Raw genomic sequence first — 57,671 nt, 5'->3', positions numbered from 1 at the left:
GCCGGGTATCGGCCGCGCGAACCGCACTGGTACCTGGCATTTGTCGGTGCCACCGTGCATGGGCGCGGCGTTGGAAGCACGCTGCTGCGCGCCGGGATGGAGTCGGTCGACGGCCCCGCGTATCTGGAGAGCTCCAATGAGGCGAACATCCCGCTGTACGAGCGATTCGGTTTCACAGTGACCGCAGAGGTGACGCTGCCTGAGAACGGACCTACGGTGTGGCCGATGTACCGCCGCGCGCCTGGCTGAGGATTCGCAAGGGGCCGCGGACTTGCCGGGGATGAGGCGTGTCGGGAGGCGTCACTAGACTCAGCGGTGTGAGTCCTGCGCAGAGTGCACCCGTGAAGAGTTCCGACGGCACAGCCGCTGCCGGCAAGGCCGCGCCGTCGACGTCGTCGCGATCGAGTCAGAAGGGTGGCAAGGATAAGCGTCAGCCGACGTTGATGCTGCTCGACGGGCACTCGCTGGCCTACCGGGCGTTCTTCGCACTTCCCGCCGAGAACTTCAAGACGGCGACCGGGCAGACGACCAACGCGGTCTACGGCTTCACCTCGATGTTGATAAACCTGCTCCGCGACGAGGAACCGACACACGTCGCAGCGGCGTTCGACGTCTCGCGCAAGACCTTCCGCTCGGAGATGTTCCCCGAGTACAAGGCACAACGCTCCAAGTCGCCCGACGAGTTCAACGGGCAGGTCGATCTGACCAAAGAGGTTCTCGACGCCCTCGGAATCCCCGTCATGGCGATCGAGGGCTACGAGGCCGACGACATCATCGCGACACTGGCCACGCAGGCAGAAGCGCAGGGCTACAAGGTGCTCGTCGTCACCGGCGACCGTGACTCGCTGCAGCTTGTCGACGACTCGGTGACGGTGTTGTACCCGCGCAAGGGCGTGTCGGAGCTGACTCGCTTCACCCCTGAAGAGGTCGAGAAGAAGTACGGACTCACACCCACGCAGTATCCCGACTACGCGGCGCTGCGCGGCGACCCGAGCGACAACCTGCCCGGCATCCCGGGCGTGGGGGAGAAGACGGCGTCGAAGTGGATTCGCGAGTACGGATCTCTCGCCTCACTCATCGATCATGTCGATGAGGTGAAGGGAAAAGTCGGCGACGCATTGCGTGCGCACTTGGCGTCGGTGCAGACGAATCGCCAGCTCACCGAGCTCGTCCGCGACATGCAGCTACCTGCAACACCCGACGAACTGGCGATGGTCGGCTGGGACCGCGACCGCATCCACCAACTCTTCGACGACCTCGAGTTCCGTGTCCTGCGCGATCGTCTGTTCTCGACACTCAGTTCCGTCGAACCGGAGGCCGAATCAGGGTTTGAACTCGACGGGTCGATCCTCGGCGAAGGTGAGGTGCGCGACTGGCTCGACGCGCACGCCCGTACCGGTCGCAGCGGACTCACCGTGACCGCTCCGCACCAGGTCGTCGGCGCAGACGTGACGGGTGTCGCGATCGCCGCGGCCGACGGGACGTCGGGTTACGTCGACGTCACAGTGCTGGGGCCCGACGACGAGAAGGCACTCGGCGAGTGGTTTGCCGACTCGACCATCGACAAGGCCCTCCACGAGACGAAGTGGGCCATCCACGCGCTGCGGTCTCGTGGGTGGACGCTCGCCGGTGTCACCAGCGACACCGCCCTCGCCGCGTACCTCGTGCGGCCCGGCCAGCGAACCTTCAACCTCGACGATCTCGCGCTGCGCTACCTGCGACGCGAACTGCGAGCCGACGATGGCGCCGACTCCGGTCAGCTCTCGCTCCTCGACGACGATGGCGGCGCGGGCAAGATCGCCGAGCAGGCGATGCTCGAAGCGCGAGCTGTCGCCGAACTCGCCGATACCCTCGATACCGAGCTGGACCGCATCGACTCCAAGCCGCTGCTCACCGAGATGGAGTTGCCGCTGCTGTTCGTGCTCGCCGACCTCGAGGCCGCGGGCATCGCGGTCGACGTCGAGCACTTCGGGCAGCTCGAGGAAACGTTCTCCGAGCGCATCCGGACGGCCGCGGAGGCCGCCTACGAGGTGATCGGCGAGCAGATCAACCTCGGCTCTCCCAAGCAATTGCAGACGGTGCTGTTCGACAAGTTGGACATGCCCAAGACCAAGAAGACCAAGACCGGATACACGACCGACGCCGACGCGCTGCAGACCCTCTACGAGAAAACCGAGCATCCGTTCCTCGCGTATCTTCTCGAACACCGCGATGCCACGCGACTCAAGGTGACCGTCGACGGTCTGCTCAAGTCGGTGGCCGACGACGGCCGCATCCACACGACGTTCAACCAGACCGTCGCGGCGACGGGTCGTCTGTCGTCGACCGAACCCAACCTGCAGAACATCCCGGTTCGTACGGAAGCCGGCCGCGAGATCCGCCACGGATTCGTCGTCGGCTCCGACAACGGCCCCGGTGGCACCGGCAAGCCGTACGAGACCCTCATGACGGCCGACTACAGCCAGATCGAAATGCGCATCATGGCTCACCTCTCCGGCGACGCGGGCCTCATCGAGGCGTTCAACACCGGAGAAGACCTCCACAACTTCGTCGGGTCACGAGCGTTCGGAGTGCCGATCGACGCGGTGACCACCGAGATGCGGCACCGCGTCAAGGCGATGTCGTACGGCCTCGCGTACGGACTCTCGGCATTCGGGCTCGCGGCGCAGCTGCGGATCAGTCGCGACGAGGCCAAGGAACAGATGGAGGCCTACTTCGACCGCTTCGGTGGAGTGCGGGACTACCTTCATGACGTCGTCGTCGAGGCACGCCGAAACGAGTACACCGCAACGCTTTTCGGCCGACGCCGCTATCTGCCCGACCTCAACAGCGACAATTGGCAACGGCGCCAGGCGGCAGAGCGGATGGCGCTGAACGCTCCGATCCAGGGCACGGCCGCCGACATTATCAAGGTCGCCATGATCAACGTGCACAAGCGCCTCGTCGCCGAGAAGCTTGCCTCCCGCATGTTGCTCCAGGTCCACGACGAACTCGTCGTCGAGGTCGCCGAGGGCGAACGCGAACAGGCCGAGAAGGTGGTTCGTGAAGAGATGGGCAACGCGATCGATTTGTCTGTGCCACTGGAGGTCTCGGTCGGCTTCGGTCGCTCGTGGGACGACGCCGCGCACTGAGGCGGGTCGCTCAAGTCCGGGATGCGCGGGCCAGTTCGCTCTCGAGGCCGGTGATGGCCAAGTCGACCGTCAGCTCGAACGCCTCATCAGCGCGCACACGTCCCGTTGGCGCCGCTGACAATGCGCGCGCGAGGGCGCTGTCAGCAGCGACGCCGTCGACCGACCACACCTCGTCGGGTGCGCCGACGTCGAGCGCCGACCCGAGCGCGATGGTGTCGAGAAACGTGATGACGTGCAACACCCGATCGATCGGGAACCCGGCGTCGACGAGCTTCTGCGCCAATCGGTCGTAGCCGCGCAGCACCTCGGGTGCGCGGACCGTTTGCGCCGTGAGTGCCCGTACCAGTTCGGGGTGGGCGCCGAAGCCTGCGCGGTATCCGATCAGCCACTGCCGAACCACTTCGCGCCAGTCCTCGGGCCACACGATCGCCACCGAGAGTTCCTCGGCGATCACCCCGCGGATGAGCTCGAGGAGTTGCTCGCGGCTCGCCACGTGGTGATACAGCGACGACACCGCGACATTGAGGCGCTTCGCAATGCCGGGCATGGTGAACGAGCCGTCGGAGTCGAGCGCATCGAGTGCCGCTCGGGCAATGGTGTCCGGGTCGAGGATCGGCGTGTGCGGTCGAGGCATTCCGTAAGCCTAGTGACTCGCCGTATGCCTGATGTTCGCCGCAGCCTCGACGCTCTGGCGGTTCAGGCGTCCACGTGGTCGGCGCGATGCACCACATCGCCTCCGACCATGGTCAGCACGATCGGGGCGTCGGCGAGCTCGTCGGGCGGGCACCGGAGCGGATCGACGGCGAACGCGGTGAGATCGGCGCGGTGGCCGACCGCGATGGCTCCGGCGTCGCGCGAGCCCTGCGCCCGTGCGGCGTGGCTGGTGTAGCCCTCGAGCGCCATGCGAGCGGTGAGTGCCTGTCCGGGAAGGATCGGCGCATCGTCGACATGTCCCGCACGGCGTCGGAGTTGGGCGTCGGCCATGATCGACCGGGCGTCGAAGGGGGCGATCGGCCAGTCCGAGCCCAACGCGAGGATCGCCCCCGCGTCACGGATGTCGCGTGTGCGGAATGCGCGGTCGGCGCGTTCGGTGCCGAGTCTTTCCGACCAGTTGTCGGAGTGATCGGCGCGCGTGTAGTGGGTGCAGTGGGTCGGCTGCATGCTCGCTACCACCCCCTGCTGCGCGAAGCGGTCGACGAGGTCGTCGGGGAGCGTCTCGATGTGTTCAATCCGATGCCGTGCGCCCGACGGGAGTTCCGGTAGGTCAGCGAGACTGTCGAGGGCGTAGCGGATTCCGGCGTCGCCGATCGCATGGGTCACAGTGGGGACGCCCCGCTTGGCCAAGTAGCGGAGCGCGTGTCGGTACTCCGCTGGGTCCGGCCACAGTGGTGCGGTTGATTCACCGTGAGAGTCGGGAGTATCGAGCCATGCGGTACCTCCGTCGATGGTTCCGTCGACCATGAACTTGACGCCGTCGACGCGCCACCGCCTGCCACCGCGACGCTGCAGCTCGACGATGTGGTCGAGTTGCTCGGTATCGGTGCCGGGCATGCAGAAGGGAGCGAAACGGAGCCGCATGGGAAGTTCGATGTCGGCTTCGAGTGCGGTGACGAGCTCGCCGCTGTCGCCTTCGAAGTCCATGGCGTTCGCTGACGTCAGTCCGGCCGCAGCCATGGAGCCGAGCAGATCGGTGAGGCGTTGTCGGCGTTGCTGCGCCGACTCTGGCGGTACGACCGCGGAGACGACGCTGACCGCCTCCAGTTCCAGCAGGTGACCCGTGGGAATGCCGTCCTGGCAGACGATTTCGGCGTTGCCGCTGAATGCCCGTGGGCCATCGACGCCCGCGATGCGCAGTGCCGCCGGGGTGGCGAGTGCTGAATGGCCGTCGAAGAGGTAGAGCAGGGCGGGCAGGTCGGGTCCCAACGCCGTCACCACCACGTCGGAGGTGACGGGTCGGCCACCGAACACGTTGGGATCGAGGCCCCAACCCCGCACCCAGCCGTCGACGACGCGGGCGGTCCGCAGAGTCTCGACGAGTTGATCGAGGTTGTCGACGCCCGAGAGGTCGACGCCTGCCGAGATGTCCAGTCCGAGAACAGGATGGATGTGTCCGTCGATGAGGCCGGGGGTGAGGGTCGCGCTACCCAGGTCGACGATCTGAGTCGACGCAGAGATGTAGGTAGCCAGCGAATCCGCGTCACCGAGAGCGCAGATCCGCCCGTCGGAGATGGCGACAGCGCTGTGGCCTTGTTCCCCGGTGAGCGTGTGGATGGTCTCGGCGAGGATCACGGTGTCGGCTCGGTGTGTCATGGTCGTCCCTGGTTTCGGAGGTAGTGGTCGGTTTGTGGATTCGGCGTTGGAGATTCAGCGTTCGGTGGCGGCGTGCGGGTCGTCGTAGAGGCCACCGATGCGGGCATACACGCGCGGGACTCGTGCGCGGAAGTAGAGTGCCGCAACGATTCCGAGGAGGAACACCACTCCGACGCTGCCGACGAGTGCCGTGTTCGCCGCGGTTCCCATGTTGGTCAGCAACTTGATGTTCGCCACGAGTACCAGCAATGCGAGGGTGAGGAGGATCGTGCTGAGCACACCCGCGATCATTCCTATCCGCTCGGCCCGGACGTAGCGCTTGCGCACGAAGTACGCGACCACGGCCAGCGATGTGATCACCTGCAGCGCAATGATTCCCACGATTCCTGGGGTGTTGAGGACCAGGAGGAGTTGATAGTAGGGATCTGCACCTGCCAGGCCGAACGCTGCGATGACGACGGCGGCGAGGATGGTCTGCAGATTGCCTGCGCGAGAAGGGGATTTGTACACGGGATGGGTGCGGTCGAGGATGCGTGGCAGTGCGCCGTCGCGTGCGAGTGCATAGGTATAGCGGTTTATGGCGTTGTGAAACGCGATCTGCGAAGCCAGTGCGCTCGTGACGATGAGCAGCGACATCACGTCGGTCGCCCAGGTGCCCACGTACGTCGTCATGGCGGTGAAGAAGAGGTCGGCGACGTCGTCACCCGCGGCCTGCTGCACCTGTGCGGCGCCGAATGCCTGGACTATCGCCCAGACGATGAAGCAGTAGAAGATGGCCATGAATCCGACTGCCCAGTAGGTGGCGCGGGGGATGGAGCGGTCGGGGTCGCGAGCCTCCGAGCGATAGAGGGCCGTCGACTCGAATCCCATGAACGCCGCGAAAGCGAAGGCCAGGACACCTGCCATTCCGGGAGCGAAGATCGCGTTGGGAGTGAAGGTGGAGAACTCGATGCCGTGCGCGCCGCCCTGGACGACGATCGCGACGGCGAGCACCAGCAGGATGCCGGTTTCGAGGGCGAGGAGAAGTCCGAGGAATCGTGCGCCGACGTCGATTCCCCGACGTCCGACGAACCACACGATCGCGATCGCGACGAGCGCGAGGACTGGCCAGGGGATGTCGACGCCGAGCACTCGCGAGATGGCGTCGTGCGTCTGTACGGCGAGGAGCCCGTACACGCCGATCTGGAGTGCGTTGTACGAGACGACTGCGAGGAAGCCCGATGCGAGTCCCGCGACCCGTCCGAGGCCAAGCGTGATGTAGGAGTAGAAGGCCCCCTTGCCGCCGGTTGCCCTGGTCATCGCCATGAACGCCACCGCGAACACCGCGAAGCTGATTCCGGCTGCGAGATAGGCGACCGGCGCACCGACGCCACCGATGGCCAGAGCCAGGGGCGCGACCCCCGCCATCACGGTCAGCGGGGCCGCCGCCGCGATCACCATGAACGCGATCGACGGCGCACCGAGCGCGTCCTGTTTGAGGTCGACTCCCGCGGGTGGTGGCGAATCGACAGCGGCAGGTGGGGTGACGAGTCGGGATGGATCTGCAGTGCTCATGAGGAGCCTTTCGAGAGCGACGCCCTCCGTGAGCGTCGTCGAAGAGAATGGCGGCTGGCCTGCGGCGTCGAAAGCCAAACCGAATGACATTCGGTTTCTAGCTATGCTGAGGTGGCTCGCCGGAGTTGTCAAGCGTTCTGGCAATATTTGCGAAATGAGCAGGGAGACTCGACTATCGATCGGTGTACTCGACGGCGACGGGATCGGGCCCGAGATCGTGCCGGTGGCCGTCGACGCGGCGAGTGCTGCAGGCGCGCGAGAAGGCATCGAATTCGATTGGGTCGCTTTGCCTCTCGGTCGTGACGCCATAGCTGAGCACGGCACGCCGACACCACAGTCGACGCTCGCGGGTCTCGACGAACTCGACGTGTGGATTCTCGGCCCGCACGACTCTGCCGGCTATCCCGAGCAGTTCCGCGGCACCCTTACCCCTGGCGCGATGATCCGTAAGCGATTCGGGCTGTATGCGAATATCCGGCCGTGTCGGGCGTATCGCGGCGTTGCCGCAACCGCACCTGACATCGACGTGGTGATCGCGAGGGAGAACTCCGAGGGGCTCTACGCCGACCGGAACATGGCCGTCGGCAGTGGCGAGTTCATGCCGACACCCGATCTTGCGCTCGCGGTCGGAGTGATCACCCGAGAGGCGAGTCGTCGAATCGCTCGAGAGGCATTCCGGCTCGCGAGGCAACGCTCACGGCATGTCACCATCGTGCACAAGGCGAATGTCCTGCGACTCACGACAGGGCTCTTCCGCGAGGCGTGCCGCGAAGTGGCGGTGGACTTTCCCGACGTCGACGTCGACGAGCAGCATGTCGACGCAATGGCGGCACTGCTGGTCCGCAGGCCGGCGGACTTCGACGTGCTCGTCACCGAGAACCTCTTCGGCGACATCCTCTCCGATCTCGCCGGTGAGTTGGCGGGATCGCTGGGCATGGCCGGTTCGGTGAACTGCTCGTCGACCAAGGCCATGGCGCAAGCCAGCCACGGCGCGGCGCCCGACATCGCCGGACGCGGAATCGCCGATCCCGTCGGCATTCTCGCCTCGATGGCGATGATGCTCCGATGGTGGGGCGATCAGCGAGCCGACGCTGCGCTAACGGCCTGCGCTGCCAGAATCGACGACGCCATCGACGTCACTCTGGCGGCTGGCATCCGCACGGCCGACCTCGGCGGCACCGCGACCACGACACAGTTCGGTGCCGCGGTCGTCGAAGCGATCGACCGCGGCACCGAATCAGCTACTGGAGCCTGATCAGCTGATGGGTCCCAGCGTGTTGCCGGTGGGAATTCCCGAGCAATAGGTTGCTGGGCGCCCGGCGAACCGGTCGGCCAGGAACTTCTCCGCGTCGGGTGCCCAGGGCAGGAACGCATCGAAGTGACTGAGCTTGGGATAGGTCTTGTACTGCGTCGGTACTCCTTCACGGCAGTACTTCGTCGCCAATCCCTGCACGTCGCCGTCGATCATGATCCCGTCGCCGGTTCCGTCGACGTTGCCGACACCGAGGAACATCGGATTCCTCGGCTTGCCGACCCAACCCATGATGTTCTGGTTGAAGGCTTGCGGGATTCCGGGGACGGTCAACAGCCCCGGGTACTGCGGTAGCAGCAATTGTGTGTCGGTCAGTCCCGGATATTTGGTCGCGAAGTTGATCAGGCACTGCCCCTGGGTCTGCGCGAGCGTTTGGGTGCCCTTGGGGGACAGGTACTGGCCGATGTTGAGGTCGAAGGTCGCGTTGTAGACGTTCATGAGCGCGGGTATCACGCCAGCCCACTGCTTGCTGCCGTTGACATAGGGCAGGTTGTGCGACGGCTGGACCAGGACTCCACCCGCGGCCGCGCCGACGATACGGAGTTCGGGAGCGTAGGTCGGGGCGAGGTCGGCACCGAAGCCGGTGGGCACCGATCCGCCCGAGTAGCCGAAGAGTCCGACCGGCGTCGACGGGGGCAGGCGTAGGTGTCGCTCAGCGGTACGAATGCTGTCGAGAGCGGTTTGTGCGGATTCGCGTCCCATCGTCCAACGCATCTTCAGGCCCTCGTAGTCGGGGACTACGACGGTGTATCCCTGGGCGAGAAATGAACCGATGATGATGTCGTCGAATTCCGGTCCGCGGCCAGTGTTGCCGCCGCGGAGAGCGTATGAGGGATCGCATTGGGACCCGAGTGCGTCATAGGGGGAGTGATACGAGATCAGCTTTCGCGGCCCGGATGTCAGCGGTTCGATGATGGAGGTCACTGCTGCCGTCGGCTTGCCGAACTGATCGGTTGTGCGGAACAGGATCTGCGTCGCAACTGCTGGAAACCGCTTGTCGCCGTATGAAAGCTGGACGACGCGGGTCTTCAGCGGTGCGCCGGGGGCGACGTGAGTGAGATCGCGTTGAGTCCCGTAGAAGGGATCTTGCGACGGTGGCTTCAACGGACTCGCGGAAGCTGTACCGGGGACGAGGAAACCGGTGAGCGTCGCAGCCAACAGGGCAGCCACAAATCCAGACAAAGCGACCCAGAATGGCCGAGGAAGGCGTTTCACGGTCGGAATGGTAATGCGATTAATGATTCTCCGCAACATTTAACGTTTATCCATCAATTCACGCTTTTTCGACAATGTTCGCGTGGAGAAGTTTATTGATCGGACACGTTGTGTTCATGCCCGACCGTGCGACTCGGGCCGGTCTGACCTACGCGCCCGGCAGTACCGGTACTCGGATGCGTCCTCGAGCCGAGCGCAGTTAATCCTGCGTAACTACCGGGTGGATTCAACGCTGAGCCAGTAAGTTACTTCGAAGTGCCGACGGTGTGTCGGTGTGTGGTCTCGAGGCGCCCACAGGGGTGCCGGGGGAAGGATTTCGATGCGACTTCAGCGATCGACACGTGCGCGATCATGGCGATTCGGTGGCCTGTTCGCCGCACTGGTGGCAGTGCTGGCTTTGGTACTCGCCGGATGTACGAACAACGAGTCCGACGAGGGGTCGGCCGGCGGCGCGGCCAGCTCGTCGAAGGCCGTCGAGGCGACCAAGGTCGATTCCATCGCCGCGCTTGTGCCTGAACCGATTCGGCAGTCAGGCCAGCTCATCGTCGGTGTCAACGTTCCCTATTCCCCCAACGAGTTCAAGGATCCCTCCGGCAAGATCGTCGGATACGACGTGGATCTGATGAACGCGGTCGCCGCAGTGCTCGGTCTCAAGCCGGAGTACAAGGAAGCCGACTTCGACAAGATCATCCCGGCGATCCAGCAGGGCACCTACAACGTGGGCATGTCGTCGTTCACCGACAGCAAGGAGCGCGAGCAGCAGGTCGACTTCGTCACCTACTACAACGCCGGTGTGCAGTGGGCGCAGCAGGCGGGCGGCAACATCGACCCGAACAACGCCTGCGGCAAGCGAGTCGCGGTGCAGTCGACCACCGTCGAGGACACCGACGAGGTTCCTGCCAAGAGCAAGGCGTGCACCGACGCGGGTAAGCCTGCCATCGAGAAGGTCAAGTTCGACAGCCAGGACGAAGCGACCAACGCTCTCGTGCTCGGCAAGGTGGATGCGATGTCGGCGGATTCGCCCGTGACCGCCTACGCGATCAAGCGCTCGGACGGCAAGCTCGAGGCCGCAGGCGGAGTATTCGACTCGGCACCCTACGGCTACCCGGTGCAGAAGGGGTCGTCGTTGACCCAGGCGCTGCAGCAGGCTGTTCAGCACCTCATCGACAACGGTCAGTACAAGCAGATCGCCGAGAACTGGGGCGTCGAAGCAGGCGCGATCCAGAAATCTGTGATCAACGGCGCGGTCAGCTGATCCGTGTCGACGCCGTCTGACGGCCGAGTCGGGGTCGACTCCGCGAAAGCGGAGCCGACCCCGATCAAGGCCGTACCGCTCAAACATCCCGGTCAGTGGATCGCCGCGGCGATCGTGCTCATCCTTGTCGCCCTGTTCATCTACGGCGCGGCCACCAACAAGGCTTACGCGTGGGACACCTACGCCAAGTACCTGTTCGACACCCGCATCATGTCGGGTGTCGGGTACACACTCGCGCTGACGGTCCTGTCGATGGTGATCGCGATCGTGCTGGGCGTCGTGTTGGCGATCATGCGACTGTCGCCGAATCCGGTACTCCGTTCGACGTCGTGGGTCTATCTATGGGTGTTCCGCGGTACGCCGGTGTACGTCCAGCTCGTGTTCTGGGGCTTGTTCCCCTCGATCTACAAGCGCATCGACCTGGGTATCCCGTTCACAGTTCAGTTCGCGCACTTCGATATCCAGTCGCTGAATGCTGCTTTTCTGTTCGCGGTCATCGGCCTGGCCCTCAACGAGGCCGCCTACATGGCGGAGATCGTGCGCGCGGGTGTGTCGTCGGTGGGTGAGGGGCAGACCGAGGCGTCGGTGGCGCTGGGTATGACGTGGTCGCAGACCATGCGCAGAACGGTGCTCCCGCAGGCGATGCGTGTGATCATTCCGCCGACGGGCAACGAAGTCATCAGCATGCTCAAGACCACGAGCCTCGTGGCGGCGGTGCCGTTCAGCCTCGAACTGTACGGTCGTGCTCGTGACATCTCGGGCGTGATCTTCCAGCCGATCCCGCTGCTGATGGTCGCGTCGACCTGGTACCTCGTGGTCACGAGCATCCTGATGGTCGGGCAGTACTACCTGGAGCGGCACTACGCGCGGGGTGCGACACGTGCGCTGACAGGTAAGCAACTCAAGGCACTCGCCGCAGAGGCAGAGGTGACCGATCCACAACACGGGGGTGGGGGAGCATGACGGTGGTCGAAGAGACGTCGGCGACACCGATGGTGCTGGCCGACCGGGTGTGCAAGAGCTTCGGTACGACGCAGGTGCTCAAAGGCATTTCGTTGGAGGTCGAGCGCGGCGAGGTCCTGTGCATCATCGGTCCGTCGGGCTCTGGCAAGTCGACATTCCTGCGTTGCGTCAACCATCTCGAGGAGGTCAACGCGGGACGGCTGTACGTCGACGGCGACCTCATCGGTTATCGCGAACGCGGCGGCAAACTGTATGAGATGAGTCCGAAGGATGCGGCCAAGCAGCGTCGTGACATCGGCATGGTGTTCCAGCACTTCAACCTGTTCCCTCACCGGACGGTAATCGAGAACGTGATCGAGGCGCCGACGCAGGTCAAACGAAAGAGCAAGGCCGAGGCCACATCTCGCGCCGAATACCTGCTGGAGCGCGTCGGACTCGCCGACAAGGCGCAGTCGTATCCGTCGCAACTCTCCGGCGGACAGCAGCAGCGCGTCGCGATTGCCAGAGCACTGGCGATGGAGCCGAAACTGATGCTGTTCGACGAGCCGACGTCGGCGCTCGATCCCGAACTGGTCGGTGAGGTGCTGGGCGTCATGCGCGAACTCGCGGCAAGTGGAATGACCATGCTCGTGGTCACCCACGAGATGGGTTTCGCCCGCGAGGTGGCAGACCAACTGGTGTTCATGGACGGTGGCGTCGTCGTCGAACAGGGCGATCCACGAGAGGTGCTGGCCAATCCGCAGCACGAGCGGACCAAGACCTTTCTATCGAAGCTGTTGTGATCGATTCCGCTGTGACCAATTGCGCTGTGATCAGCGGGGTTTGACGCAACAGAACACTGCGGTGCCCGGAAAGTACTGTCCCCGAAGCGGACTCCACTGACCCCACTCGTCCTCGAGGTCGTCCGGCCACTCCGGCTCGACGATGTCGTCGAGGATCAGTCCGGCGGCGCGGATGTCGCGGACTCGATCGCCGATGGTGCGGTGATGCTCTACGTAGGTCACCGTGCCGTCGGCGTCGACCTCGGAATAGGGCGTTCTGCTGAAGTACGGCATGGTGACGGTCAGCCCGGCAGGGCCTGGATCGTCGGGAAACATCCAGCGCATCGGGTGATTCACCGAGAAGACCCAGCGGCCGCCGGGCCGCAGGACGCGTGCGGCCTCGGCCATCACCCGGGCGGGTTCGGCGACGAAAGGCACTGCGCCAAACGACGAGAACGCGATGTCGAAGCTCTCGTCGGCAAAGGGCAGCGACTCCGCGGTCGCCTGAACGAGCGGTACGGGCGGTTCGTCGAATCGCTTCATGGTGGCGAGCCCGTGCGCGAGCATCTTCTGCGACAGATCGAGTCCGACGGCGCGCGCACCTCGGGCGACGAGCCACCGTGAACACGGCGCGGAACCGCACCCGATCTCGAGGATGTCGCGGCCGGCGACGTCGCCGAGCAGGTGAACGTCGGCCTCTCGCAACCGTTCTGGTCCCCACACGAACTCGCCGCCACGGGAGTCGGAGCCGAGGAAACCGCCGTGTTCGCGGTGATAGTCCTGCGCCTCTGCATCCCACCAGGCGCGGCTCGCGGCATCGCTCGTCGACGAATCGATACGGCCGAGGAGTCGCGGCGCGTGGGGAGTCTCGTCGTCGCCGATCACCTGACTGAGTTTAGAGATGGCGGAGCCATCGGCCGGCCGGGAGTCATGAGGCCGAACCCGAACCGTCGGGATGCTCATCGAAGACGACATCTGTTCGACTGTCGCCGTCCCAGCGTCGGATCGCGGTGATGGTCGCGCGAATGCCTCCATCTTCGGTAGCACCGGCGCGAATGCCGTGAGGGGGCAGCTCGAGCGCGGCCACGACGTCGGCGAGGACGTCGGAGTGCACACGGCGTGCCATCGTGACGTGTGGGGTCCAGGAGCCCGGGAGTGAGTGGGAGAAGACGCCCGGCTCGTCGTCGGCGGTGAACGCATGTCCGGACAGCGCCTCGACCAGCTGCAGGTGGGCGGTCAGCAAGCGGGCGGTCGGCACCACCAGCAGTGCGACGACGAGGCGGTCGCCACGGCCGAAGATCAATGGCGCGCCGATGGTCACCGGAATCGGAAGTGCTGCGGTGCACTGGCGTACTGCCCGGTCGGCGGCGGGGTCGATCCGTCGCGTCGCGGCGGCCGTGACGTGCGGGCGGTTGGTGGGCGAGGGGTTCGTGCCTGCGTTGGGCAGGTGCGATGTCGCGAGGGCATCCCACAGCGCGCGCAGGCGAACCTCTGACTCGTCGTCGAAGAGGAATTCCACCGAATGCGCCAACGTTGCACCCTTCGCCTGTCGTGGTGTCCCGGCCCGTGTCATTTGCGCGGTGGCGGGATGCGCTCAGAAGTGGTATTTGCCCAGCACAACGCCGCTAGAGTAAGGTAGACAAAGCGCGTGGAGGCATCTTTCGCGCAGTTCAGCTTGTCGTCACCTGGACGTCACCCTCGTGTGATGACCTGGGAGGACGCAGCTCGGTGGCACTGTGATCGAGCCGCGCGTCGCCTGACATCGCTGTTCAAACAATGTGAACTGTACCTACTACATACCTGTCCGGAGCAACTCAACATATGTCGTCCCCCACGATCACCTCGCCGCAAGTAGCCGTCAACGATATCGGCTCGGCTGAGGACTTCCTCGCAGCCATCGACTCCACGATCAAGTACTTCAACGATGGCGACATCGTCGAAGGGACCATCGTCAAGGTCGATCGTGACGAGGTTCTGCTCGACATCGGTTACAAGACCGAAGGCGTGATCCCTTCTCGCGAACTGTCGATCAAGCACGACGTCGACCCCTCTGAGGTCGTCAACGTCGGTGACGAGGTCGAGGCCCTTGTTCTCACCAAGGAGGACAAAGAAGGCCGCCTCATCCTGTCCAAGAAGCGCGCGCAGTACGAGCGTGCCTGGGGCACCATCGAGGAGCTCAAGGAAAAGGACGAGGCCGTCAAGGGCACCGTCATCGAGGTCGTCAAGGGCGGCCTGATCCTGGACATCGGCTTGCGCGGCTTCCTCCCGGCATCGCTCGTGGAGATGCGTCGTGTGCGCGATCTGCAGCCGTACATCGGCAAGGAGATCGAAGCCAAGATCATCGAGCTCGACAAGAACCGCAACAACGTGGTGCTGTCGCGTCGTGCATGGCTCGAGCAGACCCAGTCCGAGGTCCGCAGCGAGTTCCTGCACCAGCTCCAGAAGGGCCAGGTCCGCAAGGGCGTCGTGTCCTCGATCGTCAACTTCGGTGCGTTCGTCGATCTCGGCGGCGTCGACGGTCTGGTCCACGTTTCCGAGCTCTCCTGGAAGCACATCGATCATCCGTCCGAGGTCGTCACCGTTGGTGACGAGGTCACCGTCGAGGTTCTCGACGTCGATCTCGACCGCGAGCGTGTGTCGTTGTCGCTCAAGGCAACTCAGGAAGACCCGTGGCGTCAGTTCGCCCGCACCCACGCGATCGGTCAGATCGTGCCGGGCAAGGTCACCAAGCTGGTTCCGTTCGGTGCGTTCGTCCGCGTCGACGACGGCATCGAGGGCCTCGTCCACATCTCCGAGCTGGCCGAGCGCCACGTCGAGGTCCCGGACCAGGTTGTCGCCGTCGGCGACGACGCGATGGTCAAGGTCATCGACATCGACCTCGAGCGTCGTCGTATCTCGCTGAGCCTCAAGCAGGCCAACGAGGACTACACCGAGGAGTTCGACCCCTCGAAGTACGGCATGGCAGACAGCTACGACGAGCAGGGCAACTACATCTTCCCCGAGGGCTTCGACGCCGAGACCAACGAATGGCTCGACGGTTACGAGAAGCAGCGCGAAGAGTGGGAGAACCGCTACGCCGAGGCCGAGCGTCGCCACAAGATGCACACCGCGCAGATCGAGAAGTTCGCTGCTGCCGCAGCCGAGGCCGAGAAGGCCCCGCAGGACTACTCGTCGGCATCGTCGGAGAGCCGCAGCGCTTCGTCGAGCAGCGCTCCCGCATCGTCGGGCGGCTCGCTTGCCAGCGACGAGCAGCTCGCCGCACTGCGCGAGAAGCTGTCGGGCAACGCCTGATAGTTACGTCTCGCACGTAAACGCCAAGAGCGCCTTCCGGATTCGTCCGGAAGGCGCTCTTGTCTTTGTGTGTGTGAGATTCGCGCTGCGCTCCCGGCCCGCTGAGATCGCCGGTCGGATCACCCGATCGGCCGGTCGTTTGCCACACTGGACCTCGTGATCCGTGTAGGGCTCTCCGGCGGCATCGGAGCCGGCAAATCGACCGTGGCCAAGACCTTCGTGGAGCGGGGTGGATTTCACATCGACGCCGACAAGATCGCGCGCGAGGTCGTCGAACCCGGAACGCCAGGCCTGACGCAGTTGGTGGAGGCTTTCGGCGACGACATCCTGGCCGCCGACGGGACGCTCGATCGACCAGCGCTGGCAGCCAAGGCGTTCGTCGACGACGAGAGTCGGCAGAAGCTGAACTCGATCACGCACCCGCTGGTCGGTGCGCGTACGCAGGAACTGCTCGCCGAGGCGCCGTCGAATGCGATTGTGGTGCAAGATATCCCGCTGCTCGTCGAGGGCAACATGGCTCCGTTCTTCCATCTCGTCGTGATCGTGGGGGCAGACGAGGAGCTGCGCGTCCAACGGTTGACCGAGTTGCGCGGCATGCCCGAGGACGACGCACGCGCCCGAATCCGCGCCCAGGCCACCGACGAACAGCGACGGGCCGTCGCCGACGTCTGGCTCGACAACTCGGGCACACCAGACGATCTCGCGGACGCTGCCGCACACCTCTGGGACGAGCGGTTGGTGCCATACGAGGAGAATGTGCGCTCCCGGACGATCGTCCCCGGCCCGCTGATGCTGGCCGATCCCGAGCCGGCATGGGCGGCCACGGGTGTGCGACTGGTCAATCGCCTGTGGGCGATCGTCGGCGACAAAGCGTCGGCGATCGATCACATCGGGTCGACGGCGGTGCCGGGGCTGATCGCGAAGCCGACGATCGACATCCAGATCACCGTCGCCGACCTCGACGTCGCGGATGCTCTGGCCGACGTGCTGGCCGACGGCGGGTTCCCGCGTAATCCAGAGACCACGAGCGACCGGCCGAAGCCGGATCCGGAGACCGGCTCGGTCGATGACGGCCTCTGGGGCAAGAGGTTCCACGGTTCGGCCGATCCCGGGCGGTCGGTCAATGTGCATGTGCGGGCGCAGGGATCACCGGGCGGTCGGTTCGCCGTCGAGTTCCGCGATTGGTTGAGGTCAGACGCCGCAGCACGTGACGAGTATGCCGCGATCAAGCTGGCCGCAATGGCCGCCGCAGACGGCGACCGCGAGGCGTACGTCGCGGCGAAGGAACCCTGGTTCGATCGGGCATATGCGCGAGTCGCCGCCTGGCGTGCCGGTCGTCGGGAGACGTAGCGACGTCAGTCGTCGAGCCACGACACGCGGCCGCCGGTCGCGGTGTCGAGCCACTTCTGGATGTCGTGGTCATGTTCGGCCGCACCCACCAGTGCCCGCCGTGCGATGTGGACGGCCTCCTCGCACTCGGCGGTCGACAACAGGCTCGCTGCGTGTGCGTCGAACAATTCGTCGACGTCGATGAGTTCGAGTGGGCGACCGGGAACATCGACGAGGTCGAGGTACCAGTCCTCGGCGTGCCAGCGGCCATCGTCGTCGGGACCGTGGAAGCGTCCTATGTCGAGGTAGAGGCGCTGCCCGGTCCGATGCCCATCGACGAAGTGGAAGATGTTCGCGCGAAGTCCGAGTGCGGGGAGCAGCCAGGATTCGAGGTGACTGAATCTGGGGTGATCGGCCGTGCGCGACATGTAGAGACCGAACGGGGTCTCCTCGTATCGGTCCACCGGTCGGACGAACCCCTTGTTGTCCGTATTGGTCATTGCGGGAACGTCGAAGATCTCCCGCTTCGGCGGGTGCAGATCGGACATCGTCACACCTTAACCGCAGGTCACGGGGTGTGCGTGAATCCGGAACAGATTTGTCATAGGTCGCGTTTACCCTGGCACTATGGCTTTTGCTACCGAACACCCGATTCTCGCGCACTCCGAGCACCGTCCTGTCGGCGCCGTCGAACGTACCGAGGGTCGATTCGAGGTGGTCAGCGAGTATGAGCCCGCAGGTGACCAGCCCAAAGCCATCGACGACCTCGAACGTCGTATCGGGGCGGGCGAGCGCGACATCGTCCTACTCGGCGCCACCGGCACTGGTAAATCCGCGACCACCGCGTGGTTGATCGAGCGGGTCCAGCGCCCGACGCTCGTGATGGCACCGAACAAGACACTTGCTGCGCAGCTCGCCAACGAACTTCGAGAAATGTTGCCGCACAACGCTGTCGAGTACTTCGTCTCGTACTACGACTACTACCAACCCGAGGCGTACATCGCCCAGACCGACACGTACATCGAAAAGGACTCGTCGATCAACGACGACGTCGAACGCCTGCGGCACTCAGCGACGTCGAGTCTGCTGTCACGACGCGACGTGGTGGTCGTGGCATCGGTGTCGTGCATCTATGGCCTCGGCACGCCGCAGTCCTACCTCGACCGTTCGGTCGAGGTGGAGGTCGGCGACGAGATTGACCGCGACGCACTGCTTCGATTGCTGGTCGACGTGCAGTACACACGTAACGACATGTCGTTCACCCGCGGAAGCTTCCGTGTCCGCGGCGACACCGTCGAGATCATCCCGTCGTACGAAGAATTGGCGGTGCGGATCGAGTTCTTCGGTGACGAGGTCGAGGCGCTCTACTACCTGCACCCACTGACCGGTGATGTGGTCAGACAGGTCGACACGCTGCGCATCTTCCCCGCGACGCACTATGTCGCGGGACCTGAGCGCATGGAGAAGGCGATGACGAGCATCGAGGAAGAGCTCGAGGCGCGCCTCGCCGACCTCGAGGGCAAGGGCAAACTCCTCGAGGCGCAGCGCCTGCGCATGCGCACCAGCTACGACCTCGAAATGATGAGGCAGGTCGGGTTCTGCTCGGGCATCGAGAACTACTCGCGCCACATCGACGGCAGGCCGGCGGGCAGCGCCCCCGCAACGCTGATCGACTACTTCCCCGACGACTTCCTCCTCGTGATCGACGAGTCGCATGTGACGGTCCCGCAGATCGGCGGCATGTACGAGGGCGACATGTCGCGCAAGCGCAATCTGGTCGACTTCGGGTTCCGGCTACCCTCCGCGGTCGACAACCGTCCGCTCACCTGGGACGAGTTCGTCGGTCGTATCGGGCAGACGGTCTATTTGTCCGCGACGCCAGGCGCGTACGAACTCGGCCAATCCAATGGAGAGTTCGTCGAGCAGGTGATCCGCCCAACCGGGCTGGTCGATCCGCAGATCGTGGTGAAGCCGACCAAGGGGCAGATCGACGACCTGGTTCACGAGATCCGTGATCGCACAGAGCGCGACGAACGCGTGCTGGTGACGACATTGACCAAGAAGATGGCAGAAGATCTCACCGACTACCTTCTCGAACTCGGTATCCGTGTGCGCTACCTGCACTCCGAGGTCGACACGCTACGAAGGGTCGAGTTGCTGCGGCAACTCCGATCGGGCGAATACGACGTGCTTGTCGGTATCAACCTGCTGCGCGAGGGACTCGACCTTCCCGAGGTGTCGCTCGTCGCGATCCTCGACGCCGACAAGGAGGGATTCCTGCGGTCGACGACATCGCTGATCCAGACTGTCGGGCGTGCTGCCCGTAACGTCTCGGGCGAGGTGCACATGTACGCCGACACGGTTACCGAGTCGATGCGCAACGCGATCGAAGAGACCGAGCGTCGTCGTGAGAAGCAGGTGGCCTACAACAAAGAACACGGCATCGACCCGAAACCACTGCGCAAGAAGATCGCCGACATCCTCGATCAGGTGTACCGCGAGGCGGAGGATTCGGCAGTCGACGTCGGTGGCTCCGGCCGCAACGCCAGCCGTGGACGGCGAGCGCAGGGAGAAGTCTCGAAGGCGAAGGGTGGCTCCGCAGGGGTCATCGAGAAGCGAGATGTGGGGTCCATGCCACGAGCCGAGCTCGCCGACCTGGTCGCGCAACTAACGGAGCAGATGATGAGCGCGGCTCGCGATCTGCAGTTCGAACTCGCTGGAAGGCTGCGCGACGAGATCGCAGATCTGAAGAAGGAGCTGCGCGGCATGGATGCTGCCGGAATCAAGTAGTCGACACTCTCCATTGGGACGTTCGTCCCACTCGGGTGCGCGGTGTAGCGATCGCCGTGATCATCGGACAAATGTTGCGTGGCACACTATCCTGCCGATTCAGGTGACTCTAAAGTTGTCGTGATCGATGAAGTCCGCGAATGTGCGGAATCAGACATGTGTGGAGGTCAGGGATGGGCGCTTACCAGACGATCGTCGTCGGAACGGACGGATCGGAATCGTCGTTGAAGGCGGTCGATCGCGCGGGTGCGATCGCGGGCGATTCGAAATTGGTGATCGCATGTGCATATTTTCCGAACGATCGCGGCGCCGGTGAGGCTGCCGACGTTCTCAAAGACGAGGCTTATCAGGTGACCGGAAGTGCCCCGACCGACGAGATTCTGCGTCGGGCGAAGGAGCGGGCATCGAAGTCGGGAGGCACGCAGATCGTGGCACGCCCGGTGAAGGGCGCACCCGTGGATGCTCTGCTGCAGTTGGTCACCGATGTTCAGGCTGATCTTCTCGTCGTCGGCAATCGTGGACTGAATTCGATTGCGGGACGTCTGCTGGGTTCGGTGCCTGCCGACGTCGCGCGTAAGTCTGCGTGCGATGTGCTGATCGTGCACACCACCTAGTTCGCTTCTCATCGAAACCCAACAGCCGGGCAGACGGATTCGTCTGCCCGGCTGTTGCGCGTGTGCTGGTGGTTCGACGTATGCCGTCGTGATGAGAGCCGTCGTGATGAGAGCCGTCGTGATGAAAGCCGTCGCGATGCGTGCTGCGGGGAGCGTGACTCCCGATCCGCCGTGGTCACTGCTGCGTCCCTGCCCTTTTCACTATAACGCGAGGTAGGGGCCTTGCCGCAAGGCCCCCATCCGGGTGCACAATCGGTGATTCCGCCGCCGCCCAGCCGTTTTCGGAGTCGCCCAGTGCCTGCAGTGACCGACCATGTCTTCAATCTTCCGCCCGAGTCACCGAAATCCGTCCCGACGCGTATCGAGAGCGACGTGCGCCATTTCGAGGACACCACTGCATCCCTCGCCGGCACGGTCGATGCGCTCTCAGCCAGGCTCGACTCCGCGCGCAGGGCAGAGGGTGGAGGTGGGCAGCGCGCATCGGACCGCGACCTCGAGATTCATCAGTTGACCAGCCGTCTGCGGACGCTGCGTCGCTATGGCCTCGACCTGTGCATCGGCCGGATGACGCTGATCGACGAGCCTGACCCCGTCTACATCGGTCGCGTCGGGGTGACCGATCAGTCGGGCCGCCAACTGCTCGTCGACTGGCGGACGCCCGCCGCTGCTTCGTTTTTCAATGCGACGGCGGCGCAGCCGATGGGGGTGCGTTCCCGCAGACGCTACCGATGGGCGCGCGGGCAGATCACCGACTACTGGGACGAAGTGTTCACCGCGGACGCCGTCGACGATGGGGTCTGGCTCGACGGCGATTCGGCGCTGCTCGCAGGCCTCTCCGCGAGTCGGTCGCCACGCATGCGTGACGTGTTGTCGACGATCCAGGCCGACCAGGACGCCATCATCCGTGCCGATTCGGCAGGCGCGCTGGTTGTCGATGGCGGCCCCGGCACCGGCAAGACCGTCGTCGCGCTACATCGTGCCGCCTACCTGCTCTACTCCGACGCGCGGCTCACGCGCGGACGTCTGCTGATCGTCGGACCACACGAGCAGTACCTCTCGTATGTCGCCGATGTCTTGCCGAGTCTCGGTGAAGAAGGCGTGCAGACGTGCACGTTGCGCGATCTGGTCGCCGAGGGCGATACCGCGGTGCGAGAGACCGACGACGTGGCGGCGGCACTGAAGTCGACGGCGGGGATGGTCGACGCGATCGAGACGGCGGTCCGGTGGTACGAGGAACCGCCGAAGGAGCCGCTTCTCGTCGAGACCGAGTGGGCGGATGTGACTCTGCGGCGGCGGGATTGGGCTGAAGCATTCGCGGCGCCCGAGGCAGGTACGCCCCATAACGAGGCACGCGGCGCCATCTGGCAACATCTGGCCGCGACGGTGCAGCGACGCATCGGTGACGACGACCTCGACGTGGACGATGTGCAGGAAGCGTTGCAGCGCAACGAATCTCTTGCGGCGGCAGTGGGGCGTGCGTGGCCGATGCTCGACGCGACGGATCTCGTCGGCGACCTGTGGTCGGTTCCCGCATTCCTCCGCATGTGTGCACCGTGGTTGACGCCGGATGACGTGCGACTGCTCCAGCGAGAGCGTCCGGATGCGTGGACCGACGCCGACCTCCCGCTTCTCGACGCCGCGCGCAACCGATTGGGAGACCGCAGCGCAGACGATCGGCGTCGCCGCCGGTCCGCCGCGCTGCGAGCCGAGCGCCGTCGCATGGACCTCGTCGTCGACGACCTCATGGCGTCGACGACCTACGACGACGGCGAGGGCCTGATGTCGATGCTTCGGCAGAAAGACCTGCGCGACGTTCTTGTCGATGATTCGGCCGCGCCGGACATCGAGCCCGGCACTCTCGACGGGCCGTTCGCGCACATCATCGTCGACGAGGCGCGGGAACTCACCCCGGCGCAGTGGCGAATGGTGCTGCGGCGCAACCCGTCCGGAAGCACCACGATCGTCGGCGACAGGGCGCAGGCGCGGGCGGGGTTCGCCGAGTCGTGGTCGGAACGGCTTCACAGTGTCGGATGCCGGGACGTGCGCGTCGAGTCGTTGTCGATCAACTACCGAACGCCCGCCGAGGTCATGGAGGCGGCCGAACCGGTGATCCGAGCTGCCATACCGGATGCCAACGTGCCGTCGTCGATCAGGGAATCGGGACTGCCCGTTCGACATGCCTCGCACGGCGACCGAGATGTGATCCTCGCCGAGTGGCTCGCGCGCAACGACGAGGGCGTCGCGTGTGTGATCGGTGATCCGGACTTCACCAGCACGGGCCGGGTGCGCGCATTCGATCCGATCACCGCGAAAGGCCTCGAGTTCGATCTGGTCGTGGTTGTCGAGTCCGAGGTCTTCGGCTCGGGAATCACCGGGGCCGTCGACCGCTACGTATCGATGACTCGCGCGACCCGCGAACTCGTCATCCTGCACCCCGAGGGCGACCATACGGGCGATCAGGATGTGTGATCAGCGGTGTGACGGGCGTCGTCGAAAGCCGTTCAGCGACGCGGCATGTCGTCGAGCTCTGTTGGCAGCGGGTCGGCGTTGACCACGACGAGGCGCTGCGTGCTGCGGGTCAGCGCGACGTAGAGATCGCTGTATCCGCGCGGCGACTGAGCGATGAGTGCGCTCGGTTCGACGACGACAGTCGTGTCGAACTCGAGTCCCTTACAGGTGGTGACCGTGTGGACGCGGGGGAGCTCGTCGACGCCGAGTGTCGACGGGTCGAGGCCGGCGACCAACTGCGAGGTGGCGTCGAAGAGGTTGTCGGGCACCACGATTCCGGTCAGCCCGCGCAGTTCCGGTCGCGTGGCCTCCTCGATCGCAGTCGCGACGAGCTCGGCCGTTGGCACGGAACGGGCATACGGATCGATTCCGTTGCTGCGCAACGAGGTCGGCGGTGTGAGTGAATCGCCGACGTGCGCCAGGACGCGCGCCGCGTAGGTCATGATCTCACTCGGCGTGCGGTAGTTGACGGTCAACTCGCGCAACTGCCAACGGTTCGCGACGTAGGGTGTCAGCACCTCGCTCCACGACGTCGTGCCCGCGAGGTCGCCGGTCTGTGCGGTGTCTCCGATGATGGTCATCCACCGGTTCGGGATTCGGCGCATCACCATGCGCCATGCCATACCGGACAACTCCTGGGCTTCGTCGACGATGACGTGGCCGAATGTCCAGGTGCGATCGTTGAAGGCGCGCTCCGCGGTGGTCGCGCGTTGCACGTCGGTCTGGCGCGCAGCGAGTTGCTCTGCGTCGATCAGGTCGTAGGCCATCAGGATCTCCGGGTCGAGTTCGTCCTCGAGATCCTGTGGTGCCGAGCCGGTGAGGATGTCGAGCGCATCCTGGGCGTCGGCGAGTTGTCGACGCCATCGCTCGCGTTCGGCACGTTCGGCCTCATCGGTGCCGTAGCCGACGAGTTCGGCCAGTTCGTCGAGCAACGGAACGTCGGCGGGAGTGAACTCGTCGCTCTCGCTGCCCTTTTCGGCTTTGCCGACTGGCCTGCGGCGTGCCCGGTGGAGCGCTGCGCGATCCTCGTCGGACCAGCCCGGCGTGGCCTTGCGGATGGCGGCGGGGTCGTCGTAGAGGTCGCGGAGGACGTCCGTCGGAGTGAGCGTCGGCCAGAACGCGAGCACCGCCTCGCGGATATCCGGATCGCGACCCATGTCGTCGCGAATGTCCTTGAGGTCGGCGGGCGTGAGGAGTTGCGACCCGTCGAGCAGACTGGCGCCGATCGCCGCCGAGTGCCGGGCGGCGAGTGCATCGAGTGCGGAGCGTAGGAACACCGGCTGGGCCTGGTTGTGCGCCCTGCGCGACCCGCGGGCCGCCGTACGCGCTGCCTTGACGAGCGCACTGTCGATCTCGACCCGGTAACCGTCGAAGTCCACGGATACCGGCTTGGTCGGCAGCGACTCGTGTGCCCGAACCGTGCGCTTGAGCACGTCGAGCATCTGTAAGCGCCCCTTGACCTCTCGGGTGCGTCGAGGTTCGTCGGCGGTCGCGGTGACGCCGGGGAAGAGCTCGCCGATCGTCGCGAGGAGCACTCCGGACTCACCGAGCGAAGGCAGCACCTGGCCGATGTAGTCGAGGAAGTCGCTGTTGGGGCCGATGATGAGGATTCCACTGCGCGAGAGGATGTCTCGATGTGTGTACAGCAGGTACGCCGCGCGGTGTAGCGCCACAGCGGTCTTGCCGGTGCCGGGGCCGCCCTGGATGACCGTGACGCCGCGATGCGGTGACCGGATGATGAGATCCTGCTCGCGCTGGATGGTCTCGACAATGTCGGTCATCTCGCCGGTACGTGCGGCGTTGAGGGCGGCTACGAGCGCGGACTCGTTGACCACGTCGCCGTGCGCTGACTCGTCGATGGAAGCCTCACCCGCGGTGAGGAATTCGTCGTTGACCTCACGGACGCCACGATTTCGCGTGCGGATGTGTCTGCGGCGAGCGACCTCTTCCGGCGCTGCAGGCGTTGCGAGGTAGAACGCTCGCGACAGGGGCGCCCTCCAGTCGAGAAGGAGTGTCGTGTCGCCGTCATCGTCGTCGAGGACTCCGATGCGTCCGATCCGCCGGGTCTCGCCGTCGTCGAGGTCGAGGCGGCCGAAATACAGATTGTGTTCGGCGGCATCGTATTTCGCGAGGTCGTCGACGTACATGCGTTCGTAGGACTCGCGTTCGGACAGCGCCTGCGGTGTGCCCGCGGACTCGCGCAGGGTTGCGGCGAGTCGACGACGGGTGTTGGCACGCATCCTGTCCAGACGCCCGTACACGGCGTCGAGGTGTGTCTGTTCCTCATCGATGCGGGGATCGGTGCGTTCGGTGTGTGTCGGCGAGGTACTCATCGGATCTCATCGTCGGGTTCGGCGTGCGTACCGAATGGGGTATGTGCGGTGCTGTCGGGATGGTGGGGTGCGGTGTCGCGGCTGAGGCCGTCGGGACGGCACTGTCCGCGGCTCTGGATGCGCCGTGTCAGATCCTTGCCCGCTGTCAGGTCCTTGCCCGCGTCGGTGTCGCCGAGTCGCGCGCAGACGGTCGCGGGCGGCTCCGCCAGCGACGGGTCGTCGAGCGCTTCCGCAAGGTGCGCGAGGACTGCGGACTGGGTCGAGAAGGGGAGCGGGGTCGAGCGTCGATCGGTGAGGACTCCGTGTCGTGAGGCGTATATGGCGAACTCGCGCACCGGCATCGGTGAGCGGAGGGGAGCGGAGTCGACGTCGTCGAGGAGTTCACGCAGGGGATGAGAAGTCGTGGTCACTGTCAATCGATGGTAATTGGGTTCGGTGCGGTCGAGTGCGGCGAGTTGGTCGTCGTCGAGCCAGAACGCCGTCAGAGGTGTGTTGGCGCCGGGGGACGCGAAGGGAGCTGCCGGAATGTATCCGCGCGCCGACACGTGGCCGGAATACCCGACAGCGATACCGCTCACGACGACGCGGGCAGGACGGATGTCGACGCCGCCAACATCGGCGAGCTTGGTGGCCAGCACCGCGCGTGATGCGTTGGAACCGACGGCAACCATGAGCGTGCGACCTTCGTGACGCATCTCCAGAGGGGCGTAGTCGGTGTCCGCGACCCAGGGATAGTGCTGCGGCGGAAACGCGGCGGACCCCATGCGCCCGCTCGGAGTCTGTTCCGAAGGCGATGGGGTCCGCGCGTGGAGCGAAGGGGTCAGGACCGGGCCTTGCGCCAGCGCTTCTTGCTGTCGGCGACGGCTGCGTCGGCCTTGTCGCCTGCGGTCGACACCAGTTCCTTGGCCGACTCTGCGAGCTCTGCGGAACGCTCCCGCGCGGCTTCGGCGAGCTCTGCGGAGCGCTCCCGAGCGGCTTCTGCGATCTCGGGGGCGCGGTCGCGCACCTTGTCGGCAAATTCTGTGGAGCGCTCGCGTGCCGTCTCAGCGATCTCGGGGGCGCGGTCGCGCACCTTGTCGGCGAACTCCGCCGAACGCTCGCGGGCGTTTTCTGCGACGACGGGCGCACGGTCGCGCACCTTATCGGCGAACTCCGCCGAACGCTCACGGGCGTTTTCTGCGACGACGGGCGCACGATCGCGGAACTTCTCCGCGGCCTCGGCAGAACGCTCTCCCAACTTGTGCGCGTCCTGCTTGAGGAGACCTGCGGCCTCGCTGGACTTCTCACCGAGCGTCGACGCGGAATCCTGTGCGTGCTCGCGGATCGAATCCCACGCTGTGGTGCTCGCCTTAGCGCCGAGTGGCAGGGCCGCGAGTGCGGCGTCGGCCTTGCGTCGACCACGCCACGCGAGCGAGGGCTTGCCCTCGGTGTCGGCCGCCGAGATCAGCAGGCCGCCCATCAGGCTCAAGTTCTTGAGGAAGTGTGTGCGCTGCATGCTCCGCGCAACGGGATCCGACTCTTCCCAGAAGGGATGGCCGGCGAACGTCGTCGGTGCGAGGGAGCCCGCCAGAACGGCCGACGCGAAGCGTGGGAACTTGCCCGTCGCAAGGAGGACACCGCTCGCCAGTTGGATGCCGCCGTTCACTCGGACCAGCGTGACCGGATCGGTGGGGATGACGGAGGTGACCTCGTCCGGCAGCACACCGACGGTGCTCTCCACGAAGGGCTCCGCGATTTCTGCTCGCTTCTGCGGGTGTCGCAGGGCGTCATAGCCGGAGACGATGAACACCGATGCGAGCATCGGTCGGGCAATACGGCGGAGGATCATCTTGTTGACACGGTCCCTTCGGAAGTCACTCTGTTAGTCGGTCACTGTGCTTTTCGTTTACTGCGGCTTTTCGGTCACTGCGTTGGTCGATCACGCGTTGGACTGGGGTCGGCGGCGCTCTATCGAGGCTACCCGTCCGGTGTCGGGCGCTCGGCGGAGTTGATGATCTGGCGCAAGTGTTGTGCGTGTAGGCCGATTCTCACCAGCCGCGTTCGCGCCATTCGTCCAGCGACGGGCGTTCGGTGCCGAGGGTCGTGTCCTTGCCGTGGCCGGGGTACACGACGGTCGAGTCGGGATAGCGCTCGAAGAGCTTGGTCTCGACGTCGTCGACGAGAGTGTCGAAGTCGCCTGGCGCCCAGGTCTTTCCGACGCCGCCCGGGAAGAGGGAATCGCCGGTGAACAGGTGGACGACGCCGCTTGCGGGATCGGTGAGTGCGAGCGCGATCGACCCGGGCGTGTGGCCGACGAGGTGGATTGCGTCGAAGGTCAGGTCACCGACGGTCAGTACGTCGCCGTCGTCGAGGAGGATGTCGGGGGTCACGGGCAGTTCGGGAGCGTCGATCCTGCCGGCCGCGGTCGGCGCGCCCGTCGCCGACGCGACGTCGGCAAGTGCCTGCCAATGGTCGTAGTGCTGGTGCGTGGTGAAGATCGTGCGCGGGGTGCCGTCGAGTTCGTCGAGCACACCGCGAATGGTGTCCGCATCGTTGGCGGCGTCGATGATGAGTTGGTCGCCGGTCGCGGCACTGGTGACGATGTAGACGTTGTTGTCCATGGGCCCAACGGAGATCTTCACGATCGAGGCGTTGCTCAGTGTGCGGCGCTGCGGGCCGGTCTCGGACAGATCGCCGGTGTATTCGTCGGTGATGGTGAGGTCGGGCGAGGTCATGAACTCAGCGTAGCCACGCAGGTCGACGCGGTGGACGAGGATGGGAACACCTGGTGGGCCGCGTATCGTTGACAAGTGTTGTGACGCCGCCTGGAGACCGCCGGCACGGCGTCGAGTTTTCCTGTCGGTGGCTGCCGTTATGGTGAGCCGCGGACACGCCCAACGAGACAGACACGCCCAACGTGACATCGGTCGACGATCGGTGCCCAGCGGCGGACGGATGCGCGGCGATCCCGCGCAGGGGCTGGCCAAGACGTATGGACCAGCCAAGACATGTGGATAGGACAGTAGTGGTTGATCGTTTGATCGTCCGTGGTGCCCGCGAACACAACCTTCGCGGTGTCGATGTTGATCTGCCCCGCGACAGCCTCATCGTGTTCACCGGACTCTCGGGTTCGGGGAAGTCGTCGCTGGCTTTCGACACGATCTTCGCCGAGGGCCAACGACGCTACGTGGAGTCGCTGTCTGCGTATGCGCGGCAGTTCTTGGGCCAGATGGACAAGCCCGACGTCGACTTCATCGAAGGGCTCTCGCCCGCGGTGTCGATCGACCAGAAGTCGACGAACCGCAACCCTCGGTCGACGGTCGGCACGATCACCGAGGTCTACGACTACCTGCGCCTGCTCTACGCGCGCGCCGGCGTCGCACACTGTCCGATCTGCGGTGCCGAAATTGCCAAGCAGACACCTCAGCAGATCGTCGATCAGGTGCTCGCGATGGACGAGGGCACCCGTTTTCAGGTTCTCGCGCCGGTCGTCCGCACCCGTAAGGGTGAGTTCGTCGACCTGTTCGCCGAACTGCAGACCCAGGGCTTCTCCCGTGCGCGCGTCGACGGCAAGATCCATTCGCTGACGGACCCGCCCAAGCTCAAGAAGCAGGAAAAGCACGACATCGACGTCGTCGTCGACCGGCTCGTCGTGAAGCCGAGCGCCAAGCAGCGTCTCACCGACTCGGTGGAGACGGCCCTGCGGCTGGCCGACGGCATTGTCGTCCTCGACTTCGTCGACGTCGAGGAGAACGATCCCCACCGCGAACGTCGATTCTCCGAGCGCATGGCGTGCCCGAACGGACACCCGATCGCCATCGACGACCTCGAGCCGCGGTCGTTCTCGTTCAACTCGCCGTACGGCGCATGTCCCGAATGCGACGGACTCGGGATCCGCAAGGAGGTCGACGAGGACCTCGTCGTGCCCGACCCCGACCTCTCACTCTCCGAGGGCGCCATCGCCCCCTGGTCGACTGGACACAACGCCGACTACTTCCTGCGCCTCATGTCCGGTCTGGCCGACGAGATGGGATTCGACGTCGACACCCCGTGGAAGAAGTTGCCCGCCAAGGCGCGGAATGCGCTGCTCAACGGCAGCGAGCACCAGGTGCACGTCAAATTCCGTAACCGGTACGGACGGACACGGTCGTACTACACCGAGTTCGAGGGCGTCATGGCGTTCCTGAACCGCCGCATGGATCAGACCGAATCCGAACAGATGAAGGAACGGTACGAGGGCTACATGCGCGACGTTCCGTGCCCGGTCTGTCAGGGTGCGCGGTTGCGTCCGGAGATCCTCGCGGTGACGCTCGATCACCCCGAATACGGACCGAAATCGATCGCCGAGGTGTCGGCGCTTTCGGTGGCCGACGCCGCGGGATACCTCGGCGGATTGAAGCTCGACAAACGCCAGGAGGCGATCGCGGGCCGCGTCCTCAAAGAGGTGCAGGCACGCATCACGTTCCTGCTCGACGTCGGACTCGACTATCTGTCGCTGTCCCGTGCCGCAGGGTCGCTGTCGGGTGGCGAGGCGCAGCGAATCCGCTTGGCCACTCAGATCGGTTCGGGTCTTGCCGGTGTCCTCTACGTCCTCGACGAACCGTCGATCGGACTGCACCAGCGCGACAATCGTCGACTGATCGACACCCTCACGCGACTGCGCGATCTGGGCAACACGCTGATCGTGGTCGAACACGACGAGGACACGATCCGCGCAGCCGATTGGATCGTCGATATCGGACCGCGCGCGGGCGAGCACGGCGGCAAGGTGGTGCACTCCGGTAGCTACAAGGATCTGCTGAAGAACCGCAAATCGCTGACGGGCAACTACCTGTCCGGCCGCGAGACACTTCCGGTCCCGCCGATCCGTCGGCCGATCAACAAGAATCGCCAGCTCACCGTGGTGGGGGCTCGCGAGCACAACCTGCGCGGCATCGACGTCTCGTTTCCGCTCGGCGTGCTCACCGCTGTCACCGGGGTGTCCGGATCCGGAAAGTCGACGCTGGTCAACGACATCCTTGCGACGGTGCTCGCCAACAAGCTGAACGGTGCGCGTCAGGTACCGGGCAGGCACACCCGCGTGAACGGCCTCGGGAACCTCGACAAGCTCGTGCAGGTCGATCAGTCGCCGATCGGTCGGACACCGCGCTCGAATCCGGCGACCTACACCGGCGTCTTCGACAAGATCCGCACGCTGTTCGCAGCGACGACCGAAGCGAAGGTGCGCGGCTACCAGCCAGGACGGTTCTCGTTCAACGTCAAGGGCGGACGATGCGAGGCGTGTCAGGGCGAGGGAACCATCAAGATCGAGATGAACTTCCTGCCGGACGTCTACGTCCCCTGCGAGGTGTGTCACGGTGCGCGCTACAACCGCGAGACCCTCGAGGTGCATTACAAGGGCAAGACCATCTCGGAGGTTCTCGACATGCCGATCGAGGAGGCCGCTGACTTCTTCGAGCCTGTCACCTCGATCCACCGCTACCTCAAGACGCTCGTCGACGTCGGCCTCGGATACGTCCGTCTCGGACAACCCGCACCGACACTCTCGGGCGGTGAGGCCCAGCGCGTCAAACTGGCCGCCGAACTGCAGAAGCGGTCGGCAGGCCGAACCGTCTACATCCTCGACGAGCCGACGACCGGCCTGCACTTCGAGGACATCAAGAAGCTCCTCGACGTGATCAACGGATTGGTCGACAAGGGCAACACGGTGATCGTGATCGAGCACAACCTCGACGTCATCAAGACGGCCGACTGGGTCATCGACATGGGACCAGAAGGTGGAACGGGCGGTGGCACGGTGATCGCCGAGGGGACTCCCGAAGACATTGCGGAGACACCGGGAAGCCACACCGGGAAGTTCCTCGCCGACGTGCTCGAGACAGGGGAGCCGGTCGCGACTGCCGGCTGATTCGTGTTTGCCCGCGGTCCCGATCAGCCGGTCTCGTCCAGCCGATCTGGTTCAGTGCAGTGATGCTGCGATCAGTGACACGCCCAGCAAAGCGACGACGGCGTTTCCGGCGATGATCGTGAGTCGACGGCCGCTGCCGGTTATCCGAGTACCGGCGGCCGCCCCGGCGATCGCCAGAACCGCCTGCCACAGCAGGGAACCGAGGCCGACCCCGGCCACGAATAGTGCTGCGCCGCAACCACTTATGTGGCCCCCGCTCGGCAAGGCGACAGCTGGTACGGCAATGGATGCGAAGTAGATGAGCGTCGCCGGATTCATCGCGGTCAACCCGACGAACATGAGGTAGCGGTGCCCCCTCGTCGACTGGGCACGGCTCGACGTCGACTGGGCACGGCTCGACGCCGAGTGTGCGCGGAATATGGCGTGCGCCGCCACGAGTAAGAGCACGCTGCCGCCGACGATGCCGGGATACGGGCCGAGACGGCTGATGAACGGTGCGATCGCCGCTCCGAACGTTGTGGCCGCGGCGGCGTAGACGGCGTCGACCGTCGCGACCCCGGCCGCGGCCTCGAGTGCACTGCGCACACCGCGCTCCGCTCCTTCGAGCATGAGCATCACACCGATCGCACCGAGCGGCATCGCAATACCGAAACCCGCCACGAGACCGAGTGTGAGTGCGTGGATCACCGACATCTGACCACCATCGACCGCGGTTGATGACGATGCCTAAAAGATGTCGCTTCGACTGATATCTTTTCGATGTGGACCCGATCGACCGACAGATCATAGAGGCACTTCGCCATGATGGTCGCGCATCGTTCAGTGCGCTCGGTCGGCTTGTGGGGCTTGGAACCAACAGTGCCGCAGCGCGGGTGCGACGCCTCGAGCGCGACGGTGTCATCCTCGGCTATCGCGCGGTGATCAGCACCGATGACGCACCGTCACCGGCCGGGATCGAAGCGTTCATCGACGTACGGCTGCACCCTGATCGCGACTCGGAGGAGTTCTTGCGGTGGGCGCAACGTGAGGCGATGGTGCGCGACGCGGTCCACGTGACCGGCCCTTACGACTACCTGCTGCAGGTATCGGTGGCCGACACCGCGGGACTCGACAGACTGCTTCGGCGGCTCAAGAGCGACGCCGGTGCCGCGCAGACCCAGACGCGCATCGCGCTGCGGCCGGATCACTGACTGGGTTCGCCGCCGGCGCGAGGTTCACCGAGGCCGGGGGAGAAGAGTGGTGGGGAGTGTCAGTGCCCCATGGACTTTCGGATCTCGTCGAGCTTCTTCTTCGCGGCCTCGTCGCGCTTGCGCATCATGTCGTCGACGCCCTGGCCCTCGGGCGTGCCCTCAGCCAACTCCTGGGAACCGATCGCGGTCGAGATGCGCTTCTCGATCTTGTCGCGGACGAAATCGAAACTCGGCACACCTTGCTCGCTGTAGTCGGGATCGATGTGCCCGGGGCTCGAGATGGTCGTCGAGCCGGGAAAGCTGGATCCGGGAGAGGCGGTGTCGACGACTTCCGTATCCAGGACCTCGGCGTCGATGATCTCTCCGACGGGCTCTGTGCCGCCGGCCGAGGAGGTCGTCCGTGTCGGATCGGCCGGGTCGTGGTCGTGCGCACCTTCGGAGGTCATGGATTCAGGCTAGCCCGCATACGAAACGACGGACGCCGCGCTGGTCACAGAATGACCCGCACGACGTCCGTCGAGGGCTGCAGAGTGGTCTGGTGACGCGAAGCCGTCAGCGAGGGGAGTAGGTGAGGCAGTTCGCGGTGTCGGAACTCTCGCCTGCACCGATACGGACCGCAGTGGCCGTGCATTCGAGATTCGCGTTGTGCTCGCAGTCGACCCGCTGGCATGCACCGACCTGGGTCGAGACGCGGTCGAGGCCGCCGCGAGTTGTCAGGGGGATGAACGTCGCGCAGTCGGCAGTGCCGTTGGTTCCGCTGACGTTGATCGCGAACGCGTGGCAGCCGTCGTGGTTGTAGGAACACTCACTGACGGTGCATTCGGCGACATGTGGCATTTCGAGCGTGGCCATCGTGAACTCCTGGATCGAGGTTGGCGGGCGGGTATCTGCCCTGCCTTCCAATCTAGGTGAGTCCGTTGACCCTTTCCAGCAAGCAAAGGCTCGCCTGACCTGCTGAAACGTTAGGTAAGCGCTACCTACATCGCGGTGAATTCGCGGCCAACGAGAGCGTCACCGACGACGGTCTCGAACCGGTCCGGTGTACTTCTCGCCGGGGCCCTCGCCTGGCTCGTCCGGGTATGCGCTCGCGTCGCGGAACGCCAGTTGCAGTTGCTTGAGTCCGTCTCGGATGGGAGCGGCATGAACGCCGAGATCCGGTTTGGCTGCGTCGACGAGTCCGGCCAGTGCGGTGATGAGTTTTCGGGCCTCATCGAGATCGGCGTCGTCTTCGGATGCCCCCGGCGCCAGGCCGAGCTTCTCCGCCGACGCGCTCATCAGCATGATGATGGCCCGGGTCACAACCTCGATCGAGGGAATGTCGGCCATGTCACGGACGTTGTCATCATCGTCTGTGGAAGTAGTCACGTCCGGACGCGCGGAATCGTTGTTCGGAACGCCGGTGAGGTCGTCACCTGCATCGTCGCCCGAAGGCGAATAGGTGTTCTCGGGCATGACTGATAGACTCCCATAGCACGACCGCCCCGGTTGGCGCCGGGGTCGCAAGTGGAGTTCCGCTCCCACCGCTACGACGCGTCGAATATGTGCGCTTGCCGCACACGCGATTCACGCAGTTGTACGGTCCGGTCCCGCCGATGGGCGTGGTCTTTCCACGCCGTCGGCGATGCGCATCCAATGGTGTGCAGACCGGTCGGTATCGGAGCCCTGACGATGGTGAACACCATCTCGGGGCTCTTCTGCTGAGAGCCCCTTTCCATGCGCGGCCACCGACCACTCCGCGACGGCCACCCCTGTCAGGTTTTATCAAGGAGGCCCCATCAGCACTGAGACCCGCATCAACGAGCGCATCCGCGTACCGGAGGTCCGACTCGTCGGACCGAATTCGGAGCAGGTGGGCATCGTGCGTGTTGAAGATGCGCTGCGCCTGGCCTACGAGGCCGACCTGGACTTGGTCGAGGTCGCACCCGACGCCCGTCCGCCGGTGTGCAAGATCATGGACTACGGCAAGTTCAAGTACGAAGCAGCGCAGAAGCAACGCGAGTCGCGTCGCAACCAGCAGTTGACCGTCATCAAGGAGCAGAAGCTCCGGCCGAAGATCGACGACCACGATTACGAGACCAAGAAGGGTCACGTCATCCGGTTCCTCGAGGCAGGCTCGAAGGTGAAGGTCACCATCATGTTCCGCGGCCGCGAGCAGTCGCGACCCGAACTCGGATACCGACTGCTGCAGCGCCTCGGAAACGACGTCGCCGATTACGGCTTCATCGAGACCTCGGCCAAGCAGGACGGCCGCAACATGACCATGGTCCTCGCCCCGCACAAGGGCGCGAAGACCCGCGTGAAAGCGCAGCAGACTCGTGACGACCGCGCGCCCCGCCAGCAGGGCGCCAAGGACGACACGGCCAGCTAAGCCGATGCGGTCCGTGAGAACGGACCGTCGGAGAACCACTGCGGACGCATACCGCACCCGACAACCGCGGGTGTGGCTTGCGTCCGCTCGAATGAAGGAAAGAACATGCCGAAGAGCAAGACCCACAAGGGCACAGCCAAGCGCTTCAAGGTGACCGGCAGCGGAAAGATCGTCCGCCAGAAGGCCAACCGTCGCCACCTCCTGGAGCACAAGTCCTCTCGCCGTACCCGTCGTCTCGACGGCATCGCCGTGGTGAGTGAGAACGACGCACCGCGTATCAAGCGACTGCTCAACCGCTGACGCACCCGACCACCACATCTGACGAACAAGAGGAACTGACATGGCACGCGTGAAAAGGGCTGTCAACGCCCAGAAGAAGCGTCGTTCGACGCTGGAGGCCTCCAAGGGATACCGCGGGCAGCGCTCGCGCCTGTACCGCAAGGCCAAGGAGCAGCAGCTCCACTCGATGACTTACGCCTACCGGGACCGTCGCGCCCGCAAGGGTGAGTTCCGCAAGCTGTGGATCGCACGTATCAACGCTGCGTCCCGCGCCAACGACATCACCTACAACCGCTTCATCCAGGGCCTCAAGGCCGCGGGTGTCGAGGTTGACCGCAAGGTGCTCGCCGACATCGCCGTGACCGACCCGGAGGCCTTCACCGGCCTCGTCGAGGTTGCCCGCAAGGCACTGCCGGCCGACGTCAACGCTCCCGCAGCCTGAGCGTTCACATCGAACACGTCGCACACGACCCGCGAGTGATCACGGACATCATCTGATGGAGATCTTGTCCGAACGATCCTCGCGGGTCGTGTCGTATGCGAAGCTCCATCGGGCGTCGGTACGACGGTCCGAGGGAAGATTTATCGTCGAAGGTGCCAATGCGGTTGCCGCCGCACTGGAGAGCGGTCGGGCACTGCAGGTCCTCGTCCGGGAGAGTGACGCCGACCGGCACGCCGATGTCCTCGGCGACGCGTCCGGCGCAGGCGTCGATGTCGTCGGATTGTCGGATCGCGCAGCCGAAAAGCTTTCGGAGGCGACGACACCTCCCGGAATCTTCGCTCTCGCCGAGCTGCTCGACGCGTCCCTCGACGACGTGCTGTCGTCCGGTCCACGCCTACTGGCGGTGGCCGTCGAGCCGCGTGAACCAGGTAATGCCGGGACGCTGATCCGCACAGCCGACGCGATGGGCGCCGACGCCGTGCTGTTGCTCGGCGAGGCGGTTGATCCGCACAACGGGAAGTGCGTACGCGCGAGCGCGGGCAGCGTCTTCCATCTGCCGATCGTTCGGGAACGAGACGTCGACGCGGCGCTGTCGTCGGTGAGGTCGGCGGGCATCACGATCCTGGCGACGTCGGCCGACGGTGAGCTCGTGCTCGACGACGCCTCAGACGTCCTCGCCGAGCCGACCGCCTGGCTGTTCGGCAACGAAGCCCACGGGTTGTCCGCACCACTCGCGCAGTCGGCCGACCACCGGGTGTCCATTCCGATCCGCGGTCGCGCCGAGAGCCTCAATCTCGCGTCGGCGGCGTCGATCTGTCTCTACGAGAGCGCACGAGTACAAGCCCGCTAGGTTGTAGCGCAGCTCACGCCTCGGCGATCACTTTGATCCTGGCGAGAGTGGCAGGAATTCCCTCAGCCGCCGCGACGAGGCGAATCCTCATCTGGTCATCGGCGTCGTCGCCGTACTTCTCGCGGAAGAATACTTCGCCGGTCTCAGAGAACGCGGTGTACTCGGTGAGCCGTGTGCTGCCGTCGCCGACGGCTTCGACGCGATAGCCCCACCTCGTGCCGCTTGTTCCGATCGTCCATTCGAAGCGAGTGTCGGGCTCGTCGACGGTCACGGTCGAGACGGTCGACCACTCGCGGACCGGCGTGCGGTTGTGACCGGTGAAGGTCGCGCCCGCACCGCGTGCGGAACTGTCCCACTCACACGCGTGGCACTGTTCGCTCCACTCTCCGGTGCGCGTGACGTCGCTGATCAGGGCGTACACGTCCTGCGGGCTGCGCTCGACGACAACGGAATCTTCCAGTGTGTATCGCATGGGTGTCGAGTCTAGGGCGACGGGCGGCACCGGCTGATCGAGTTGAAACGCATACGCGTGCTGAGTAGTTGCACCCATGATCGAAAGGGCATGTCGGCGAAGACTTCTCGGAGTGCGAAACCACTCAACCCTGACTCCCTCTGTCGCGGAACTCGACGCGCTGACCGGCAACCGCGATCGCGTCGTCGATCTCATCCGACTCACCTCGCTGGTCGTCGTGATCGCCGGGCACTCGCTCATGCTGACGGTGTCCGTCGACGACGGTCGGCCCGTCCTCGGCAACACACTCGCCGACGTTCCGCTTCTGCAACCGATGACCTGGCTGTTCCAGATCCTTCCGCTGTTCTTCTTCGCGGGCGCCGCGGCGTCGACCTATGGCTGGCGTCCAGGCACACGTCCCGGCCACTGGCTGTTGCGTCGTGTGCAGCGACTTCTGCGGCCGGTCGGGTGGTACCTCGTGGTCGTCCTGGTTGTTTACGGGGTCTCGACGCTGGTCGGTGCCGCCGCCATCGCCGACGTCGTGGCACGCCTGGGAGTTCAGTTGCTGTGGTTTCTCGGCGCCTACCTGTTGGTGCTCGCGTTGATGCCCATGCTCCAACGACTCTCGTCACGGCGCGCTGTGCTGTCAGCTCTGGCGGCCGCGTGGCTGGTGACCGCAGTCGTCGACACCCTTCGGATCGCCGTCGATGCGTCGAACAATGTGGGTTACGTCAACTTTCTCAGCGTGTGGATCATCCCGGCGATCCTCGGCGTCGCGTATGCGAAGCGCCTGTTCACGATGGTCGAAGCCGCGGTGCTGTGCGTGACCGCCCTGGTTGTCGACATCGCGCTGGTGGCCCTCGGTCCGTACGAGATGTCGTTGGTGACCGTCCCCGGACAGCAACTGTCCAATATGAGTCCGCCGAGCCTGCTACTCGCCGGTCACACCGTGGTGCTGTGTGCGCTGGTCATCGCGTTGCGCGCGCCGATTGCACGAGTCGCCGCCCGCCCACGGGTCTGGTGGTGGGTCGTGCTCGGCAACCGAGGCGCGATGACGTTGTATCTGTGGCACCTCCCGGTGCTGGGTCTCATCATTGGCCTCTCCTCGTTGTGTGGATTGCAGAGAGATCCCCACGCCCTGCTGTTCTGGCCGACGGTTCTCGCGACCACCGCATGCCTACTCGCGCTGATGATCCCGGTGACCCGAGTGTTGTCCGTCCTGGAGAACCGCCCGCTGCCGTGGTGGGACGCGCAGGTCGTCGGTGGGTGGAGTGCACGACGCGACACCCTCATCGTGGGGCTCCTGGTCGTCGTCGGTGTGACGACGCTGCTCCTGGCCGGTTCGGGAATCGTCGCCGGCTGGATCTGGTTGGTGATCGGCGTCGCCGCCGCGATGGCCGCTCGATCACTGGGTCGAGCACCTGCGAGCTCCCGACGCTGCTGAGCCGGGCGGATCGTGGATGATCGATCGGCGCGGGTTCGTGGGGGCGTCGAGGTAGGGCCCCAGGACGGTCGACTAACCTTGACGAGGAAGTATCACGGCCTCTGACCGGCGCATTGCTGATCTGCTCTCGTCGTCGAGGGGGTCGTGATGGGTTCAGTCATCCGCACCAGCAAGCACTAGGAGACCGCCGACCGTGGCCAGCTCTGCCGACGATCAAGCGCAGCCAACGTTCCCCAGCACCGAGGAACTCGACGCCGCGGCCGACGCCGCCGCTGCGGCATTCGCCGCGGCCGCTGATCTCGATGCGCTCGCGGCCGCCAAGAGCGCGCACCTCGGCGATCGTTCGCCGATAGCGCTCGCTCGTCGCGCGCTCGGTTCGCTGCCGAAGGACCAGCGATCTGAAGCAGGCAAACTGGTCAACCAGGTTCGTGGGCGGGTCAATGCGGTCCTCGACGGCCGGACGGCGCAATTGCAGGCCGAGCGCGACGCCGCAGTCCTCGTCTCCGAATCGGTCGACGTCACGCTGCCGAGTCGTCGACGTCCCGGCGGCGCGCGCCATCCCATCACAGTGATCTCCGAGCAGGTCGCCGACGTTTTCGTCGGCATGGGCTGGGAGATCGCAGAGGGACCCGAGGTAGAGACCGAGCACTACAACTTCGACGCGCTGAACTTTCTCCCGGATCATCCGGCTCGGTCGATGCAGGACACCTTCTACATCGCGCCCGAGGGATCACGTCAGGTGCTTCGCACCCACACGTCACCCGTGCAGGTGCGTTCGATGTTGTCGCGAGATCTCCCGATCTACGTGGCGTGCCCCGGCCGGACATTCCGCACCGACGAGCTCGACGCCACGCACACGCCGGTGTTCCATCAGATCGAGGGCCTCGCCGTCGACAAGGGACTGACGATGGCCAATCTGCGCGGCACGCTCGAAGCGTTCGCTCGCGCACTGTTCGGCCCCGAGACCACCACCCGCATGCGCGCGAGCTATTTCCCCTTCACCGAGCCGTCGGCCGAGGTCGACGTCTGGTTCCCCGCCAAAAAGGGCGGCGCGGGCTGGGTCGAATGGGGTGGCTGCGGCATGGTCAACCCGAACGTGTTGCGCGCCAGCGGAATCGACCCCGACGTCTACTCAGGGTTCGCGTTCGGGATGGGACTCGAGCGCACTCTGCAGTTCCGCAACGACATCTCGGACATGCGCGACATGGTGGAGGGCGACGTCCGCTTCAGCCTCCCGTTCGGCCCGGCGGCCTGAGCCGGTCGACGCCGCAACCCGCACCGATTCCACTCGATGAAAGAAGCTGATTGACCGATGCGTGCACCGCAGTCCTGGTACACCGAGGTACTCCGTGCCGGCGATCCGACCTGGTCGGCGACCACTGAGGAGATCGACGCGGGTTTCGTCCGTGTCGGTTTCGAGATCGAAGACATCGAGTCGTTCCCCGAGATCACCGGCCCGCTGGTGATCGGGCGCGTCGAGCACATCGAGGAACTGACCGAGTTCAAGAAGCCCATTCGCTTCTGCCAGGTCGAGGTGGGGGAGTCAGAACCCCGCGGAATCGTCTGTGGGGCACGCAATTTCGCGGAGGGCGACCTCATCGTTGCCGCTCTGCCCGGAACCGTGCTGCCGGGGCCGTTCGAGATCGCGTCCCGCAAGACGTACGGACACATTTCCGACGGCATGATCTGCTCGGTGTCCGAACTCGGTATCGGCACCGACCACAGCGGCATCCTCGTCCTGGCGCCCGGCACCGCAGAGCCCGGCGCCGACGCCCGCGAGGTCCTCGGACTCGACGACGCCGCGATCGACGTCAACGTCACCCCTGACCGTGGCTACGCGTTCTCGATCCGCGGACTCGGCCGTGAACTGGCGAGCAGCTTCACCGTGCCGTTCGTCGATCCCGGGACCTCCGTCCCCGCCATCTCGGTGTCCGACGGTTCGCCCTGGCCCGTGGCGATCGAGAAGGATTCCGGCGCAACCCGATACACCGCGCGCCTCATCGAGGGCGTCGACCCGACTGCCACCTCGCCGTGGTGGATGCAGAAGCGCCTCATGGTCGCGGGGGTCCGCCCGATCTCCGCGATCGTCGACGTCACCAATTACGTGATGCTCGAATTGGGGCAGCCGCTGCACGCCTTCGACGCAGACAAGTTGTCCGGGACCATCACCGTCCGCAACGCGCGGTCGGGGGAGAAGCTGACAACCCTCGACGGCGTCGTTCGCGACCTCGATCCCGAGGACGTCGTCATCGCCGACGACAGCGGCCCCGTCGCGCTGGCAGGTGTCATGGGCGGCGAGAGCACCGAGGTGGGCCCGCAGACCACGCGCGTCCTGCTCGAGGCGGCGACCTTCGATCCCGTCCGTGTCTTCCGGACCGGGAAACGGCACAAGCTCACGTCGGAGGCGAGTAAGCGGTTCGAGCGCGTCGTCGACCCGGAGATCACCGCCGCAGGTTCTGACCGCGGAGCCGGACTCATCGTCGAACTCGCGGGTGGTGCCATCGCGTCGCCACTGGCCGAGGAGCGGATATCGCTTCCGGCGACCGCGCCCATCACGATCTCTGCCGACGAGCCCGACCGCACGGCCGGGGTCACCTACCCTGCCGGCACCACCGCAGCTCGGCTCGTCGAGGTCGGATGCACGGTCACCGGCACCGACCCGCTGACCGTCACGCCCCCGTCGTGGCGGCCGGATCTGCGTCAGCGCGCCGACCTCGTCGAAGAAGTCTTGCGACTCGAAGGCCTCGAAGACATTCCGGCCGTGCTCCCGTCGGCTCCAGGCGGTCGCGGCCTGACACCAACCCAGCGTCGACGCCGCAGCATCGGTCGCACGCTCGCGCTCGACGGTTACGTCGAGGTACTGCCTTTCCCGTTCATGCCCGCGGGCGTCTTCGAGATATGGGACCTGCCCTCCGACGACCTTCGACGCCGCACGGTCAAGGTGCTCAACCCGCTCGAGTCCGACCGGCCGGAGCTGAACACGACGCTCCTGCCCGGGCTGTTCGAAATGGTCGCCCGGAATATTGCTCGTGGCCAGCGCGACCTGTCGCTGTACACGATCGGACAGGTCGTCTTGGCCACCGACCACATGCGCCCGGTGGCCGAACTCGACGTGACCCGACGCCCCACGGCCGAGGAGATCGCCCAACTCGACGACTCGCTTCCCGCTCAGCCACTGCACGTCGCGGTTGCGCTGACCGGGCTGCGTGATCCGGCGGGCCCGTGGGGTCCCGGCAGGCCCGGCGACTACCTCGACGCCTTCGAGGCTGCTCGTGAGATCGGCGTCGCAGCCGGAGTCGACGTCACGTTGGTGGCCGACACCTACGCGCCCTGGCATCCGGGTCGGTGCGCGGCCGTCGTCGTCGACGGTCGGGTCGTCGGACATGCCGGCGAGCTCCATCCCGCGGTGCTCGAACGTGCGGGGCTGCCGAAGCGGATGTGCGCCGTCGAGATCGACGTCGACGCGTTGCCGCTCGACGCGACACTGCCAGCGCCGCACATCTCCGTGTTCCCGGCGGTGCTGCAGGACGTCGCCGTCGTCGTGTCGGACGGCGTGCCCGCGGCAGACGTCGAGGCGTTGCTGCGCGAGGGCGCCGGTGAGCTGCTCGACTCCATCGAGCTCTTCGATGTCTTCACCGGTGAGCAGGTCGGCGAGGGAAACAAATCGTTGACCTTCGCGCTGAAGTTCCGGGCAGGCGATCGGACCCTCACCGAAGACGAGGCGACCGCGGCGAAACTGGCTGCCGTGGCTCGCGCGACCGAGGGCGTCGGCGCTCGCCTTCGATAGTTCGGGACGTCGATAGCCGGCCACGTCAGGCGACGGCGGCCGGTGTGCTGTTCGACGCCTCGCTGTGCTCTCGCACGCCACGCGCGGTCAGCCAGAGGCCCAGCGCGAGCTCCCACAGCGCGATGGGGGCGGCGGCGAGCGCGCCGATCGGCGACACCTGTGACACGAGGCCGAGGATCGTCGCGGTCGCCGACGCGAGCAGGAGCGGCGCGCCGATGATCCCGAGTGCGGGAATGGCACGTGGAACCAGTCGGTTCGCGTACAGCACCGGAGCCAGCAGGAGTGCATTGACTGCCGGTAGTAGGCCGGGTCCTAGCAGGAACGCGCCATCGTGAAGTGCGACGAGCGCGCCGTCGACTCCTGACGGTGTACCGGGGTCATCCCGGACCGCGACGAGTGCCAGTACCGCCACCACTCCCATCACCACGAGCGTCGCTTCGACGGTTCGCGACGCGACGAAACCTCGTGCGCGGGCGTCGTTGTGGCGTCGAATGATGGGGTAGAGCGCAATGGCGGTGCCGACGCAGCTCACGGCGAGTATGACCTCCAGCACGCATCCGAACTGGGCAGCGGCCACCGATGCGTCGGGATCGCCGTCGAGAAAGGGTTTCTTGAGAGCGAGAGCCGGAATCGACGTCGCGAAGGTGACTAGGTACCAGATACCGGCCCACCGCGCTCGGGCTCGGTCGTTCGACTCGACCATGCGAGATCTCCTGCCTGTGGCCTAGGTGCGCGTGACGCGCGCTGGGTCAGTGGTGTACGTCGTACACCTCGGCTACCGTAGGTGTACGACGTACACCCGGTCAAGGTTTCGCTAGGGTCTCGTGTATGCCGGATGACTCAGCCCAGCGAGTTCCGCTCGACCGGGGGCGTGTGCTCGGCTGTGCCGTCCGTCTTGCCGACAGGGAGGGATTCGACGCGGTCACCATGCGCGCGCTTGCGACCGAGCTCGACGTGGTGCCCATGGCGCTGTACAAACATGTGGCCAACAAGAGCGACCTGGTCGACGGAATGATCGATGTCGTCGTCGATTCCTACCCCGCGTCCTCTGCGCAGGGATGGCGCAGGTCGGTGCGCTCGCGAATACTCGCCGCACGGCGCGTGTACCAGGCGCACCCGTGGATGCGCACAGCGATCGAATCGCGTCACGCTCCGACGCCGGGTGCGCTGGCGTACATGGATTCCCTAGCAACGGAGTTCATCGAGGGAGGCATCGCAGTCGATCTGACCCACCACGCCATGCATGTAATCGGATCGCGTATCTGGGGCTTCACGGCGGAAGTGTTCACCGGTAGTGCGGCGCCGTCGTCCGACCTCGATCCGGAGGATCGGGTGGCAACGGAGGCTGAGTTCGCGAAGCGATATCCCGCAGTGACGGCGATCGCCCTCGACGCTCGCGCGCGAACGGGGCCCGCTGGCTGCGACGACGACTTCGAGTTCGAGTTCGCGGTGGATCTGATTCTCGAGGCCGTCGAACGACTACACGACGCCGGTTGGGAATCTACTTCGCTGCGCCCGCAGACCTAGTTCCGTATTGATTTGCGCCGCCATGCATAATGATGTGTATGACGATCAAGGTGGCTGTCGCTGGCGCGAGCGGTTATGCGGGTGGGGAAGTGCTTCGTCTGCTGTGCGGACACCCGCGTCTGCGATCTGGCGACCTCGAGATCGGCGCCCTGACGGCCGGCGGCAACGCGGGCACACTCCTCGGTGCCCATCATCCCAACCTGTTGCCGTTGGCGCAGCGCGAACTCCAGGAAACGACGCCCGACGTCCTGGCCGGTCACGACGTCGTGTTCCTCGCACTGCCACACGGAACGTCGGCGCAGATCGCCGACGCGCTGCCTCCCACGACGTTGATCATCGACTGCGGCGCCGACTTCCGGCTCCGTGACTCCGACGACTGGGTCGCCTACTACGGCGGCGATCACGCGGGTACCTGGCCGTACGGCCTGCCCGAGATCCCTGGCAACCGCGAGGTCCTGCAGAACGCGAGTCGGATCGCGGTACCCGGCTGCTATCCGACGGTCTCGATTCTGTCGCTGCTTCCCGCGCTCGCGGCCGGCCTCGTGGAACCGCACGTCACGGTCGTCGCGGTGAGTGGAACGTCGGGGGCGGGACGGGCACCCAAGGTCGACCTACTCGCGTCGGAGGTGATCGGTTCCGCGCGTGCGTACGGGGTCGGCGGCTCGCATCGGCACACCCCGGAGATCTCGCAGGCACTGTCGGAGGCTGCCGACCAACCGGTCGCGGTGTCGTTCACGCCTGTGCTCGTCCCGATGTCACGCGGAATCCTCGCGACGTGCACGGCGCGTACGACGGCGTCGGCCGACGAGGTCCGCGCGGTGTACGAAAAGGCCTATGCCGATGAGCAATTCGTCTATCTGCTTCCCGAGGGCAGTCTTCCTGCGACGGGCTCGGTGATGGGTTCCAACGCAGTGCAACTCGCCGTCACCGTCGACGAGCGGGCCGGAACACTTGTGGTGGTCGGCGCAATCGACAACCTCGCGAAGGGGACCGGCGGCGCGGCGGTTCAGTCGATGAACCTCGCGTTGGACTGGGACGAAGCAGAAGGACTGAGCACTGTGGGAGTGGCACCGTGAGCTCGAGTGGCAATGCGGCAGAAGGTAGTTCGACAGCAGGCAACACAACGCAGGTCGACGACTCCGACGACCGGATCACCGGCGGTGCACCGGCGACCGGGTCACGCCTGCTGCGCAATCAGGGTGTGACCGCTCCGCTCGGGTTCCGTGCGGCGGGAATCGCCGCCGGTATCAAGGCTTCCGGCGCCCCCGACCTTTCGCTGGTCTTCAACGAGGGGCCTGACTATTCGGCGGCCGGTGTCTTCACCCGCAACCAGGTCAAGGCTGCGCCGGTGCTGTGGAGTAAGCAGGTGCTCACCACCGGCAGGCTGCGCGCCGTCGTCCTCAATTCTGGTGGCGCCAACGCCTGTACCGGTCCGCTGGGCTTCCAGGACACGCACGCGACGGCGGAGGCTGTTGCCGAAGCGCTGAGCAACTGGGGAACCGAGACCGGCGCCGTCGAGGTCGCTGTCTGTTCCACGGGTCTGATCGGTGATCGCCTCCCGATGGACAAGGTGCTCGCGGGTGTGACCGAGATCGTCCAGGAGATGGGCGGCGGACTCTCCGGCGGAACCGACGCCGCTTACGGGATCATGACGACCGACACCGTGCCGAAACAGGTTGCGCTGCACCATCCGCAGGGGTGGAACATCGGCGGCATGGCGAAGGGTGCAGGCATGATGGCACCCTCGCTCGCGACGATGCTGTGCGTGCTGACCACCGATGCGCGGGCCAGCGCGGAACAACTCGACCTCGCGCTGCGGCGCGCGACGTCGAAGACGTTCGACAGGCTCGACATCGACGGCTCGACGTCGACCAACGACACGGTGCTGCTGCTCAGTTCCGGCGCCAGCCAGATCCCCGTCGAGCAAACCGAACTCGACGCCGCCGTGCTGTCGGTGTGCGACGATCTCGCCGCGCAGCTGATGGCCGACGCCGAGGGTGTCACCAAGCGGATCGTCATCACGGTCACAGGCGCTGCCACCGAAGACGACGCCATCGCAGTGGCTCGGACCATCGCCCGCGACAGCCTGGTCAAGACAGCGCTTTTCGGGTCGGACCCCAACTGGGGTCGCGTGCTCGCGGCGACGGGAATCGCGCCGGTCACCATCGACCCCGATCGAATCACGGTGTCGTTCAACGGCAAAGCGGTCTGCGTCAACGGCACGGGCGTCGACGGCGCGCGCGACGTCGACCTCTCGGGTCCCGACGTCGCGGTCCTCGTCGACCTCGGCCTCGGCGCGGAGACCGGCAGCATCCGGACCACCGACCTCTCGCACGCGTACGTCGAAGAGAACTCGGCGTATTCGTCATGATCTCGACAAGCTCGATCAGCGGGGACGGCTCGCTCGACGGGGACGGCTCGCTCGACGGGGACGGCTCGATCAGCGGGGACGGCTCGCTCGGCGGGGACGGCTCAATCGGCGGGAACGGCGCGCTCGACGGGGACGGCTCGATCAGCGGCGCCGCGAAGGCCGCGATCCTGGCCGAGTCGTTGCCTGCGCTGCAGGCCATGCACGGTGCGACGGTCGTCGTGAAGTACGGCGGCAACGCGATGATCGACGACGACCTCAAACGCGCCTTCGCCGCCGACATCGTCTTCCTGCGGGCCTGCGGCATGCACCCGATCGTGGTGCACGGTGGCGGACCACAGATTTCGGCGATGCTCGCACGTCTCGGCCTGACGGGCGAGTTCCGCGGAGGGTTCCGCGTGACCACGCCCGAGGTGATGGACGTGGCGCGGATGGTGTTGTTCGGTCAGGTCGGTCGTGAACTCGTCGGATTGATCAACGCGCACGGACCCTATGCGGTCGGCCTTACCGGTGAGGACGCCAACCTGTTCACGGCGACGCGGCGCACCGTCGTCGTCGACGGAGTTGCCACGGACATCGGACTCGTCGGCGACATCTCCTCGGTCAACACCTCCGCGGTGCTCGATCTCGTTGGTGCGGGACGTATCCCGGTCGTCTCGACACTCGCACCCGACCGTGACGGTGTCGTCCACAACATCAACGCCGACACCGCTGCGGGCGCCCTCGCCGAGGCGCTCGGCGCCACCCGGCTGGTGATGCTCACCGACGTCGAAGGTCTCTACACCGACTGGCCCGATCGCTCGTCGCTCGTGTCGCAGATCTCGACCGACGCACTGGCACAGCTACTTCCGAGTCTCGACTCAGGCATGGTGCCCAAGATGGAGGCGTGCCTGCGTGCGGTCGAAGGCGGAGTCGGGCGAGCTCATGTCGTCGACGGCCGTGTGCCGCACGCTGTCTTGGCCGAACTGCTGACCGCGGCGAGCACGGGGACCACCGTCGTCGCTCCCGAAAAGCTCTCTCCCGCAACCACGCACACCACGCTAGACACAGACGGAGCGTCTCACTCATGACCGCACCCTGGCAGGAGCGGTGGTCATCCGCCCTCATGAAGAACTACGGCACGCCACCGATCGCCCTCACGAAGGGCGAGGGAGCCTACGTGTGGGACGCCGACGGCAACCGCTACCTGGACCTGCTCGGTGGCATCGCGGTGAACGCATTGGGTCACGCGCATCCCGCGATCGTGGCCGCGGTGACCGAGCAACTCCAGACACTCGGTCACGTCTCGAATCTGTACATCAACCCGCGGGTCGTCGAACTCGCCGAGCGTCTCCTCGACAAGTTCGGGCAGCCCGGCCGGGTGTTCTTCTGCAACTCCGGAACCGAAGCCAACGAGGCGGCATTCAAGCTGGCCCGACTCACCGGCAGGCCGCAGATCGTGGCCGCGGACAAGGCATTTCACGGACGCACCATGGGTGCGCTCGCCATGACCGGTCAACCGGCGAAGCGCGCACCGTTCGAGCCGATGCCCGCAGGGGTCGATTTCGTGCCCTACGGCGACGTCGACGCCTTGACCGCCGCAGTGTCGTCGGAGACCGCCGCGGTGATTCTCGAGCCGATCCTCGGAGAATCCGGTGTCGTGGTTCCGCCAGCGGACTACCTCGCGCACGCGCGCAGGCTGACCGCAGAGCACGGCGCGCTACTCATCCTGGACGAGGTGCAGACGGGAATCGGTCGTACCGGAACGTTTTTCGCACACCAGGCCGCGGGGATCGTGCCGGACGTCATGACGCTCGCCAAGGGGCTCGGCGGCGGGCTGCCCATCGGGGCGACCATCGCGACAGGCTCCGCCGCGGAACTGTTCACTCCCGGACAGCACGGCACGACATTCGGCGGTAACCCGGTGTCGGCGGCCGCTGCGCTCGCGGTCCTCGACGAGATCGACAACAGCGACCTCGTCGATCATGTTGCCGCCGTGGGAAAGTCGATCGCAACGGGCGTCGAAGCACTCGACCATCCGCTGATCTCCCACGTGCGCGGGTCGGGGCTGCTACTCGGCGTCGTGCTCACCGAGCCGGTGTCGGCGAAGGTCGAGTCGACTGCTCGCGACAACGGATTCCTCATCAACGCGCCGGCTCCCGACGTCCTGCGGCTCGCGCCGCCCCTCATCCTCACCGAGGACCAGGCCGGCGACTTCGTCGCAGCACTGCCGCAGATCCTCGACGCCGCAACCGACGAGAGCAGCGCACAGTGACAAGACACTTTCTACGCGACGACGACCTCACGCCCGACGAGCAGGCCGAAGTACTCGCACTCGCCGCTGAGGTGAAGCGCCAGCCGTTCGCCTACCGACCGCTCGAGGGTCCTCGGGGAGTCGGGGTGATCTTCGACAAGAACTCCACCAGAACGCGGTTCTCGTTCGAGATGGGCATCGCGCAGATGGGTGGCCACGCCGTCGTCGTGGACGGCCGCACCACTCAGCTCGGCCGCGACGAATCGCTCGAGGACACCGGCCGGGTGCTGTCACGATTCGTCGAGGCAGTTGTGTGGCGGACGTTCGGGCAAGAGCGGCTCGAAGCGATGGCTTCGACGGCGTCGATTCCGATCGTCAATGCGCTCTCGGATCTGTTCCATCCCTGCCAGGTCCTCGCCGACCTGCAGACCATCGTCGAACGCAAGGGCCGTACCGCGGGGTTGACGATGACCTACCTCGGCGACGGTGCGAACAACATGGCGCATTCGTTGGCGCTCGGCGGCGCGACTGCCGGGATGCACGTGACCATCAGTGCGCCGGACGGTTTCGAGCCCGACCCCGTCGTGATCGCCGACGCCGAGAAGCGGGCCGCTCTGACCGGAGGATCGGTCAGCGTCGAATCCGACCCTGTCGCCGCCTCGCGTGGGGCCGATGTGTTGGTCACCGACACGTGGGTCTCGATGGGGCAGGAGGACGACGGCAAGGATCGTCGCGCACCGTTCCGGCCGTACCAGATCAACTCCGACCTCCTCGCAGTGGCGGATCCGGACGCGATCGTCTTGCACTGCCTGCCCGCTCACCGGGGCGATGAGATCACCGACGAGGTGATCGACGGCCCGGCGAGTGCGGTTCTCGACGAGGCGGAGAACAGGTTGCACGCTCAGAAGGCGTTGCTCATCTGGCTGTTGGGGCAGAAGTGACCAGCAACGCCGACACCGGCGGCGCTGCGCGCATCGCCGATCACTCCGACACCAGGCTCGCGAGCACGCGGGCAGGGCGACACGCGCTCATCGTCGAAGTGCTCGGTTCACATCAGGTGCGGTCGCAGTCGGAGTTGCAGCAGTTGCTCGCCGGCAGGGGAGTCGACGCCACGCAGGCCACGCTCTCACGCGACCTCGACGAACTCGGCGCCGTCAAGTTGCGCGCGGCCGACGGCGGCGTCGGCGTGTACGTCGTCCCCGAGGATGGTGCGCCCGTTCGTGGGGTGTTCGGCGGTACTGCCCGACTGTCTCGCCTGCTCAGCGAACTGCTGGTATCGACCGACGCCAGCGGAAACCTCGCCGTGCTGCGCACCCCGCCCGGCGCCGCGCACTACCTGGCCAGCGCGATCGACCGGGCCAGCTTGCCCGACGTCGTGGGCACAATTGCGGGCGACGACACGATCTTCGTATGCGCACGCGCACCGATCGACGGGGCCGAGCTCGCACGACGAATCGAGGGCCTCGTGTGACAACCCCTTACCGACGCCCCGGCAGCCCCTGAGCCGGAGTCGGACACACCGAGGCCCGAACCCGGACCGACAAACAGACCCCAGCCCGATCGCATCGGGCACGACATCCGATGATGGATGTCGAACCACGACATAGGAGCACACACCACCATGGCGGAACGCGTCGTACTTGCATACTCCGGCGGCCTCGACACCTCGGTCGCTATCAGTTGGATCGGCAAGGAGACCGGTAAGGAGGTCGTCGCCGTCGCGCTCGACCTCGGACAGGGCGGCGAGGACATGGAGGTCGTCCGCCAGCGCGCGCTCGACTGCGGTGCCGTCGAAGCCGTGCTCGTCGACGCACGCGACGAGTTCGCCGACGACTACTGCCTGCCCGCGATCACGTCGAACGCGCTGTACATGGACCGGTACCCGCTGGTGTCGGCACTGTCGCGCCCGCTGATCGCCAAGCATCTCGTGACCGCGGCGCGCGATCACGGCGGCACCGTCGTCGCGCACGGCTGCACCGGTAAGGGCAACGACCAGGTGCGCTTCGAGGTCGGCTTCGCTTCGCTGGCACCAGATCTCGAGGTCATTGCGCCTGTCCGCGACTATGCGTGGACGCGCGAGAAGGCCATCTCCTTCGCCGAGGAGAACGACATCCCGATCAACGTGACCAAGAAGTCGCCGTTCTCGATCGACCAGAACGTGTGGGGTCGTGCCGTCGAGACCGGCTTCCTCGAGGACCTGTGGAATGCGCCCACCAAGGACGTCTACAGCTACACCGAGGATCCGACGATCAACTGGAACTCGCCCGACGAGGTCATCATCACGTTCGACAAGGGTCGCCCGATCGCCATCGACGGTCGCCCGGTCAGCGTGCTGGAGGCGATCGAGGAACTCAATCGCCGCGCGGGCGCACAGGGTGTCGGCCGCCTCGACGTCGTCGAGGATCGTCTCGTCGGCATCAAGAGCCGCGAGATCTACGAGGCTCCCGGCGCGATGGTGCTGATCACCGCCCATGAAGAGCTCGAGCACGTCACGCTCGAGCGCGAACTCGGACGCTTCAAGCGTCGTACCGATCAGAAGTGGGCCGAGCTGGTGTACGACGGCCTCTGGTTCTCGCCGCTCAAGCGCTCGCTGGACACCTTCGTCGACTCCACGCAGGAGCACGTCTCCGGCGAGATCCGCCTTGTGCTGCACGGTGGCCACATCTCGGTCAACGGTCGCCGCAGCGGCGAGTCGCTCTACGACTTCAACCTCGCGACCTACGACGAGGGCGACAGCTTCGACCAGTCCGCCGCACGTGGATTCGTCGAGCTGCACGGTTTGTCATCGAAGATCGCAGCGAAGCGGGACCTGCTCAGTGAGTGATCAGGGCCCCTCAGCCCAGCACGGGACAACGAACCAGGGGTCGCTGTGGGGCGGTCGCTTCGCGTCGGGACCCGCCGACGCGATGGCGGCGTTGAGCAAGTCGACGCAGTTCGACTGGGTGCTCGCCCCGTTCGACATCCAGGCGTCGAAGGCGCATGCCAGGGTTCTCAACCGCGCAGGCCTGCTGTCCGACGACGATCTGACCGCCATGCTCGCCGGTCTCGACCAACTCGCGAGCGACGTCGCCGACGGCACCTTCGTGGCTGCCGAGTCCGACGAGGACGTGCACGGCGCCCTCGAACGCGGACTCATCGAACGCGTCGGAGCCGACCTCGGTGGCAGGCTGCGCGCCGGACGGTCGCGCAACGATCAGGTCGCCACGCTCTTCCGCATGTGGCTGCGCGAGGCGATGCGCTCGATCGCGACAGGTGTGCTCGACGTCGTCGAGGCGCTGACTGCTCAGGCTCGCGCACATCCCGACGCCGTCATGCCGGGGAAGACACATCTGCAGGCGGCGCAGCCGGTGCTGCTCGCGCACCATCTGCTCGCACACGCACAACCGCTGATCCGCGACGTCGACAGGCTTGCAGACGCGGATCGTCGAACTGCGGTGTCCCCGTACGGCTCCGGTGCGTTGGCGGGTTCGTCACTCGGCCTCGATCCGGAGGCGATCGCCGCTGATCTGGGGTTCGCCGCAGCCGCGGAGAACTCGATCGACGCGACGTCGTCGCGAGACTTCGCGGCCGAGGCGTCGTTCGTCTTCGCGATGATCGCCGTCGATCTCTCGCGACTCGCCGAAGAAGTGATCCTCTGGAGCACTGCCGAATTCGGCTACGTCACCCTCGCCGACGCCTGGTCGACGGGGAGTTCGATCATGCCGCAGAAGAAAAACCCTGACGTCGCAGAACTCACACGCGGCAAAGCGGGCAGGCTGATCGGTGACCTCACCGGCTTGCTGGCGACCCTGAAGGCTCAGCCGCTCGCGTACAACCGCGACCTGCAGGAAGACAAAGAACCCGTATTCGACGCCGTCGCGCAGCTCGAGTTGTTGTTGCCTGCGATCGCCGGGATGGTCGGCACACTCGAGTTCCACGAGGATCGGATGGCCGAACTGGCGCCCGCGGGATTCACCCTCGCCACCGACATTGCGGAATGGCTTGTGCGTCAAGGTGTTCCGTTCCGAGTGGCCCACGAGGTCGCCGGTGCGTGTGTGCGCGAGGCGGAGAACCGCGGCGTCGGACTCGATGAACTCGACGATGCCACCTTCGCGTCGATCGATCCGGCTCTCACCCCGCAGGTTCGTGAGGTACTGACCGTTCGAGGGTCGATCGAGTCGCGCGACGCCTACGGCGGAACCGCTCCGTCGCAGGTACAGCGCCAGCTCGACGTCCTCGACCGCGCGCTCCCGGCACTGCGATCACGGTGGTCGGTGAGTTCACCGTCACAGTGAGGTCGACGAGTGCGCGGGGTCTATGTCGATCCGTGTACGGTGCGAGTTGACCAAGCTTGGGTAAGGTGATGCAGATCACCATACGGTGTGCGGGGAGGAGCGTGGTTGATGGCAGGCGGCGGTATTCCCGACGTGAAGGCATTCGCCGAGCGTGTCCTCGCGACAGCGCAGAATGGTCTCGAGGTGCTCCGGTACGGCGGTCTGCAGACCGGGACCGAGCCCGCGCCGTTCACCGTGGTCGAGACGACACGGATGTTCCGGTTGCGACGCTACTTCCCGGATGCCCCGGCGACCGGTCCCAACATCGTGCTGATTCCCCCGATGATGGTGTCTGCCAACGTCTATGACGTGACCGAGCACAACGGTGCCGTCTCGGTGCTGCACCGCAGCGGCATCACCCCATGGGTCGTCGACTTCGGATCTCCCGATCACGAAGAAGGCGGGATGGAGCGCAACCTCGCCGACCACGTCGTCGCGGTGAGCGAGGCGATCGACTGGATCATCGAATCCACCGGCCGCGATGTTCACGTCGCCGGCTACTCGCAGGGCGGCATGTTCGCCTATCAGGCAGCTGCGTATCGACGTTCCCGCGGCGTGGCCAGCGTGATCACCTTCGGTAGTCCGGTCGACGTTCTCGCGGCACTACCGCTCGGACTGCCCGCGGCACTGGTTGCTCCCGGCGCGGAGGTCTTGGCCGACAAGGTATTTCCACATCTGTGGGTGCCCAGTTGGCTGGCGCGTCTCGGTTTCCAAATGCTCGACCCGGTGAAGACTGCGCGCAGCCGCTTCGACTTCCTCCGCCAGCTCCACGACCGCGACGCACTTCTGCCCCGCGAAGATCAGCGCCGCTTCCTCGAAGCCGAAGGGTGGGTCGCCTGGTCCGGCCCGGCCATCGCGGAACTGCTACGCCAGTTCGTCGCACATAACCGCATGGTGTCCGGCGGGTTTGTGATCAACGGCGAACTGGTGACGCTCGCCGAGATCACGGCCCCCGTTCTGGGCTTCGTCGGCGAGGTCGACGACATCGGGCAACCGGTCGCGATCCGAGGTGTCGTCCGTGCGGCACCACGAGCTCGCGTGTACGAATCACGGCTTCCCGTAGGGCATTTCGGTCTTGTGGTGGGAAGCACATCGGGCACTCGGACGTGGCCGACGACTGCGGAGTGGATCAATTGGCAGGAGGGCCTGGGGCCCGAGCCCGATCACGTCGAGCCGATGGAGGCGCCGGTCGACGGGAAAGGCACCGGCGTCGGCCTGCTGTCTCGGATCACGCACGGCATCGGTTCGGTTGCCGATGCGGGTGCCGGGGCGTCCCGCGATCTGTGGGAAATGGCGGGCGCTGTGCAGCGGACGTCGCTTGCCGTCGCGCAGGAATCCGTCCGCACGGTGCCGCGACTGTTCCGCCTCGGGCAGATCCAGTCAGGTACCCGTATCTCGCTGGGAAAGCTGATGTCGGAGAACACCGACTGGGGCGGCGACCGCGAGGTTTTCCTCTTCGAGAATCGAGTTCTCACCCATTCGCAGGTCGACACCCGCATCAACAACGTGGTGGCGGGACTGGTGCAGTGCGGCGTGCGCCCCGGCGAGCACATCGGGGTTCTGATGGACACTCGCCCGAGCGCGCTGGTCGCGGTTGCCGCACTGTCCCGGTTGGGCGCGGTCGCCGTACTTCTCGCCGGTGAGGGCGATGTCGGCGAGATGCTGCGGCTGGCAGGCGCGAACGTCGTCGTCTGCGATCCCGTTCACCTCGAGACCGCAACCGCTCACAGCGATCGCGTCCTCGTACTCGGTGGCGGAAGCGGGTCGGCACGCGAGATCGACGGCGTTGACGGCCGCACCGTCATCGACATGGAACAGATCGACCCCGACGTCGTACAGATGCCCGCGTGGTATCGCCCGGATCCCGGTCTCGCAGGCGATCTGGCATTCATCCTGTTCACCCGCTCACGCGGCAAACTTGCGGTGTGGCCGGTGACCAATCATCGGTTCGCGATGTCGGCGTTCGGAGCGGCGTCGGCGGCAGGTCTCACCGATCGCGACACGGTCTATTGCATCCCGCCGCTGCACCACGCCTCCGGATTGCTGACCACGCTCGGCGCGACGGCCGTCGGACGGTCGCGTATCGCATTGTCGGAGGGCGTCGACGCCGAGAACTTCGCCACCGAGGTTCATCGATACGGCGTCACGGTGGTGTCCTACACCTGGTCGATGCTGCGAGAGATACTGCACGACAAGAACTTTCAGATCAACGAGCACAATCCGATCCGCTTGTTCATGGGATCGGGACTTCCCACCGGCCTCTGGGACGAGATAAGCGAACGCTTCCCACGTGCCCGCGTTCTCGAGTTCTTCGCGACAGCTGACGGGTCGGCCATCCTGGCCAACGTCGCCGCCGACAAGGTCGGGTCGATGGGTCGCGCTCTGCCGGAAACCAACGAGGTGGCAATCGCGGCATACGACGTCGACGCCGAGCGCCTCGTCGTCGGTGAAAACGGTTTCGTCGACCGTGCGGGGCAGGGCGAGGTCGGGCTGCTGCTGGCGCGTTCGCGGCATCGCTTCGACACCACCGCGACCGTCTTGCGTGACGTCTTCGCGCCCAAGGACCGGTGGGAGGTGTCGGGTCACCTGTTCTACCGGGACTCCGACGACGACCTGTGGTTCATGGGATCGGTTGACACCGTGGCGCATTCGATCGAGGGCCCCATCTACCTTCCGCCGATCGAGCAACTGCTCTCGCGGGTGCCCGGTGTCGATCAAGTGGCCGCCTACCGGCTCGGCGATCCGGGAAGCCAGATCGTGGTGGCCGCGCTGACGATGCGGTCCGATGTCGACGTGGATTCGTTGACAGTCACGCAACTGCGGCTCGGCCTTGGCGCACTGCCCGCGCACCGTCGACCTCACCTGGTCTGCGTCGTCGACGAGATCCCGGTATCGGAGTCTTATCGCCCCCAGGCGAGCGCACTGGCGGCTCGCGGTGTGCCGAAACCCGGGTCAAAGGTCTGGTACCGCGACTCGGAGGGCAGGTACCGACGGTTCACCAAGACTGCGGTGAGCAGAGTGGATTGGCTGCCGGATTCGTCCTCCGCAACCTCACGCGAGCGCACGACGTCGGCAAGAGCTGTCGGAACCGCGGGCGCGCCGACCAGGACAACAGCCGGGGGAGCCGCGACCGGCACGCGTTGATGTCGAGGCGAGCGGGTAATCGACGCGTTCGCCGCGCCGTTAGGCTTGCTGTCGTGGCCCCGCGGTGCGTCGAAATCCGCTGGGGAAATCCGCTGAGAGAGGAAGCAAACCGATGAGTTCTCGCGCGCAGTCACTGGATCCGATCGTTCGTGACCGGCTGGTGTGCCCGCAGGATCACGGCCCGCTGCTCGACGCGGGCGATGAGCTCTACAACCCGCGGCTTCGTGTCGCCTACCGGATCGATGCCGACGGCATCCCGGTCATGTTGGCCACTGAGGCGCGCGCGGTCGACGACGAAGAGCATCAACGTCTCACTTCTGCCTGATCGATGAGGGTCGGGTCTGATCGATACAGGTCGGGTGTTCGCCGGCCGCGCACGCGCAGATGACAAGATCGATGTGTGAGCACACTGACCTCTGAAGACCGAATCGATGGTTCTGACATTCTCGACGATCTGCAGTGGCGAGGCTTGATCGCGCAGTCAACCGACATCGATGAACTGCGGTCCGCTGTCGAAGCCGGCCCGATCACTGTGTACGCGGGCTTCGACCCGACGGCGTCGAGCCTGCATGCTGGGCATTTGGTGCCGCTTCTGACGCTGCGTCGCTTTCAACTCGCAGGTCATCGGCCTATCGCTCTCGCAGGTGGTGCGACAGGACTCATCGGCGACCCGCGTGATGTCGGTGAGCGGACCATGAACTCCGTCGACACGGTTGGCGGGTGGACCGGACGCATCGGCGACCAGCTGGCCAGCTTCTTGCGATTCGACGACAGTCCGAACAGCGCGCTGCTGGTCAACAACATGGAGTGGACGGCAGGGCTGAGCGCGATCGAGTTCCTCCGCGACCTCGGTAAGCACTTTTCGGTCAACGTGATGCTCGCTCGAGAAACCGTTCGACGACGCCTCGAGTCCGATGGGATCAGCTACACCGAGTTCAGTTACCTGCTGCTGCAGTCCAACGACTACCTCGAACTGCACCGCAGGCACGGGTGCAGCCTGCAGATCGGTGGCTCGGATCAGTGGGGAAACATCGTCGGCGGTGTCGATCTCACGCGCCGGATCACCGGAGACACCGTGCACGCGCTGACGGTTCCGCTCGTGACCTCGTCGGATGGCAAGAAGTTCGGTAAGTCGACCGGCGGCGGAAGCCTCTGGCTCGACCCGGAACTCACCAGTCCTTACGCCTGGTACCAGTACTTCGTGAACACGTCCGACGCCGACGTCGTCCGCTACCTGAAGTGGTTCACGTTCCTGAGCAGGGAAGAGATCGGTGAGCTGGAGCGTGCAACCGAAGAGACTCCGCATCTTCGGTTGGCGCAGAAGCGCCTCGCAGCAGAGATGACGACACTGATCCACGGCGCAGCCAACACCCAGGCCGTGGAACTTGCCAGCCAGGCATTGTTCGGTCGCGCCGAACTGGCCGATCTCGATGAGTCGACGCTCGCGGCAGCACTGGGCGAGACCACGGTCGCCGAATACAGCTCCGACGCACCGACGCTCGTAGGACTTCTCGTGGACAGCGGGCTCTCTGAGAGCAACAAAGCTGCACGACGCGCGATCGGGGAAGGAGGTGCCTACGTCAACAACACCAAGATCACCGATCCGGAGTGGACTCCAGGCACTTCCGACCTGCTGCACGGCCGTTGGCTGGTCATCCGACGCGGTAAGAAGAGCTTTGCCGGCGCTCGTTTAAGCCTCTGACCAGGCGATTTGACGCCCTGTTCCCGTGTGTGTAACTTTCTTGTTGCACCGCAGCGAGCAAGACCCCGGGGCCGACACGGAATCGGGGAAACTGCAGTGTCTCAGGTATGATAGCCTGGAACACCGATGCGGCCAGAAACGAATAGCCCGCAACACACGGTGTTGCGAACGCGAATCGGATCTGGTAGCCTGGAAGAGTTGCTCCGGAGACGGGGTCAACAATTCCAAACACCAGCTTACTAGAGAGCGCCTCGCCATGCGGGGTGGCGCTGGTAGGTGTGTGTTCTTTGAGAACTCGATAGTGTATTGACAAGATTGTC

General features: G+C 65.5%; 48 protein-coding genes and 1 pseudogene (1 of these 49 running past the window's edge). 32 read left to right on the top strand and 17 right to left on the bottom strand.

The features are described from left to right. Positions 1-249, top strand: partial view of a GNAT family N-acetyltransferase gene (locus tag ACRVY7_RS19425; RefSeq protein ID WP_431818290.1) — the end only. It extends 327 nt beyond the left edge of the window; 249 of the gene's 576 nt are visible here — the last part of the coding sequence; its start codon lies beyond the left edge, outside the window; it ends in the stop codon at positions 247-249. A gap of 68 nt (positions 250-317) precedes the next feature. After that, a complete protein-coding gene (gene polA / locus ACRVY7_RS19420) occupies positions 318-3,131 on the top strand; it encodes a DNA polymerase I (RefSeq protein WP_431818289.1) in 2,814 nt (937 codons plus the stop codon). A 10-nt stretch (positions 3,132-3,141) separates the two neighbouring features. On the opposite strand, the gene ACRVY7_RS19415 is transcribed toward polA, so the two are convergent. The 3 genes from ACRVY7_RS19415 to ACRVY7_RS19405 form a co-directional block, all read right to left on the bottom strand. Then, positions 3,142-3,765, bottom strand: a complete 624-nt coding sequence (locus ACRVY7_RS19415; RefSeq protein ID WP_431818288.1) for a TetR/AcrR family transcriptional regulator — start codon at positions 3,763-3,765, stop codon at positions 3,142-3,144. A 62-nt stretch (positions 3,766-3,827) separates the two neighbouring features. After that, on the bottom strand, positions 3,828-5,441 hold the full coding sequence (locus ACRVY7_RS19410) for an amidohydrolase (protein ID WP_431818287.1): 1,614 nt from the start codon (positions 5,439-5,441) through the stop codon (positions 3,828-3,830). A gap of 54 nt (positions 5,442-5,495) precedes the next feature. Further along, entirely contained in the window at positions 5,496-6,995 is a 1,500-nt protein-coding gene (locus tag ACRVY7_RS19405; protein WP_431818286.1) for an APC family permease, read from the bottom strand. Positions 6,996-7,149: 154 nt separating this feature from the next. Between ACRVY7_RS19405 and ACRVY7_RS19400 the strand changes: the two genes are divergently transcribed. Beyond that, positions 7,150-8,250: an isocitrate/isopropylmalate dehydrogenase family protein gene (locus ACRVY7_RS19400; protein ID WP_431818285.1), complete on the top strand. Its 1,101-nt coding sequence runs from the start codon at positions 7,150-7,152 to the stop codon at positions 8,248-8,250. On the opposite strand, the gene ACRVY7_RS19395 is transcribed toward ACRVY7_RS19400, so the two are convergent. Continuing rightward, a complete protein-coding gene (locus ACRVY7_RS19395) occupies positions 8,251-9,522 on the bottom strand; it encodes a lipase family protein (RefSeq protein WP_431818284.1) in 1,272 nt (423 codons plus the stop codon). It lies immediately after the preceding gene. A 319-nt stretch (positions 9,523-9,841) separates the two neighbouring features. Between ACRVY7_RS19395 and ACRVY7_RS19390 the strand changes: the two genes are divergently transcribed. Genes ACRVY7_RS19390 through ACRVY7_RS19380 form a run of 3 tightly spaced genes read left to right on the top strand, consistent with a single transcriptional unit; the run spans position 9,842 to position 12,522 of the window. Continuing rightward, positions 9,842-10,777, top strand: coding sequence for an ABC transporter substrate-binding protein (locus ACRVY7_RS19390; RefSeq protein ID WP_197494437.1), 936 nt, complete (start codon positions 9,842-9,844; stop codon positions 10,775-10,777). Positions 10,778-10,780: 3 nt separating this feature from the next. Next, entirely contained in the window at positions 10,781-11,740 is a 960-nt protein-coding gene (locus ACRVY7_RS19385; RefSeq protein WP_064866893.1) for an amino acid ABC transporter permease, read from the top strand. Further along, a complete protein-coding gene (locus ACRVY7_RS19380) occupies positions 11,737-12,522 on the top strand; it encodes an amino acid ABC transporter ATP-binding protein (protein ID WP_431818283.1) in 786 nt (261 codons plus the stop codon). The genes ACRVY7_RS19385 and ACRVY7_RS19380 overlap by 4 nt, the downstream gene beginning before the upstream one ends. Before the next feature lie 30 nt (positions 12,523-12,552). Here the strand turns inward: ACRVY7_RS19380 and ACRVY7_RS19375 are convergent, their stop codons facing one another. Then, positions 12,553-13,464: a class I SAM-dependent methyltransferase gene (locus ACRVY7_RS19375; RefSeq protein WP_431818423.1), complete on the bottom strand. Its 912-nt coding sequence runs from the start codon at positions 13,462-13,464 to the stop codon at positions 12,553-12,555. Next, a complete protein-coding gene (locus ACRVY7_RS19370; RefSeq protein WP_431818282.1) occupies positions 13,430-14,032 on the bottom strand; it encodes a 2'-5' RNA ligase family protein in 603 nt (200 codons plus the stop codon). The genes ACRVY7_RS19375 and ACRVY7_RS19370 overlap by 35 nt, the downstream gene beginning before the upstream one ends. A gap of 290 nt (positions 14,033-14,322) precedes the next feature. Between ACRVY7_RS19370 and rpsA the strand changes: the two genes are divergently transcribed. Beyond that, on the top strand, positions 14,323-15,792 hold the full coding sequence (rpsA, locus tag ACRVY7_RS19365; protein ID WP_049698146.1) for a 30S ribosomal protein S1: 1,470 nt from the start codon (positions 14,323-14,325) through the stop codon (positions 15,790-15,792). A gap of 156 nt (positions 15,793-15,948) precedes the next feature. Further along, on the top strand, positions 15,949-17,142 hold the full coding sequence (gene coaE, locus ACRVY7_RS19360; RefSeq protein ID WP_431818281.1) for a dephospho-CoA kinase: 1,194 nt from the start codon (positions 15,949-15,951) through the stop codon (positions 17,140-17,142). Between the two features lie 5 nt (positions 17,143-17,147). On the opposite strand, the gene ACRVY7_RS19355 is transcribed toward coaE, so the two are convergent. After that, positions 17,148-17,669: a ribonuclease FAU-1 family protein gene (locus tag ACRVY7_RS19355; RefSeq protein ID WP_431818280.1), complete on the bottom strand. Its 522-nt coding sequence runs from the start codon at positions 17,667-17,669 to the stop codon at positions 17,148-17,150. Positions 17,670-17,748: 79 nt separating this feature from the next. Here ACRVY7_RS19355 and uvrB point away from each other — a divergent pair, with 79 nt between their 5' ends. The 3 genes from uvrB to helR all read left to right on the top strand — a co-directional run bounded on the left by uvrB (position 17,749) and on the right by helR (position 22,994). Further along, positions 17,749-19,911 (top strand): excinuclease ABC subunit UvrB, encoded by a 2,163-nt coding sequence (gene uvrB, locus ACRVY7_RS19350; protein WP_270485360.1) that lies wholly within the window; start codon positions 17,749-17,751, stop codon positions 19,909-19,911. A 173-nt stretch (positions 19,912-20,084) separates the two neighbouring features. Next, positions 20,085-20,525, top strand: coding sequence for a universal stress protein (locus ACRVY7_RS19345; RefSeq protein WP_049698143.1), 441 nt, complete (start codon positions 20,085-20,087; stop codon positions 20,523-20,525). 294 nt (positions 20,526-20,819) lie between these two features. Beyond that, positions 20,820-22,994: an RNA polymerase recycling motor ATPase HelR gene (gene helR, locus ACRVY7_RS19340; protein ID WP_431818279.1), complete on the top strand. Its 2,175-nt coding sequence runs from the start codon at positions 20,820-20,822 to the stop codon at positions 22,992-22,994. Between the two features lie 32 nt (positions 22,995-23,026). On the opposite strand, the gene ACRVY7_RS19335 is transcribed toward helR, so the two are convergent. The 4 genes from ACRVY7_RS19335 to ACRVY7_RS19320 form a co-directional block, all read right to left on the bottom strand. Continuing rightward, on the bottom strand, positions 23,027-25,366 hold the full coding sequence (locus ACRVY7_RS19335; protein ID WP_431818278.1) for a HelD family protein: 2,340 nt from the start codon (positions 25,364-25,366) through the stop codon (positions 23,027-23,029). Further along, complete coding sequence (locus ACRVY7_RS19330) at positions 25,363-26,130, bottom strand: hypothetical protein (RefSeq protein WP_431818277.1); 768 nt, start codon at positions 26,128-26,130, stop codon at positions 25,363-25,365. Before ACRVY7_RS19330 ends, ACRVY7_RS19335 begins: the two co-directional genes overlap by 4 nt. Positions 26,131-26,186: 56 nt before the next feature. After that, positions 26,187-27,194, bottom strand: coding sequence for a DoxX family membrane protein (locus ACRVY7_RS19325; protein WP_049698139.1), 1,008 nt, complete (start codon positions 27,192-27,194; stop codon positions 26,187-26,189). 199 nt (positions 27,195-27,393) lie between these two features. Further along, positions 27,394-28,080, bottom strand: coding sequence for an MBL fold metallo-hydrolase (locus ACRVY7_RS19320; protein ID WP_431818276.1), 687 nt, complete (start codon positions 28,078-28,080; stop codon positions 27,394-27,396). Positions 28,081-28,370: 290 nt separating this feature from the next. Here ACRVY7_RS19320 and uvrA point away from each other — a divergent pair, with 290 nt between their 5' ends. Then, complete coding sequence (gene uvrA / locus ACRVY7_RS19315) at positions 28,371-31,253, top strand: excinuclease ABC subunit UvrA (protein WP_270485350.1); 2,883 nt, start codon at positions 28,371-28,373, stop codon at positions 31,251-31,253. A 51-nt stretch (positions 31,254-31,304) separates the two neighbouring features. Here uvrA and ACRVY7_RS19310 read toward each other — a convergent pair whose 3' ends face one another. Then, a complete protein-coding gene (locus ACRVY7_RS19310) occupies positions 31,305-31,946 on the bottom strand; it encodes a LysE family transporter (protein ID WP_049698137.1) in 642 nt (213 codons plus the stop codon). Positions 31,947-32,014: 68 nt separating this feature from the next. On the opposite strand from ACRVY7_RS19310, the gene ACRVY7_RS19305 reads away from it, so the two are divergent. Continuing rightward, a complete protein-coding gene (locus tag ACRVY7_RS19305) occupies positions 32,015-32,443 on the top strand; it encodes an Lrp/AsnC family transcriptional regulator (RefSeq protein WP_049698136.1) in 429 nt (142 codons plus the stop codon). Positions 32,444-32,502: 59 nt separating this feature from the next. Here ACRVY7_RS19305 and ACRVY7_RS19300 read toward each other — a convergent pair whose 3' ends face one another. The 3 genes from ACRVY7_RS19300 to ACRVY7_RS19290 all read right to left on the bottom strand — a co-directional run bounded on the left by ACRVY7_RS19300 (position 32,503) and on the right by ACRVY7_RS19290 (position 33,895). Continuing rightward, positions 32,503-32,889, bottom strand: coding sequence for a hypothetical protein (locus tag ACRVY7_RS19300; RefSeq protein WP_152930025.1), 387 nt, complete (start codon positions 32,887-32,889; stop codon positions 32,503-32,505). A gap of 106 nt (positions 32,890-32,995) precedes the next feature. Further along, positions 32,996-33,295, bottom strand: coding sequence for a DUF1540 domain-containing protein (locus ACRVY7_RS19295; protein ID WP_005208919.1), 300 nt, complete (start codon positions 33,293-33,295; stop codon positions 32,996-32,998). Between the two features lie 159 nt (positions 33,296-33,454). Next, positions 33,455-33,895 (bottom strand): DUF1844 domain-containing protein, encoded by a 441-nt coding sequence (locus ACRVY7_RS19290; protein ID WP_431818275.1) that lies wholly within the window; start codon positions 33,893-33,895, stop codon positions 33,455-33,457. A 261-nt stretch (positions 33,896-34,156) separates the two neighbouring features. Between ACRVY7_RS19290 and infC the strand changes: the two are divergent. From infC to ACRVY7_RS19270, 4 genes and pseudogenes are all read left to right on the top strand, one after another. After that, positions 34,157-34,811, top strand: a pseudogene (infC, locus tag ACRVY7_RS19285) (translation initiation factor IF-3). A 105-nt stretch (positions 34,812-34,916) separates the two neighbouring features. Next, entirely contained in the window at positions 34,917-35,111 is a 195-nt protein-coding gene (gene rpmI, locus ACRVY7_RS19280; RefSeq protein WP_005208912.1) for a 50S ribosomal protein L35, read from the top strand. 40 nt (positions 35,112-35,151) lie between these two features. Then, entirely contained in the window at positions 35,152-35,532 is a 381-nt protein-coding gene (gene rplT, locus ACRVY7_RS19275) for a 50S ribosomal protein L20 (RefSeq protein WP_049698135.1), read from the top strand. A gap of 55 nt (positions 35,533-35,587) precedes the next feature. Beyond that, positions 35,588-36,382 (top strand): TrmH family RNA methyltransferase, encoded by a 795-nt coding sequence (locus ACRVY7_RS19270; protein ID WP_431818274.1) that lies wholly within the window; start codon positions 35,588-35,590, stop codon positions 36,380-36,382. A 13-nt stretch (positions 36,383-36,395) separates the two neighbouring features. Here ACRVY7_RS19270 and ACRVY7_RS19265 read toward each other — a convergent pair whose 3' ends face one another. Continuing rightward, positions 36,396-36,854: an SRPBCC family protein gene (locus tag ACRVY7_RS19265; RefSeq protein ID WP_431818273.1), complete on the bottom strand. Its 459-nt coding sequence runs from the start codon at positions 36,852-36,854 to the stop codon at positions 36,396-36,398. Between the two features lie 112 nt (positions 36,855-36,966). On the opposite strand from ACRVY7_RS19265, the gene ACRVY7_RS19260 reads away from it, so the two are divergent. The 3 genes from ACRVY7_RS19260 to pheT all read left to right on the top strand — a co-directional run bounded on the left by ACRVY7_RS19260 (position 36,967) and on the right by pheT (position 42,064). Next, entirely contained in the window at positions 36,967-38,277 is a 1,311-nt protein-coding gene (locus ACRVY7_RS19260) for an acyltransferase family protein (RefSeq protein WP_431818272.1), read from the top strand. 193 nt (positions 38,278-38,470) lie between these two features. After that, the gene (gene pheS / locus ACRVY7_RS19255; protein WP_431818271.1) at positions 38,471-39,532 is read left to right on the top strand and encodes a phenylalanine--tRNA ligase subunit alpha; all 1,062 of its coding nucleotides are present in this window, start codon (positions 38,471-38,473) and stop codon (positions 39,530-39,532) included. 57 nt (positions 39,533-39,589) lie between these two features. Next, positions 39,590-42,064, top strand: coding sequence for a phenylalanine--tRNA ligase subunit beta (pheT, locus tag ACRVY7_RS19250; protein WP_431818270.1), 2,475 nt, complete (start codon positions 39,590-39,592; stop codon positions 42,062-42,064). A gap of 25 nt (positions 42,065-42,089) precedes the next feature. On the opposite strand, the gene ACRVY7_RS19245 is transcribed toward pheT, so the two are convergent. Continuing rightward, complete coding sequence (locus ACRVY7_RS19245) at positions 42,090-42,767, bottom strand: DUF4386 domain-containing protein (RefSeq protein ID WP_431818269.1); 678 nt, start codon at positions 42,765-42,767, stop codon at positions 42,090-42,092. 125 nt (positions 42,768-42,892) lie between these two features. Between ACRVY7_RS19245 and ACRVY7_RS19240 the strand changes: the two genes are divergently transcribed. The 12 genes from ACRVY7_RS19240 to tyrS all read left to right on the top strand — a co-directional run bounded on the left by ACRVY7_RS19240 (position 42,893) and on the right by tyrS (position 57,351). Beyond that, positions 42,893-43,591, top strand: a complete 699-nt coding sequence (locus ACRVY7_RS19240; protein ID WP_431818268.1) for a TetR/AcrR family transcriptional regulator — start codon at positions 42,893-42,895, stop codon at positions 43,589-43,591. Positions 43,592-43,629: 38 nt separating this feature from the next. Beyond that, positions 43,630-44,667: an N-acetyl-gamma-glutamyl-phosphate reductase gene (gene argC, locus ACRVY7_RS19235; protein WP_431818267.1), complete on the top strand. Its 1,038-nt coding sequence runs from the start codon at positions 43,630-43,632 to the stop codon at positions 44,665-44,667. A 74-nt stretch (positions 44,668-44,741) separates the two neighbouring features. Beyond that, the gene (gene argJ, locus ACRVY7_RS19230; protein ID WP_431818422.1) at positions 44,742-45,962 is read left to right on the top strand and encodes a bifunctional glutamate N-acetyltransferase/amino-acid acetyltransferase ArgJ; all 1,221 of its coding nucleotides are present in this window, start codon (positions 44,742-44,744) and stop codon (positions 45,960-45,962) included. Then, the gene (gene argB, locus ACRVY7_RS19225) at positions 45,959-47,029 is read left to right on the top strand and encodes an acetylglutamate kinase (protein WP_431818266.1); all 1,071 of its coding nucleotides are present in this window, start codon (positions 45,959-45,961) and stop codon (positions 47,027-47,029) included. The genes argJ and argB overlap by 4 nt, the downstream gene beginning before the upstream one ends. Continuing rightward, a complete protein-coding gene (locus ACRVY7_RS19220) occupies positions 47,026-48,213 on the top strand; it encodes an acetylornithine transaminase (protein ID WP_431818265.1) in 1,188 nt (395 codons plus the stop codon). Before argB ends, ACRVY7_RS19220 begins: the two co-directional genes overlap by 4 nt. Then, positions 48,210-49,133 (top strand): ornithine carbamoyltransferase, encoded by a 924-nt coding sequence (gene argF, locus ACRVY7_RS19215; RefSeq protein WP_431818264.1) that lies wholly within the window; start codon positions 48,210-48,212, stop codon positions 49,131-49,133. Before ACRVY7_RS19220 ends, argF begins: the two co-directional genes overlap by 4 nt. 32 nt (positions 49,134-49,165) lie before the next feature. Continuing rightward, positions 49,166-49,663 (top strand): arginine repressor, encoded by a 498-nt coding sequence (locus tag ACRVY7_RS19210; protein ID WP_064866936.1) that lies wholly within the window; start codon positions 49,166-49,168, stop codon positions 49,661-49,663. 150 nt (positions 49,664-49,813) lie between these two features. Then, on the top strand, positions 49,814-51,016 hold the full coding sequence (locus ACRVY7_RS19205) for an argininosuccinate synthase (protein ID WP_049698547.1): 1,203 nt from the start codon (positions 49,814-49,816) through the stop codon (positions 51,014-51,016). Further along, complete coding sequence (gene argH / locus ACRVY7_RS19200) at positions 51,009-52,466, top strand: argininosuccinate lyase (RefSeq protein WP_431818263.1); 1,458 nt, start codon at positions 51,009-51,011, stop codon at positions 52,464-52,466. Before ACRVY7_RS19205 ends, argH begins: the two co-directional genes overlap by 8 nt. 108 nt (positions 52,467-52,574) lie before the next feature. Beyond that, complete coding sequence (locus ACRVY7_RS19195) at positions 52,575-55,649, top strand: AMP-binding protein (protein WP_431818262.1); 3,075 nt, start codon at positions 52,575-52,577, stop codon at positions 55,647-55,649. 112 nt (positions 55,650-55,761) lie between these two features. Next, positions 55,762-55,974 carry a Trm112 family protein gene (locus ACRVY7_RS19190; protein WP_431818261.1) on the top strand — a complete coding sequence of 71 codons (213 nt, stop codon included), beginning with the start codon at positions 55,762-55,764 and terminating at the stop codon, positions 55,972-55,974. Positions 55,975-56,049: 75 nt separating this feature from the next. Then, positions 56,050-57,351, top strand: coding sequence for a tyrosine--tRNA ligase (tyrS, locus tag ACRVY7_RS19185; protein WP_431818260.1), 1,302 nt, complete (start codon positions 56,050-56,052; stop codon positions 57,349-57,351). The last annotated feature ends 320 nt before the right edge of the window (positions 57,352-57,671 follow it).

Source organism: Gordonia jacobaea (assembly GCF_965344965.1).
GTDB lineage: Bacteria > Actinomycetota > Actinomycetes > Mycobacteriales > Mycobacteriaceae > Gordonia > Gordonia jacobaea.
The sequence above is the reverse complement of the archived record's forward strand: the minus strand, read 5'-3'. Positions and strand labels throughout refer to the sequence as shown.

Coding starts and splice junctions, on each gene's coding strand:
- ACRVY7_RS19415 (WP_431818288.1), bottom strand. CDS start 3,765: ATGCCTCGACCGCACACGCCGATCCTCGACCCGGACACCATTGCCCGA.
- ACRVY7_RS19410 (WP_431818287.1), bottom strand. CDS start 5,441: ATGACACACCGAGCCGACACCGTGATCCTCGCCGAGACCATCCACACG.
- ACRVY7_RS19405 (WP_431818286.1), bottom strand. CDS start 6,995: ATGAGCACTGCAGATCCATCCCGACTCGTCACCCCACCTGCCGCTGTC.
- ACRVY7_RS19400 (WP_431818285.1), top strand. CDS start 7,150: ATGAGCAGGGAGACTCGACTATCGATCGGTGTACTCGACGGCGACGGG.
- ACRVY7_RS19390 (WP_197494437.1), top strand. CDS start 9,842: ATGCGACTTCAGCGATCGACACGTGCGCGATCATGGCGATTCGGTGGC.
- ACRVY7_RS19380 (WP_431818283.1), top strand. CDS start 11,737: ATGACGGTGGTCGAAGAGACGTCGGCGACACCGATGGTGCTGGCCGAC.
- ACRVY7_RS19375 (WP_431818423.1), bottom strand. CDS start 13,464: ATGAGCATCCCGACGGTTCGGGTTCGGCCTCATGACTCCCGGCCGGCC.
- rpsA (WP_049698146.1), top strand. CDS start 14,323: ATGTCGTCCCCCACGATCACCTCGCCGCAAGTAGCCGTCAACGATATC.
- ACRVY7_RS19355 (WP_431818280.1), bottom strand. CDS start 17,669: ATGTCCGATCTGCACCCGCCGAAGCGGGAGATCTTCGACGTTCCCGCA.
- uvrB (WP_270485360.1), top strand. CDS start 17,749: ATGGCTTTTGCTACCGAACACCCGATTCTCGCGCACTCCGAGCACCGT.
- ACRVY7_RS19345 (WP_049698143.1), top strand. CDS start 20,085: ATGGGCGCTTACCAGACGATCGTCGTCGGAACGGACGGATCGGAATCG.
- ACRVY7_RS19335 (WP_431818278.1), bottom strand. CDS start 25,366: ATGAGTACCTCGCCGACACACACCGAACGCACCGATCCCCGCATCGAT.
- ACRVY7_RS19330 (WP_431818277.1), bottom strand. CDS start 26,130: ATGGGGTCCGCCGCGTTTCCGCCGCAGCACTATCCCTGGGTCGCGGAC.
- ACRVY7_RS19325 (WP_049698139.1), bottom strand. CDS start 27,194: ATGATCCTCCGCCGTATTGCCCGACCGATGCTCGCATCGGTGTTCATC.
- ACRVY7_RS19320 (WP_431818276.1), bottom strand. CDS start 28,080: ATGACCTCGCCCGACCTCACCATCACCGACGAATACACCGGCGATCTG.
- ACRVY7_RS19310 (WP_049698137.1), bottom strand. CDS start 31,946: ATGTCGGTGATCCACGCACTCACACTCGGTCTCGTGGCGGGTTTCGGT.
- ACRVY7_RS19300 (WP_152930025.1), bottom strand. CDS start 32,889: ATGACCTCCGAAGGTGCGCACGACCACGACCCGGCCGATCCGACACGG.
- ACRVY7_RS19295 (WP_005208919.1), bottom strand. CDS start 33,295: ATGGCCACGCTCGAAATGCCACATGTCGCCGAATGCACCGTCAGTGAG.
- ACRVY7_RS19290 (WP_431818275.1), bottom strand. CDS start 33,895: ATGCCCGAGAACACCTATTCGCCTTCGGGCGACGATGCAGGTGACGAC.
- rpmI (WP_005208912.1), top strand. CDS start 34,917: ATGCCGAAGAGCAAGACCCACAAGGGCACAGCCAAGCGCTTCAAGGTG.
- rplT (WP_049698135.1), top strand. CDS start 35,152: ATGGCACGCGTGAAAAGGGCTGTCAACGCCCAGAAGAAGCGTCGTTCG.
- ACRVY7_RS19270 (WP_431818274.1), top strand. CDS start 35,588: ATGGAGATCTTGTCCGAACGATCCTCGCGGGTCGTGTCGTATGCGAAG.
- ACRVY7_RS19265 (WP_431818273.1), bottom strand. CDS start 36,854: ATGCGATACACACTGGAAGATTCCGTTGTCGTCGAGCGCAGCCCGCAG.
- pheT (WP_431818270.1), top strand. CDS start 39,590: ATGCGTGCACCGCAGTCCTGGTACACCGAGGTACTCCGTGCCGGCGAT.
- ACRVY7_RS19245 (WP_431818269.1), bottom strand. CDS start 42,767: ATGGTCGAGTCGAACGACCGAGCCCGAGCGCGGTGGGCCGGTATCTGG.
- ACRVY7_RS19240 (WP_431818268.1), top strand. CDS start 42,893: ATGCCGGATGACTCAGCCCAGCGAGTTCCGCTCGACCGGGGGCGTGTG.
- argC (WP_431818267.1), top strand. CDS start 43,630: ATGACGATCAAGGTGGCTGTCGCTGGCGCGAGCGGTTATGCGGGTGGG.
- argB (WP_431818266.1), top strand. CDS start 45,959: ATGATCTCGACAAGCTCGATCAGCGGGGACGGCTCGCTCGACGGGGAC.
- ACRVY7_RS19220 (WP_431818265.1), top strand. CDS start 47,026: ATGACCGCACCCTGGCAGGAGCGGTGGTCATCCGCCCTCATGAAGAAC.
- ACRVY7_RS19205 (WP_049698547.1), top strand. CDS start 49,814: ATGGCGGAACGCGTCGTACTTGCATACTCCGGCGGCCTCGACACCTCG.
- ACRVY7_RS19195 (WP_431818262.1), top strand. CDS start 52,575: ATGGCAGGCGGCGGTATTCCCGACGTGAAGGCATTCGCCGAGCGTGTC.
- ACRVY7_RS19190 (WP_431818261.1), top strand. CDS start 55,762: ATGAGTTCTCGCGCGCAGTCACTGGATCCGATCGTTCGTGACCGGCTG.